The following is a 56,238-nucleotide window of genomic DNA, read 5'->3' on the forward strand; positions in this document are numbered from 1 at the left end:
CGCCGGCCACGCACTGCCCGAAAACGGTGAAGATCACCAGCGGCCATTCATGCCATCCACTTCCCATCTCACACCTCCTTCGGGTTTGCCAGGTAGCCGGTGGTGTCACCCGTCGGACGGCTGTTGGCGTTAGGTTTAATCACAATACTCGGCTTCGTGAAGTGCGCAGACGGCAGCGGCGCGACGGCAGCAAGCTGACCGTGTTTTTTGCGCAGCTCCTCAATCGGGCCAAAGTCCAGCGCGCGCAGCGGGCAGGACTCGACGCAGATGGGCTTTTTGCCGTCCGCCACGCGGCTGTGGCAGCCGTCGCACTTGGTCATGTGGCCTTTGGTGGCATTGTACTGCGGCGCGCCGTACGGACAGGCCATGTGACAGTAACGACAGCCGATGCAGACATCCTCGTCCACCACCACAAAACCGTCGTCGCGCTTGTGCATTGCCCCGCTCGGGCAGACCTTGGTGCAGGCCGGATCTTCGCAGTGGTTGCAGGCAATCGACAGGTAATAGGCGAAGACATTCTGATGCCAGACGCCGTTATCCTCCTGCCAGTCGCCGCCCGCGTATTCATAAATACGCCGGAAGCTGACATCCGGGGTCAGGTCTTTGTAATCCTTGCAGGCCAGCTCGCAGGTTTTGCACCCGGTGCAGCGGCTGGAATCAATAAAAAATCCATACTGGGTTGTCATTGGTTAATCCTTATGCCTTCTCGATCTGCACCAGGTTCGTGTGCTGCGGGTTGCCTTTCGCCAGCGGTGACGGGCGGTGCGTGGTCAGGGTATTGATGCAGGAGCCGTGATCGACACGATCGCCGCTCATGTTGGCGTCATGCCAGGCGCCCTGGCCCATCGCGCTTACGCCGGGCATGATGCGTGGCGTGACTTTCGCGGCAATACGCACTTCGCCGCGGTCGTTGAAGACGCGCACCATATCCCCGTTTTTGATACCACGTTGCTCCGCATCCACAGGGTTAAGCCACACCTCCTGGCGACAGGCGGCCTGGAGCACATCCACGTTGCCGTAGCTGGAGTGGGTACGGGCTTTAAAGTGGAAACCGAACAGTTGCAGCGGGAATTTGCTGCGCTCGGGCGCGTCCCAGCCTTCAAAGGTTGAGGTATAGACCGGCAGTGGGGTGATGGTTTCGTCTTTTTGCAGTTCCCAGGTCGCCGCAATATCCGCCAGCTTGCTGGAGTAGATCTCGATTTTGCCCGACGGGGTTTTCAGCGGATTGGCATCCGGATCGTCACGGAATTTTTTATAGGCCACAAAATGTCCGTTAGGATCTTTGCGCTTATAAATACCCATTTTTTTCAGCGCGTCGTAGGACGGCAGCAGCGGATCTTTGGCGACCATTTTGGCGTACAGGTAGCGCAGCCACTGCTCCTGCGTACGGCCTTCAGTGAATTTCTGATGGATATCCGGTCCGAGGCGTTTCGCCACTTCGCTCATGATCCAGTAGATGGGCTTGCGCTCGAACTTCGGGGCGGTAACCGGCTGGAGGAAAATCAGGTATCCCATGTTGCCGGCGTAATCGTTGGGGATGATATCTTCCTGCTCGACGGTCATCAGATCCGGCAGAACAATATCGGCATACTTCGCTGATGAGGTCATAAAGTTATCGATGACAACGATCGTTTCGCACTTACTCTCATCCTGCAAAATGTCGTGAGTTTTGTTGATATCGGAATGCTGGTTGATGATGGTATTACCCGCGTAGTTCCAGATGAACTTGATCGGCACATCGAGCTTATCTTTGCCGCGTACGCCGTCGCGCAGGGCGGTCATCTCCGGTCCACGCACGATGGCATCCGTCCAGCTGAAGCAGGAGATTTGCGTTTTCACCGGATTTTCCGGCAGCGGCATGCGTTCGATGGTGATGGTGTAGGTCGATTCGCGCGCGCCGCTGTTACCGCCGTTAATGCCGACGTTGCCGGTCAGGATCGGCAGCATGGCGATGGCCCGGGACGTTTGCTCCCCGTTAGCCTGACGCTGCGGGCCCCAGCCCTGGCAAATGTAGGCCGGTTTCGCCGAACCGATTTCACGGGCCAGCTTAATGATGCGATCGGCAGGAATGCCCGTTATGCGAGACGCCCACGCCGGGGTTTTCGCGGTTTTGTCATCACCCTGGCCGAGAATATAGGCTTTGTAATGACCATTAGCCGGTGCGCCTTCCGGCAGGGTTTTTTCGTCATAACCCACGCAGTATTTATCGAGGAAAGGTTGATCGACCAGATTTTCATTAATCAGCACCCACGCAATACCTGCCACCAGCGCGGCATCGGTGCCCGGACGAATCGGGATCCACTCGTCTTCACGCCCTGCGGCAGTGTCGGTATAGCGCGGATCGATAACGATCATCCGCGCGTTTGACCGTTCGCGCGCCTGCTCGAGGTAGTAAGTGATCCCGCCGCCGCTCATGCGCGTTTCCGCCGGATTATTGCCGAACATCACTACCAGTTTGGTGTTTTCGATATCCGATGTGCTGTTGCCGTCGTTGCTGCCGTAGGTGTAGGGCATTGCGCAGGCGATCTGCGCGGTGCTGTAGGTGCCGTAGTGGCTGAGGAAGCCGCCATAGCAGTTCATCAGGCGCGCGACCAGCGAGGCATAAGGGGAGGAACGGGTGATATTGCCGCCTACAATTCCGGAGGAGTAGTTAATGTAGACCGCTTCGTTGCCGTATTTTTCGACCACGCTTTTCAGGCTCGCGGCGATGGTGTCCAGCGCTTCTTCCCAGGTGATACGCTCAAACTTGCCTTCTCCGCGTTTGCCCACGCGTTTCATCGGATAGTTCAGACGGTCTGGGTGATTAATGCGACGGCGTATTGAACGGCCTCGCAGACAGGCGCGAACCTGATGGTTGCCGTAAATATCCTCGCTGGTATTATCCGTTTCAACCCAATAGACTTCGTCATCGCGAACGTGCAGACGCAGGGCGCAGCGGCTACCGCAGTTTACCGAACAGGCGCCCCAGACGACTTTATCTTCCGCTGGCTGAATAGCGGTCTGCACAGCGGCGGCGGCGCTTTTCAGACCAAAAGGTAATGCGATCCCACCGGCGGCAAGCGCCAGGGATCCTATGGCAGTAGATTTAACCAGAGTTCGACGGCTTATTCCGCCGTGATGTTCAACTTCGGACATGACTCACCCCATCATTGTTAATAATTATTTTCACCCGTGACTACAACCGGGCTAATGATGGGGGGAGTGTTACTTATTTAGAGGTATTAAATATTAATCCTCGTCAAATCAGGGGAATTGAATGGGAAAATCATTGCGGCTCAGTTGGCGCATTCTCCTGCGTACCTGCGCCGCTCACCGGGTAGTTGCCGCTACTGGTGCGGGTGTACAAAATTTTGAAAGTATCGTTGGCACAATGCCCAACGACCTGCGCATCCGGCTGATCGGCCTGATCGTTCGGGACGATGTTCAGGGTAAAGCCAGACTCCGGCACGCCGTTGTTGATAATCTTCTGCTGAATGTCGCTTTTCACGCGCTCGCAGGAATCCGGGGCCGCAAGAAGAGCGGGTGAAGCACTCATTAACAGCAGGGCGGTAATCCAGGGTAACCGTTTCATCTGTAGCTCCTTTTCACTGTGTGGACTATAAGCATAGCAGGGTTAGGGTAAGCTTTTGTTTTTGGGTCTGTCTTTCTGAATTGTCCTGGAGCCCTGCCTGCGTCATAAAATAAATTGCGAATAATGGTGCTGATTGTCTACCAGATAAGAAGGCAGGGTGCGTTTTGATACTTCTTGCCTGACCAGTTTTCGGTCTCGTCCCCAGATATCTTCGGCGTTAGTGATAACCTTCATAATATGTTCCGGGTTATTGAATTCCGGCAGATCGTATTCGGTATGAGAAATGGTAGACATTTTTTCGGAAATTCTTTCTGGGGTCATTACCCAGGAGAAATGCCAGCCGCCATCTTTCACAACCTTATTATTGATTTTTAGCCAGTTCCATTTAAACCATGACCAGTTTTTATCTTTGCGCGCACGCTTCCAGTTTCGGAAAGATTCAGGTTCACCGTGGAAGAAATGCTTAAGGTTGTAATAGGACGTTGCGCGGGGCAAGGTACATTTTCTCGGCGTACCATCCGTGTTGTGAACCTGGAGATTAAACTGATAGTTGAACACGTTTTGATGAATAGTCGTGCAGAGCGCGCGCGGATTAATGGCCCTGACCGTGTCGGGAGAGAAGATTTCGTCAACGTCTGACACCAGAATCAGATCGTCGTCTGCCGCGTCCTTTAACCCGTTCATAATGGAGTTGCGAAGCGCTGCTTCATTTGCCCAGGCATCAACCTGGTTATTATCCGCACGGTTTAAAATAGGCTGCGCGTCAAAAGGCACGTAAATGATTTTGTCTTTGAATTTGGCAAACTTCGTAATATCGAAATGCAATTCTCGCGGTATGCCTGTAAAAGAGTGTGTTGCTTCTACAATGACAAAACGGTCAACGACATCAGCGAGAGTATGTAATCTGATGTCGAGCAACATATCTTCGTCATAGTATAAAAAACAGTCGTAAATCATGATGTTAACCCGAAAATTTAAAATCTAATTTTATAATAGTGTGGAATCTTCCGCGCCCAAAGTAGCCACTTTGACAGGTTCCGTCAATGCAAACGACGGAATTCTACAGCGCGAAGAGTCAAATGAAGTGCTGTTATGTAAGTTGCTGTATTTGCTAATATGATTGTATCTCTCTCTGAACGGTAAATGATGTGAACAAATACGCAGCGATAACGCTACTGGCAACGGTACTGGTGGGATGCGACAACAACACCGCGCCGCTGTCATTTACGCCGGAGATGGCGAGCTTTTCGAACGAGTTTGATTTTGATCCTCTGCGCGGGCCGGTGAAGGATTTTACCCAGACGCTGTTCAACGATAAGGGTGAAGTCTCTAAACGTGTGACCGGAACGATGTCGACGGAAGGGTGTTTCGATACGCTTGAACTGCACGATCTCGAAGCGAATACGGGCGTTGCGCTGGTGCTGGATGCTAACTACTACGTCGATGCGGAAACCCAGCAACAGAAGGTAAAGTTGCAGGGAAAATGTCAGCTGGCGGAACTGCCGTCTGCCGGCCTGACGTGGGACACGGACGATAACGGGTTTGTGGTTGCCGCGCACAGCAAAGAGATGGAAGTGAAGTACCAGTATGACGCCGACGGCTACCCGCTGGGTAAAACTACGGTTTCCGGCGACCAGCGTTTATCGGTCAAGTCGGTGCCGTCGAAAGATCTGCGCAAGCGCATGGATTATACGGCGGTAAGCCTGTTGAACGATAAACCGATGGGCAATGTAAAGCAGAGCTGTGATTACGATCGCCACAACAACCCGGTGAGCTGTGAGCTGGTGATCACCGATGACAGCGTCAAACCTGCCGTTGAGCGCAAGTACACCATCAAAAACAGCATTGAATATTATTGAGAATAAAACCGCGCAGGTTACTGCGCGGTGGGTTTAAGCAGGCTGGCGGAGGAGGACTTATGCCCGGCCAGATGCTGATGCTGGAAAATGCACATGCGGATGGTGTTACGGTATTCGCCGTTAATAAAGAACTCATGGATCAGTTCACCTTCCACCATAAAGCCCAGCTTACGGTAGATATGAATCGCTTTTTCGTTCTCTTTGTCGACGATAAGGTAAAGCTTATAGAGATTCAGGACGTTAAACCCGTAATCCATCGCCAGCTTTGCCGCCCGCGACGCAAGACCTTTCCCCTGGTGCTCCGGTGAAATAATGATCTGAAATTCCGCCCGACGGTGAACGTGGTTGATCTCAACCAGTTCAACCAGCCCGGCTTTCTCACCCTCGCACTCCACCACAAACCGGCGTTCACTCTGATCGTGGATATGCTTGTCGTAGAGATCGGACAGCTCGACAAACGCCTCATAAGGCTCTTCAAACCAGTAGCGCATCACGCTGGCATTGTTGTCGAGCTGGTGAACAAAGCGTAAATCTTCGCGCTCCAGCGGACGGAGCTTAACGTCACACGGCGTTGACATTACGGTGCTACCGTGCGGCCAGTACGACGATCCAGACAGCGCAGGGTGTTAGGCTCCCAGTAAGCGTTGACGTTGGCGCTTTGCTGGCATTTGTCGCGGGCATCAAACGCGACGTCTTCTTTATCCCACTCTTTCTCCACGCGCTTATTCACTTTCTGACGCAGGCTGCGGGTGTCATTCCATTGTTCTTTGTCCATGGCGGCGTTCTGACGGCTTTGCGCGCTGTCACCAGACTCAATGATGAGTTTGCTGGTTTCGGCTGATGCCGTTGCGGCGAAGGCGAACGATGACAGCGCCAGTACGGCTGTCAGACAAAGGCGTTTGCTTAATGTAGTCATAGCGTTTCCTTTAAACGGGTGCAGACAATCGGATTACCCCGTTGGATTCTACACCAATCCGAAAGGGTGTCATACCCGCGCGGCAGGTATGGGAACGATGTGAACATTATCGCGTATGATGTCTAAATCAATCCTCACGAAACGAGAAAAATGTTCAAAACGACGCTGCTTTTTTTCGCGACCGCGCTGTGCGAAATCATCGGATGCTTTTTGCCGTGGCTCTGGCTAAAGCGGGGCGCTTCCGCGCTGCTGCTGATCCCGGCGGGTGTGTCCCTGGCCCTTTTTGTCTGGCTGCTCACCCTGCATCCGGCCGCCAGCGGGAGGGTATATGCCGCCTACGGCGGAGTGTACGTCTGTACCGCGCTGCTGTGGCTGCGCGTTGTCGATGGCGTCAGGCTAAGCCTGTATGACTGGGCAGGCGCGCTGATTGCCCTGTGCGGCATGTTGATCATCGTGGCTGGTTGGGGACGCGCGTAAGCGTCCTCATAGTGTGATCGTCCGCTGATTTTACGATCATTATACTTGTATGGTAGTAGTGTAGTTGCGTAAATTTCCTGCATCACAACGAGCGATGTAAGGAAATGGATTATGAAGATTGTCGGGGCTGAAGTATTTGTCACCTGCCCGGGGCGTAACTTTGTCACCCTTAAAATCACCACCGATGAGGGCATTGTCGGCCTGGGTGATGCCACGCTGAACGGACGTGAACTTTCCGTTGCCTCCTACCTGAAAGATCACCTGTGCCCTCAGCTGATTGGCCGCGATGCGCACCGCATCGAAGATATCTGGCAGTTCTTCTATAAAGGCGCTTACTGGCGTCGTGGTCCGGTCACCATGTCAGCGATTTCTGCCGTGGACATGGCGCTGTGGGACATTAAGGCGAAAGCCGCGAACATGCCGCTCTATCAGCTTCTGGGCGGGGCCTCCAGGGAAGGGGTGATGGTGTATTGTCACACCACCGGGCACACCATTGACGACGTGCTGGAAGATTATGCCCGTCATAAAGAGATGGGCTTCAAGGCAATTCGCGTGCAGTGCGGCGTGCCGGGAATGAAAACCACCTACGGCATGGCTAAAGGGAAAGGGCTGGCGTATGAGCCTGCGACCAAGGGCGCCTGGCCGGAAGAGCAGCTGTGGTCCACCGAGAAATACCTCGACTTCACGCCGAAACTGTTCGACGCAGTGCGCAGCCAGTTCGGTTTCAATGAACATCTCCTTCACGACATGCACCACCGTCTGACGCCCATCGAAGCGGCGCGGTTCGGCAAAAGCATTGAAGACTACCGTCTGTTCTGGATGGAAGATCCGACTCCCGCTGAAAACCAGGCGTGTTTCCGCCTGATCCGCCAGCACACCGTCACGCCCATTGCGGTGGGGGAAGTGTTCAACAGCATCTGGGACTGCAAGCAGCTGATTGAAGAGCAGCTCATTGACTATATCCGCGCCACCATAACCCATGCGGGCGGCATCACCGGGATGCGTCGCATTGCGGACTTTGCCTCACTCTACCAGGTGCGTACCGGCTCACACGGCCCGTCGGATCTGTCGCCGATTTGCCACGCCGCGGCGCTGCATTTTGACCTGTGGGTACCGAACTTCGGCGTGCAGGAGTATATGGGGTATTCAGAGCAGATGCTGGAAGTGTTCCCGCACAGCTGGCGCTTCGATAACGGCTATATGCACCCGGGCGACAAGCCAGGGCTGGGCATTGAGTTTGATGAGAAGCTGGCGGCGAAATACCCGTACGATCCGGCTTATCTGCCGGTGGCCCGTCTGGAAGACGGCACCCTCTGGAACTGGTAAACGAGGAGCGAATGATGAAAAGCGTAGTGATCCAACAGCCGAATGCGCTGGTGATTGAGGAGCGTCCTCTCCCGTTGCCGGGGGCAGGCGACGTCCGCGTCAAAATTAAGCTCGCCGGTATCTGCGGTTCAGACAGCCATATCTATCGCGGGCATAACCCGTTTGCGAAATACCCGCGGGTAATCGGTCACGAGTTCTTTGGCGAAATAGACGCGGTTGGCGAAGGCGTGGAGAGCACCCGACTGGGCCAGCGCGTTTCGGTTGATCCGGTGATCAGCTGCGGGCACTGCTACCCGTGTTCCGTCGGAAAACCGAACGTTTGTACCTCGCTGGTGGTGCTGGGCGTTCATCGCGACGGTGGCTTCAGCGAATACGCCGTCGTGCCGGCGAAAAATGCCTGGCACATTCCAGACGCAATTCCTGACAAACACGCGGTAATGGTTGAGCCATTCACCATTGCCGCCAACGTGACGGGGCAGGCGAAACCCACCGAACAGGACGTGGCGCTGATCTACGGCGCAGGCCCGATGGGGCTGGTTACCGTGCAGGCGCTGAAGGGCGTTTACAAGGTGAAGCAGGTCATCGTGGTGGATCGCATTGATGAGCGGCTGGAGATGGCGCAACGCAGCGGCGCAGACTGGGTCTTCAACAACGGCGAGCAGTCGTTACAGACCGCGCTGGATGAAAAAGGCATCAAGCCGACGTTAATCATCGATGCTGCCTGTCATCCGTCCATTTTACAGGAAGCGATTACGCTGGCGTCTCCGGCGGCGCGCATCGTGCTGATGGGCTTCTCCAGCGACCCGAGCCAGATCGTGCAGCAGGGGATCACCGGCAAAGAGCTGTCGATCTTCTCTTCGCGTCTGAATGCCAACAAATTCCCGGTGGTCATTGACTGGCTGGAAAAAGGGCTGATCGACCCTGAAAAACTGGTCACCCATACTTTTGACTATCACCACGTTACAGACGCCATCGAACTGTTTGAAAAAGACCAGCGGCAGTGCTGCAAAGTCTTGCTCACGTTCGACCAATAATAATTCACGCGGTTAAGAGCCTGCGAAGACAGGCTCTAAGTGGTACGCATCTTACCTTTCAGAGATAGCCATTATGACTCAAGCACAACCTCAAAGAAGTACGTCAGATCTGGTGAAAGCCGCCGTATCTGGCTGGCTGGGCACCGCCCTGGAGTTTATGGATTTCCAGCTCTACTCCCTTGGCGCCGCGCTGGTGTTCCATGAAATTTTCTTCCCTGAGCAGTCCGCGGCCATGGCGCTGATCCTGGCGATGGGCACCTACGGCGCAGGCTACATCGCGCGTATCGTCGGGGCATTTATCTTCGGCAGAATGGGCGACAGAATTGGCCGTAAAAAAGTGCTGTTTATCACCATCACCATGATGGGGATCTGCACCACCTTAATCGGCGTGTTGCCGACCTATGCGCAGATCGGGATTTTCGCACCGGTGCTGCTGGTGACGCTGCGTATTATTCAGGGGCTGGGCGCGGGGGCAGAAATCTCCGGCGCGGGTACCATGCTGGCAGAGTACGCGCCGAAGGGTAAACGCGGCATCATCTCCTCGCTGGTGGCCATGGGCACCAACTGCGGGACGCTGAGCGCCACGGCGATCTGGGCCGTGATGTTCTTTGCCCTTGACCGTGAAGAACTTATTGCCTGGGGCTGGCGCGTGCCGTTCCTCGCCAGCGTGGTGGTGATGATCTTCGCCATCTGGCTGCGTATGAACCTTAAAGAGAGTCCGGTGTTTGAGAAGGTTAACGACGCCGAAGCCGTTGCGCAGGTTGCTGCGCAGGATACCTCGGTCGGCGCGATGTTTAAGAGCAAATCGTTCTGGCTGGCGACGGGGCTGCGCTTTGGTCAGGCCGGTAACTCTGGTCTGATCCAGACCTTCCTTGCCGGGTATCTGGTGCAAACGCTGTTATTTGATAAGGCGATCCCAACCGATGCGCTGATGATCAGCTCGATTCTCGGCTTCGTCTCCATCCCGCTGCTGGGCTGGCTGTCCGATAAAGTGGGGCGCCGTCTGCCGTATATCATCCTTAACATTTCAGCCATTATTCTGGCTTACCCGATGCTGTCGATTATCGTTGACAAGAGTTACGCGCCGGGCGTGATTATGCTCTCTATCATCGTTATTCATAACTTTGCGGTGCTCGGGCTGTTTGCGCTGGAAAACATCACCATGGCGGAGATGTTTGGTTCGCGGAACCGCTTTACCCGCATGGCGATCTCCAAAGAGGCGGGCGGTCTGGTGGCGGTGGGCTTTGGTCCGGTGCTGGCGGGGATCTTCTGCAACATGACCGGGTCCTGGTGGCCGATTGTGGCGATGCTGGTGGCGTACTCGCTGATTGGGCTGGTCTCCGCGTTGCTGATGCCGGAAGTGCGCGACCGCGATCTGAGTGAAGCCGAAGATGCAGCCGAAGCACCTCATAAAGAAGCGGTAGCCTACGGCGCGCTCTCTTCACGCCGTTAATGGTTTACATCTTGCGCTACCTGTCACACAACTTTTCACTGATGTCACACCACATGGCGAAAAGTTAATGTAAATCAAGATCTGAAAACGACGTATCAGTATGGTTAATGGCAGCGTTTTTTAACTCCGACTGCCATTCTAGTTGGTGTAGTCAGCAGGCGCTGCCGCTCTGATCAGGACGCGGCAGCGGATCACAGCGTTCATTAATTAACGAGTCTCAATCATGGAAAACCGGTTATTACAGGCGAAGGCAACGCGTCCTCAGTACGATCGCGACAGCCTCAAGGCACGCATTGTTCATTTAGGGTTTGGCGCGTTCCACCGCGCGCACCAGGCGGTGTACACCGATATACTCGCCGCAGAACAGGGCAGCGACTGGGGTTACTGCGAAGTTAACCTGATTGGCGGCGAACAGCAGATCGCCGATCTGAAGGCACAGGAAAACCTTTATACCGTGGCAGAGATGTCTGCCGATGCGTGGACGGCGCGCGTGGTCGGCGTCGTCAAAAACGCGCTGCATGCGCAGGTCGACGGGCTGGAAACCGTGCTGGCGGCGCTGTGCGAGCCGCAGGTCGCCATTGTTTCCCTGACCATCACCGAGAAAGGGTATTGCCATTCGCCGGCAACAGGACAACTGATGTTCGATCATCCGTTAATTGTTGCCGACCTGAAAAACCCGCATCAGCCGAAATCGGCGCCGGGCGTGGTGGTTGAAGCGCTGGCGCGGCGTAAGGTGGCGGGGCTGCCAGCATTCAGCGTAATGTCATGCGATAACATGCCGGAGAACGGCCACGTGATGCGCAGTGTCACCTGCGCTTACGCGCGCGCTGTTGACGGCGAACTGGCAGACTGGATTGAAGCGAACGTCACCTTCCCGTCAACCATGGTGGACCGCATTGTGCCCGCCGTCACGGCTGAAACGCTGGATAAAATCGAACAGCTGACCGGCGTACGCGATCCGGCAGGTGTCGCCTGCGAGCCGTTCCGTCAGTGGGTGGTGGAAGATAATTTTGTCGCCGGACGTCCCCAGTGGGAAAAGGCCGGTGCGGAACTGGTTTCTGATGTCATTCCGTTTGAAGAGATGAAGCTGCGTATGCTTAACGGCAGCCACTCGTTCCTGGCCTATCTTGGCTACCTGGCCGGTTATCAGCACATTAACGACTGCATGGAAGATGAACATTATCGCGCAGCCGCGCATGCGCTGATGCTGAAAGAGCAGGCGCCGACGCTGAAAGTGAAGGGGGTGGATTTAGCTCACTATGCTGACCTGCTGATCGCGCGTTACAGCAATCCGGCCCTGCGTCACCGCACCTGGCAAATCGCCATGGACGGTAGCCAGAAACTGCCGCAGCGTATGCTCGATTCCGTGCGCTGGCATCTTGTCCACCAGAAACCTTTCCCGCTGCTGGCCCTCGGTGTGGCGGGCTGGATGCGTTATGTCGGCGGTGTGGATGAGCAGGGTAACGCGATTGAGGTGAGCGATCCGCAGCTGGCGGTGATTCAGGCGGCGGTAAACGGTAGCGCTGAAGGCGAAAGCCGCGTTAGCGCGCTGTTGGGCATTGAGGCTATTTTCGGTAACGAGCTGCCGAAGGACGCGGTGTTTGTGGCTGCGGTCATGCAGGCTTATCAGACGTTGCTGCAAAAAGGCGCGAAGGCCACGGTTGCTGAGTACGCCGCCCGGCTTTAACGCGATGACATGCCGCCGTCCGCGGCGGCATGTCGGGGCGCAGCTTAGTGCATGCCCAGACGAATCAGCTCAATCGGTTCGAACTTACCTTCGCATCCTTCCACTTCAACCGTTTTACCACGACGCACCTGCTCGGCATTAAGGCCGTCGCTGTGGATCGCTTTAATCACGCCGAACTGACCTGTGCCGCTAATCATGACGCGGCTGCCAGTGGTGATTGCATTTCGGTTACGGTCGTATGTCATCATGGTATTCTCTCCTCTCGTACTTATCCGTTACGGCGCTAATTCAACGGCTGCCGTTCACGGGGCACTATTAATACGCCTCTCTTTAAAGAAATTATTTGCTTTTGATCAAGCTCACACTTTTTTCTTATTTCATGCAGGCGTTGACGGTTCAGGACACCACTTTACAAAGCGGACAGTTATTTTCCTTAATTGATAGTTTCTAGGTGCAAGTGTTTAGGCTTTGTTTATATCCACAATGTCATTCTGGAGGCAGAAAATAACCCTTCATAGGAAAAGGAGTCAGGCTTATGTATAAGAAAATTTTGATGCCTGTTGACGTGTTTGAAATGGATTTGAGCGATAAAGCGGTACGCCATGCGGTCAACCTCGCGAAGGCGGAAGGCGCGACGATCACCCTGGTCAACATACTCCCTAACAGCAGCCGTTCGTTACTGCGGGGGTTCAATGCCGATATTAAGAAGTTCGAAGAGTATATGACCGCCGAGTCTGATAAGAAGATGAAGGCGCTGAAACGGCTCTTTAATATGTCCCCGGACAATATTGACTGTGAAGTTCGCTTCGGCAACGTACGCGATGAAATCATCAAGCTCAGCAAAGAGGGGAAATACGACGTTATTGTTATCGGATCAAAAAACCCGAGCATTACAACGCATCTGCTGGGTTCAAATGCTGAAACTATCCTGCGCTACGCCACTATTCCGGTATTAGTGGTCCGCTAATTACTTCGCCGCAACCGAAAGGGGGCGGCGAGGTTTTATTCTTCGCTGAACCACTCGCGGTTTTCCTGACGAATTAACTGAACTGACTCGCTAATTTCCTGAAGGTGAAGCGTCATCGCTTTATCTACGGCTTCCACGTCGCGTTTTTCCAGCGCGCTGAAAATATCATGATGCTGGCGCAGCAACATCTCTGGCGGAGAAACATGGTCGAGGCTCATGTAGCGCACGCGGTCGATGGTCGCTTTGATGTTTTCAACGGTATCCCACGCGAGCTGGCACTCGGCGATCTGCGCCAGTTTCTGGTGGAACTCGTCGTCCAGCTGGAAAAAGTCGTTTAGCTGTTTGCGGTCAATGGCGATTCGCTGCTGATGCAGGTTTTGCTCCAGCAGGTAACACTGGTTATCGTTGATGAGCGACGCGGCGCGACGCACCACGGCGCACTCGATAGCCTGGCGAACAAAACAGCCATTGCGTACCTGCGAAAGCGAAATTTTATTGACATAGCTTCCGCGCTGAGGGCGGATCTGAATGAGGCCGTTTTCTGCAAGCTTAATAAACGCCTCACGTACGGGCTGACGGGAAACGTCAAAACGTACCGAAACCTCTTTTTCTGAGAGTGGCGTTCCCGGTGGGATCAGGCAGCGAACAATATCACGGCGTAAGATGCGATATATTTGCTGATTAACGGGCTGGGTAGGATTAAGTTGCGATTCAGCGGCCATGGGTTGTGATTTCTCAGAGAGTTAACCTGAACATACTACCATTCTTTTCCCTGCCATCACATACCCGGCCCGCAGGCCGGGCAGGGTAAATTAACCGCGATGCACGCTGAGTCCGGCATAGGTCTGGCTGACGGGCATCATCTCCACCGTGTTGATGTTGACATGCTTCGGCAGATTCGCGACCCACCAGACGGTTTCGGTGATATCTTCCGGCGTCAGCGCATTCGCGTTTTCATAGGTTTTATCCGCTTTCGCGTCATCGCCTTTGAAACGCACGTTGGAGAATTCAGTTCCGCCTACCAGACCCGGCTCAACATCGGTCACGCGGATCGCGGTGCCGTGCAGGTCGGTGCGCAGGTTCAGGCTGAACTGGCGGACAAAGGCTTTGGTCGCGCCATAGACGTTGCCGCCCGCGTAAGGCCAGCTTCCGGCGGTGGAACCGATGTTAATGATATGGCCACGGTTACGTTCAACCATGCCCGGCAGCACGGCGCGGGTCATGTACACCAGCCCTTTGTTGTTGGTGTCGATCATGTTTTCCCAGTCTTCCACGCTGGCTTTGTGGGCAGGCTCCATGCCCAGCGCCAGGCCGGCGTTATTGACCAGCACGTCAATTTCACGCCATTCGGCAGGCAGGTTGGCAATCATCTCTTCGATGGCGGCGCGGTTGCGCACGTCCAGCTGTGCGGTCAGAATGCTGTCACCCAGCTCGTCTTTTAGCTCCTGCAAACGCTCCTGACGACGCCCTGTTGCAATCACTTTGTGTCCATTGGCGACGAAGCGACGCGTGATGCTTTCACCAAAACCCGCTGTCGCCCCGGTAACTAAAATAATCATCTCACTGTTCCTCAACGCTTTTTGTGTTGTACTAACATAGCACGCTCTCCGGCACGTCGTTAAGGCAACATTTGTATGACGCCATTGCAGGCCAGCGCAGGCTGGCCTACTCTGGGGAGAAATACCGTGCTCAGGAGTAAACGATGTCGGTCAACAATCCTTTTTTTGAAATTAGCCTGTTGCCTTATCAGGCACCACGTTTTGATGCGATCAACGACAGCCATTATCGTCCGGCGTTTGATGAAGCAATGCGCCTGAAGCGTGCAGACATTGACGCGATTATCGCGCAGCGCGCCGCGCCGGACTTCGATAACACCGTGCTGGCGCTGGAAAAAAGCGGGGCCATGCTGTCGCGCGTGAGCAGCGTGTTCTTCGCCATGACGTCCGCACACACTAACGATGATCTTCAGGCGCTGGACGAGCAGTTCTCCACCGAACTGGCCGGGCTGGCGAACGATATCTGGCTAAACGATACGCTTTTCGCCCGTGTGGAAGCCGTCTGGCAGGATCGCGAGGCGCTGGATGCCGAATCCCGCCGACTGACGGAGGAGACGTATCAGCACTTTGTTCTTGCGGGCGCGCGTCTGAACGCCGATGAAAAAGCCGAGCTGAAAGCCCTGAATACCGAAGCCGCCACCCTGACCAGCCAGTTCAACCAGCGCCTGCTGGCGGCGAACAAGGCGGGAGGGCTGGTGGTGGACGATGTTCACCAGCTTGACGGGCTCAGTGCGGAGGAGATGGCTGCCGCGGCTCACGCTGCCGCAGAAAAAGGGCTGACGGACCGCTGGCTGATCCCGCTTTTGAATACCACGCAACAGCCCGCGCTGGCGGCGCTGTCGTTGCGCGAGACCCGTAAAAAGTTGTTCAGCGCGGGCTGGGAACGCACTCAGAAAGGCGACGAAAACGATACGCGCGAGCTGATCCGCCGGCTTACCGCGTTACGGGCAAGACAGGCGCAGCTGCTCGGCTTTGACAACTATGCGAGCTGGAGCACTGCCGATCAGATGGCGAAAACGCCGGAAGCGGCGCTCGAATTCATGCGCGGAATAGTGCCTGCGGCGCGCGGCAGGGCTGCGCTGGAGCAGGCGGATATTCAGAAGGTCATCGACGACGAGCAGGGCGGTTTTACGGTGCAGGCCTGGGACTGGGCGTTTTATGCCGAACGCGTGCGCTCCGCGAAATACGCGCTGGATGAGTCGCAGATCAAACCCTATTTCGCGCTCAATACCGTGCTGGAAGATGGCGTATTCTGGACCGCCACGCAGTTGTTCGGTATCCGCTTTGTCGAGCGTTTCGATATTCCGGTTTACCACCCGGACGTTCGCGTGTGGGAGATTTTCGACCACACGGGTGAAGGCATGGCGCTGTTCTACGGCGACTTTTTCGCGCGTGATTCCAAAGCGGGCGGCGCGTGGATGGGGAATTTTGTTGAGCAGTCTTACGAGTTTGCCTCGCGTCCGGTGATTTATAACGTCTGCAACTATCAAAAACCAGCGAACGGGCAGACCGCGCTGATCTCCTGGGATGATGTGATCACCCTGTTCCACGAGTTTGGCCATACGCTGCACGGCCTGTTTGCCAGCCAGCGCTATGCCACGCTATCAGGCACCAACACGCCGCGTGATTTCGTTGAATTTCCCTCGCAGATCAATGAACACTGGGCCAGCCATCCGCAGGTGTTTGCGCACTTTGCCCGTCACTATCAAACCGGCGAACCGATGCCGGATGCGCTGCGGGAAAAAATGCTCAACGCGACCCAGTTTAATAAGGGTTATGACATGACGGAGCTATTGAGCGCCGCGCTGCTGGATATGAACTGGCACGGCATTCAGGAGCCCGTTGACGATGTGGAAGCCTTTGAAGCCGCCGCGTTGAAAAAAGAGGGGTTGGATCTACCCGCCGTACCGCCGCGCTATCGCAGCAGCTATTTCGCCCACATCTTCGGCGGAGGCTACGCGGCGGGGTATTACGCCTATCTCTGGACGCAGATGCTGGCGGACGATGGCTATCAGTGGTTTGTCGAGCAGGGCGGTTTGACGCGCGAAAACGGACAGAAATTCCGCGAGGCGATTTTGTCCCGCGGCAACAGCACTGATTTAGCTGAACTTTACCGGAACTGGCGCGGGCACGATCCGAAGATCGAACCGATGCTGGAGAATCGCGGATTGAGTGCGTAAGGCTTTTTTAGTGTGTAAACAGAACCGGGCGCGAGGCCCGGTTTTTTGTACGCTTTGGTCCGCTTTGTGTCTGAAAGGTACATTGAGACAAGTATAATTACGGGCCATTAGTCGCTGCGATAAAAGAGGGTTACTGAAATAGCATCGCCAGTAACACCAGGAACAGCAGCATGACATAGATTCGTGCGTGCCAAATATCAGGTACAGCAGGTATAACCCGACGGCTAAAAACTATTCCTGCCCAGCCTGTTAGTACCAACATACCTAAAATTTTCAGGTTTATAAAACCGAGAAATCCATTCACAGGAATAGTTTGCCAGCCAATAACTGCATACGTCACGGCACCACATAGCGCGACGGGCAGGGAAAGCGGATTAGAAGCACTAATGCATTCACGCATCGCATAACCATGGCGCCGTAACAGGGGTACCGTCATTACGCTTCCGCCCACGCCAAGCAATGCGGCTATCATACCAATGGTCACTCCGCCGCCCGTTACTACAGGAAATGACAAGCGACGCAGAGAACTTCCTCCGAGAAAACCCTTACGCAACAAACAATCGCTGATTGTTGCCAGCATGTAGAAAATGAACAGCGCGCGAACAACACTCTCACTAAATATTCCTGCCAGACAGGAACCCACGATAGCCCCAATGGCTATAAACCATAGTAACGGGAATAACATTTGCGATGAAAGCTCGCAAGCTCGCCAGTTTCGATAGGTGGCCCAGCCCGCGTTAAATATCATCACCGATGTAGAGGTAGCAACCGCGATATGCATGGCGTTTAGTGCCAGTTCGGTCTGCCGTAGCATTAGTTGATAAACGAATGGCACTACGACAAAGCCGCCGCCAAAGCCAAAAAGCACGGTGGTTATACCGGTAGTAAAGCCTGCCAGCGCAAAGATTGCGATATCATTCAAAATCATACCCTCGACCTGAAAATGATTTCGCAGCTTATACCGGTAGCGTCCTGCTTCCCATTAGCGCCGCGCTCAATTACCTTTGTAAATCGGTCATAAGGAGACGGGTGTGCGCAACGTAAAGATTGAAGAGGTCGAGCAGCTAGATCGTGAAGTGGTAGCGATAGGCAATGACTATGTGCAGGGATTTATGCTGCCACAGCACAAACATCGCCGCGCGCAGCTGCTATATGGCGCGACCGGATTAATGCATGTCATAACCCAGGATGGAGAGTGGATTGTTCCTCCACAACATGCTGTTTGGATCCCACCCGAAACTATGCACGCCGTCAAATTTGTTGGCGTGACCACTCGCAGTCTGTATATAGAACCAGATTTCGTGAATGCCTTCTTAAAATATCCTCGTTGTGAAGTTATTAGCGTATCGCCATTATTACGTCAGCTATTGCTTGAGTCAGTGGATTTACCGCCACTGTATGAAAGCACGCGTGACCGTGCACTGATAAATCTGATGATATTGGAGCTGGCGGCTATGCCGGTTCGCGAATTCGATATTCCGCTGCCGCGACATCCGGCCCTACTGGCTCTTTGTCAGGCGTTTTTACTCAATCCCTCAATCCATGATCCAGCAGAGCGCTGGGCAAATGCGCTGTTCATGAGCGACAGCACCTTTCGTCGCCATTTCCTTAAGCAAATGGGCATGTCATTTTCTGTCTGGCGCCAACGAGCATGCGTGGTTAGCGCGCTGGCATTGTTGATAACGGGAAAACCCGTAAATGAAGTAGCCTTGACTCTTGGATACGATAATGCATCATCCTTCGCAACGATGTTCCGCCGTGTCACAGGACAGCCACCTTCGTATTATCACCCGGCATTATTCAAAAAGTTCCACGGGACAGGGCTCCGATCATAGCGTCAGCTATGTACCAGCTAAAGACGCTGCCACGTCAAATTCTTTAATTCATGACAAGGGTTAAGGTGTTAAAATCGTAGGCGTTTTGGATCTTAATACTATTAAACAATGATAAATAAAATACTGGTCAGTGCCTGCCTGATGGGCCTTAAAGTCCGTTATAACGGGAAAGAGAAAGCGCAGATGACTCATCAACTCGCTCGCTGGCAACAGGAGCAGCGCCTGGTGATCCACTGCCCTGAGTTGGCTGCGGGGCTACCTGTTCCGAGACCACCCGCCGAGATTATGTTGGCTGAAGGTAGAGACGTAATGCGTGGACAAGCCAGAATAATTGAAAACACCGGAACAGATGTTACCGGGCATTATCAACTTGCAGCCTGGCTGGCTCTGCGAGCAGCACAAGAAGCAGGATGTACTGCTGCTTTGTTAACTGATGGTAGTCCAACGTGCGGAACTCAGTTTATCTACAACGGTTCTTTCAGTAATCAGCGTAAATCGGGTATGGGAGTGGCAGCGTCATTACTCTCCGAACATGGTATTGCGGTATTTTCAGAAACTCAGTTTGCGGAGCTTGTGAACTGGATTGAAGAAAGGGAATGAACGATTCTCCAGGATTAACGCCGAGCGGCATCGCTTCCTGGTCATAATGGGTATGCAGCTCATTTTTCCATTTTATGAGCCACCTCGATTAACTCCGCCCCCTGATTCTTCACGTTCCCCACGGCGCGAGTTACAGCATGCCAAATAAACTCGTCGGCGGGTACTGCACCGTCGGCAATGATCTCTTCCGCTTCCTTCCCGCCTACGTCCTGGCGCATCCATTCCCTTGCAGCTTCTGGCGACAGAACCAGCGGCCGTCGATCGTGTATATCAACGAGGCCTTTATCCGCAGCAGAGGTCACTATGAGAAAACCTTCGGCTTCATCGCCGCGCTCAAACGGCGTACTGCCGATCGCCGCCATGAATATCGGCTGCCCGTCGGCCCGATGAATGAAATACGGCTGTTTCTTGTCGCCTTCCTTTTTCCATTCGAACCATCCATCGGCAAAGCAGATCGCCCGGCCATGCTGCCACAGAGGTTTAAACATTCTGCTGGTGGCCGCGGTTTCTACACGCGCGTTAATCAGTGGCGCTTTATCCCACCATCCAGGCGCGTAGCCCCAGAATACCGGATCGAGGTGCAGTTGTTCGTCGCGTTCGCTTAACAACAGCACTTTGGTGCCGGGCGCAACGTTGTAGCGGCCAATGGGTTCAGGGTCATATGCGATGTCGCGATCGCCTTCGTCGGCCAGGTAAGCCAGATATTCTTCACGGGTTTGGGCTTGTGCAAAACGTCCACACATAGAAACCTCCAGTCAGTCAGACTGAAAGTATAGGGCAGGGAGAAAAAGTAGCGCGGTCACGCTCCTGAGAGTGAACCGATGCTGGAAAATCGCGGGCTGAATGCACAGGGGCATTGTTAGTTGAAAACAGAACCGGGCTTTGCGCCCGGTTACTCTTGTATCAACCACATGTCCGACTCTTCGAACATCTCCTCAAGCATGCGGTTGAGCTTTTCACGGTCGCTTTTGCTGGCGTCGCTGTTCAGGCCGTTTGCTTGCATTGGTTTAACCGTCACGCTGGCATCAGGAAAAATCCGGTGCACGCGTTTTGTCAGCTCGGCCAGGATGATTTCCCTGGCTCCCTCCAGCCCCTGTACGTTTCGCTTGTCATAAACCAGTTCCACAAACATGATTGTTTACCTTATGGATGTTACGCATGTGATTCAGCCTGAACGTAAAATACTACTGTATATGGGTACAGTCAAACAGCGTTCAGGCTAAAGCATCGTCCAGAGCAATGCAGACAGCGTTGCCAGCCCGCCCAGAACAACCAGAAACACCGTCACGCCGCGAAGCTCTGCCAGCGAGGGGCGGGTGTAAATGAGGTACGCTGGGATAAGGAACAGGATCACCGCAATCAGTGGCCCGCAGAACATTTCAATCAGGCTGAGCACATCCGGATTGGCATAAACAATGCCATAGGTCAGCAGGAACAGCGCCAGAGAGGCCAGCCGCTTGCTGGCGTTGGCCTTTTTGCCGGATACGCTGGCAGCCAGCTGACCAAACGTTTGTGCAACCGACAGGCCTACGCCGAGGAAGGATTTCGTCATACCGATGATAGCGATGAGCGGGGCAATGTGGTAAATCAGGCTAAAATCACCGTTTCCCTTCATCACCGACAGCACATTCAGGTTTTCTGCCTTCGCCCGCACAAAGTTGTCATGCGGGATCCCCAGCACGCAGCTCAGCACGAAAAAGAGGATACTGGCGAAGATGGCTAAATAGGCGATGCGGATCACGAACAGTGCCTTTTTCTCGCCCTCCGCTTTCCTCTCCCGGTAGTAAGAGCTAAGCGGAGAGACCATAGGCGCACAGCAAAACGAGAAGGTAATAAGCGGCAGCGTCAGCCAGATATTTTTCAGCGTTACCGGCAGCGGCGTGGCGGTCATTTCAGCGGCCGTATCGGTCAGGTTAGAGAGATGCCAGCCCGGGATAAGTGATACGGCGATCAGCAGCACAGATGCCGCGAACGGCAGCGCCAGCGCGCTCATAATGGCCACGACCCTGTCCCGACCCTTGCTCAGCACCACATACAGTGCAGCAACCACGATAAACGACAATGGCCCACGGCTGAGCGCGGTAATATGCAGATGCTCCACCAGTAAATTATCCAGCGCATTAATCAGCGCCACCCCGTAAACCAGGGTTACCGGGAAGAAGGTCACACAATAGAACAGGGTGATCAGCTTTTCACCCCGTCCGCTGAAGAAGGAGCCGAAGATCGGCAACGTGCCGTTTTCAGTCTTTTCCTCACGCATATACACGCGACAGAGGAGTAAATGGGGGATAAGCGATAACGGCAGCCCCAGCAGGAGCATAACCAGAAAAATAACCGGACCACGGGTGCCGATTTCCACGGGAAGGAACAGTGTTCCCGCTCCGACGGCCGTACCATAGAGGCCCAGCGTCCAGATGTTATCCTGCCAGTGCCAGTTAGAGCGTGTTGTAATATTAGCTGAGAGAGTAGTGGCTTTATTCATCATATTTTACCGCGTTGTTAGAGGAGCGACGACTTATTTAGTTTTTATCTGCCTGTAGTCGTTGCTGCGCCATTACGTCACGGGTAGGAGGGGTTTGATTTCGCATACCGTAAACCTTATGTGTATGCCTGCAATAACTATCGTTATTCTTTGACGATGCTTTAACAGGCGGTTAATTAAGAAAGGGATTTGTTAAATTAACGAACAAATAACGACTGACTTTCCCTGCCTGCACGTCTGTTAATTAAAGAATAAACACCCTGTTTTATTAAGTACCATAAGGCGGCGTCATATTGAAGGGGGCTTATTTAATTATTTTATTGGGCGGGAAATTATCCCGTCATGCCTCAAATTAAAAAACAGAATGTAGACAAACACGTAACCCGCTCGTAGCTTTCGAACCGTCTTGTAACATAACGCTCTCTTTATGGTGGCGAAGGGGCACAAGGTGTCTATGCCTGCTATTAAACGCCCCATAAAAAAATCCTCTTCTATACTCAGTTACGTTTAGTGAAATATGCCGCCGCTCCACACGTCGCGTTGCCTTAATAGCGGCGGTCAGCAGGGGCATATATCCACGAAAACGCCTTAATGATGGTCAATTTTGCATTTTTCAGAGGGGGACTCCTGGTATGTTGCATTCTCAATCCTCGCGCGTCGGCAGCATTTTGCTGCTGCTGACCGCGATAATAGCCTTCGCGGTGGCGCTATACGCCTGGTGGACGCCGCTTACCGGCGTCACTGGCACCATTGGCGCACTGGGCGTGGTCATTGCCAGCGTAGTGCTGGCGATCCTGACCTTTATGCTACGCGCGGCATCGCGTCGCGGGGCGCGCGTTTTCCTGATTATTGTCACCCTGGTGGTGTTGGCGGGTATTGCTTTCGCCGCCGCGCTGCTGCACCAGTACATCATAACGGCAGCCATGGTGGTCGGCCTGGTGGGTCTGATTATGCTGAGCAGCCATTCCGCCCGTTACAACCATCACGTCAGAAGCTGAGGAGCCGCCCGTGCACAACGATAAGCATTATCCCTTCATAAAAGTCAGCATGACGGCGCTGGCGCTGCTGGTCGTTCCGCTCGCGCTACAGGCGCAGGATAAGGCCGCTGAAGCCTCTCAGGGGACCCAGGAGTCACTGAATATTGATGCGGCCGATCAGCAGGCGCCCGGAACCACAAAAACCACCGACGATGCCTCAACCGGCAGCGGTGACGGAAAGAAAGCCGCCTCGGCCAGCCAGCCGGCGACGCCGCTGGTGCCCGGCACCGCCACCTGGGACAGCTTCCACGGCCAGCTTAACGCGCAGAAATACAGTCCCCTGACCCAAATCACGGCGGATAACGTCGGGAAATTAACGAAAGTCTGGAAGTTCCATACCGGCGATGTCTCGGATGGTAAAGGCGATACGCCAGCTACCGTCTGGTCCGCAACGCCCATTTTCGCCAACGATACGCTGTACATTGGCACGCCATTCGATCGCCTGATAGCGCTGGATCCGGGGACGGGTAAAGAGAAGTGGCACTATGACACCAAATCGTCGCGCAAGGCGCTGACCCAGCCGGTGCTGAAAAACCGCGGCGTTTCCTACTGGCAGGCCAAAAATCCGGTGAGCGGAGAGGCATGCCAGAAGATGGTTTATATGGGCACCGTTGACGGTAAGCTCTTTGCGCTGGATGCCGATTCAGGCAAACCGTGCAGCGGCTTTGCGGACAACGGCGTGCTGGATCTGAACCAGTGGAACACCGTTAACGCGAAGTATCCGCTCTCTGTCCTGCAACCGCCAACCGTTGTCGGCAACCACCTGCTGGTGGGCTGGGCCGGGAAAGACTGGGCCTATGCCGAAGCTCCTCCGGGCACCGTATTTTCAGTCAACGCCCAGACCGGTAAGCTTGAATGGACCTTTGAGGCGATCCCGGCAGAGATCCGCAAGCGTACCGGTACCGCCAACGTCTGGACGCACATGTCCGCCGATGAGGCCAACGGTCTGGTCTATCTCCCGGTCTCCTCGCCGTCTCCCAACTACTGGGGCGGCAACCGCGTAGACGCTATTCCGCTTGGCACCTCGACCACCGCGCTGGACATCAACACTGGTAAAGTGGTCTGGTCCCGTCAATGGGTACACCACGACGTCTGGGATTACGATATTAACTCCGCCCCGACGCTGATGGACATCACCGTAGACGGCAAGCAGATCCCGGCTCTGGTGCAGGCCACCAAGCAGGGTTTTCTGTTTGTGGTTAACCGCCTGACGGGGGAGGACGTATGGCCAATCGAAGAACGTCCGGTTCCGCAGGGTGATGGTTCGGTCCAGGGCGAAGTTCTCTCACCTACGCAACCGTTCCCGACCAAACCCGCGCCGCTGCTCGACCAGTCGAAAAAACCGGAAATCTGGAAGCTGGCGGATATCGTCGGTGGCGGCCAGTGCTCCCGTCTGTGGGATAACCTGACCTATGAGGGAATGTATACCCCGCCAACCACCAAAGGCGAAGGCACGCTAACCTATCCCGATAGCGCTGGCGGCGTACAGTGGGGCGGGGTGGCGTTCGATCCGCAAAAACAGATCGCCATCGTCAACACCTCGCATATCGTTCAGTACGTGAAGCTCTACAGCCGTGAGGATTACGATAACGCAGACAAAGACTCCGGCAACGAAAGCGGCTTTGCCCCACAGGAAGGCGCCCCGTACGGTATGCGTCTGCTGGTGGCGAGCAACTGGCTGGGCATGCCGTGCTGGCAGCCGCCGTTTGGTGAAATCGTGGCGCTGGACATGCACACGGGCGATGTGAAATGGCGTCGTCCGATTGGCGCCTCCCAGCAGTATGGCTTCTTCATGCCGGAAAGCTGGGGTTCGCCTACCATTGGCGGTCCGGCAGTGACGGCGGGCGGCGTGATCTTCATCGGTGCCTCAATGGATGCCAAAGTGCGTGCCTACTCGGTCGAGAGCGGTGAAGAGCTGTGGTCCGATCAGGCCGAAGCTCCGGCAGTAGCGAACCCGTCCGTCTATGAATATAAAGGTCGCCAGTATGTGGCCTTCGTGGCAGGCGGGAATACGATCCTGAAGGATCAGGTAGGCGATCAGGTGGTGGTATACGCCTTGCCGGAATAATTCACCTGGAAGGGAAAAATAAAGTGGGGCCTGCGGGCCCCACGTTATTTTGCAGTAGTCGTTTTACCGACGCGTTATTTATCGGCTGATGCGCCGGAGTGGGTTGACATCTGCTCGGCGGACTTCAGGTGCTGCTCAACCACCGGCGTATGTTCGTTCGCCAGCGCCTTCACATCCGGATCGTCGATTTTACTGGCATCGCTTTTAAGCTTCGACAGCACCTTCTCGTGGTCCTTCACGCCAGCATATTCCATATACATCTTGTCAAAAGCGTCACCGCGCTGGTTTTCCAGCCTTGAGTTCAGGGCTTTATGCGCGGCGTCAGGCTCGGTCGGCAGCTCCACGCCCTTTTTCTGGGCAACGGCCTGGACTTTGGTCAGCGCGGCGCCGTGATCGTCGACCATTTTCTGGGCGAATGTTTTCACTTCATTGCTTTGGGCCTTGTCGAGGGCGAGCCTGGCGGCGGCAACTTCGTTGATATTGGCCTGCGCCATGTCCTTTAACGCTTTCTCGTCGCCGGAGCTGAGTCTGGCGTCCGGTTGAGCCTGGCCCGCAGTTTGAGTTTGCGCGGCGCTGGTTGTCTGGGCTTGTACGCCAACGGTGCTGAACATTGCTGCAACTGCTGATACGGCTAGCAGCCTTTTCAGGGTTTTACTGGTGTGCATATTGTTCTCCTGATGGTCATGGTACAGGTAAGTTTCGGTTGCTTCAGGCGCAACCGGCAGATAAATGCTAACTGCACAGGTCAGTATAGTAGATGAACCTGCTGTACCCGCTGTTCAGGTCAGTGATAGCGGGTAGTGATGCTCAATCCTTCTACAATATTGATACGGATCATTTACATATTTGCTGCTAATGTTAAATATATAGATTCATCAACAGGAGGAATGATATGAAAAAAGCACTATTAGGGAGTGTATTGGCTTTAACAGTAGCAAGCTTCGGCGCATCTGCGGCAGATATGATTTCCAAGGATGAAGCGCACCACTTCAAACTTGAATACCTTGGTAATGTATCTGTAGGGGCTTCAGGTGGACAAATTTCTTCACCTTCAGATCTTCATCAGAAACTCTCCAAACTGGCAGACGAGAAGGGCGGGAAATACTACGTCATTATCGCTGCCCGTGAGCATGGCCCTAACTTCCAGGCCGTCGCAGAAGTCTTTAAATAATTTTCTCGAATAACTCAAAAACCCGCTTCTGGCGGGTTTTTGCTTATATACCGCCAAAAAAATGCCCCTGATGCGGGGCGAGTGTGAGTCAAATCTTTTCTTATGTTTATGTGTTGTGCTCTAAGGCTTTGGGACAATAACACCTTGTTCAAATAATGCAATCTAAATGCATATTTGAATGCGACGGCAGCATACGTTACACAGATAGTCTACTCTTTACATACAGTTATGGTGAAAGGCAGTTAATCGTTAGCTGTCGCCTGCTGGAGATTGGAAACAGTAAACGGTTACAAGAGGTAAACATGAACGTTGACGCACTGACGCACAAGGCAGAAGAAGAAATTTCAGCGCTTATAACCAAAAAAATTTCAGAGTTACGTAAAAAAACAGGGCAGGAAGTGTCTGAAATTGAGTTTATCGCTCGTGAAGCCATGACAGGCCTCGAGGGGTATGAGGTAAAAATCAAACTCATCTAGTTTAAAAAGGTCGCGTATGCGGCCTTCAACGTACCGTGGCAACGCTGCGTGGGCCGCTAATCTCAGACCAACCTTGGTCTTAAGGGGTAATACACATAAAGACAGGGGCGCGATAATTACCTACCAGGTAACCATTCTCGATACGATGTATTGTCAGAACCCGGCGCGTTTTAACTACCAGCGAGTAAAAGTTCTCAGCAAAATGTTTGTCCGATGCCGTGTCCCGTTCACCTTTGATAATCCTGAGATTGTCCATTCTGAAGGAGGTCGCATTCAGTTTATGGTACGTGAAAATAGCATCACGACTTATCCAGGTCTTACCGTCAGGCGACGTCACTACTCCGTCAATTCTGATGTGACCCTGTCTGTCACGATCCATTTTCAACTTCATTGTTCCTTTCATCTCATACTGATTTTGCGGAGCGCGAAAAACAAAATCTGAATCACAGTCGATAAGAAGCCGATGGCGATACTGAAGACTGGTGACAACACCCACCATGAAGATAAGCAAAAGAAGCATAAAAATAATGAATTTTCTGTTTTTCAACAGGAATTTTACGTTGTTCATTGTTTACATCCAGGAATGATAGGCGTAATCCATACAGGAAATAATTTCATTATCCTTCATATAGCAATGTGATAAGAATGCTCTTCCACTTTGATTCTTCAGTACCCCTCCGGTGGAGAAAAAGTAAAGGATGCTGTCATCGTTGCAGGAGATGTTGTTTTGTCCGATATAATCTTTAGCAGAGGAAAGCGCCTCGTTTAATTGCGCATTTCGCCCCATCAGCACGGCATAGACCGGGCAATTCCCAACGTGTCCTATTTTAGTCGGTGTAATGGACATACTTTGTTTATGCATCATATCAGTGGAAAAGATTACCACCACAGGCGTGGCGATGAGAACCAGCAGTAGAAAAAAGATCGCCCAATAGCCCATTGGCGGCTTAATTTTTTGCTTGAGGTGATGTGATTCTTCACTCAATGATGCCGGAGTGAAAGATAATGAATCATTTTCTGTTCTAATCGTTAACTCATGACTGAGTATAAAACCCTCTCTGGGTACTGTTCTGAGGGTTTCATCGGGAAGCTGAAAATGAGCCATCAACTTACGCAGCTGGGAGACATATTGATTGAGACTGTTATTGGAAGGTTCTAATCCATGCTTCTCCCAAACATAATTCATGATTTCTTCCCTTGTCACGACTCTGCCTTTTTCCTGCAAAAACAGGTGCAGCAGTCTGGCAACGATCGGGCTGAGAATGACCTTGGCTCCTTCGTCATTTTTCTCCCACAGTGCGCCATCGTCGATACGAAAGTAAACACGATCCTCAATGATAAAAAGCATAATCGCTCATTTCCCTCGATACAAAAGCCCTTTGGCTACTTTGAATATTACTCTTCCTGATACTGATTCTAAGAAATTTCCTATGCAGTGTCCCGTAATGCAGATCATGTTCCTTTATAATTTTATATAACAGCATTTTATCCTATAAAATCGATGATTTTAATATAATGGTTCCGCCGAAGTGCTTTGGTGGTAAAGTTTTCGCCGTCAAAAACAACGCCAAAGCAGATACTGAACGGTGAGCGTACAGGCATGAAATTTAAAAATTTTTTCACTGCGGCAGGAGTGGTTTTATCTTTCGGGATGATCTCCACCTCCGTTAATGCTGCGCCAATGATAGGCATTGGCAGTATGTATGATGTTCTGACTCCTGACAGTCATAGTTTGACTAAACGTATATATAACAGTGGGGACTCCACTGCGTTTGTCAGAGTTGAATTGCTCGAAATCCATCCCGGGCAGAAAAATACGCCAAATAATGAAACGCCTGTGAAAGAAATGTCAGGTAACGTGCTTGAAAAAAATCGGCTCGTTGTCACACCATTAAGGATGATTATTCCTCCCAATGGATTTCAATCTGCGCGCGTTATGTGGCCAGGTGTCCGGGATAAAGAACGTTATTTTAGAGTCAGGTTTACACCCGTAATGCCACAGGCAGAAGATGGTTTCGGATTAGATAGCAAGGCCGCAGGGCAATATCGGGAAGAAACACTTCAGGCAGGCGTAAATATCCTTACGGGGTATGGGACGGTGGTGATTGTGCAGCCAGAGAAACCCGCTTTCAACACCCTTATTAAGCAGAGTGACTCAGGTGGTGTGAGTGTCGTAAACAAAGGCAATGCAACGGTTGTCCTTGAAGATATACGTCAGTGCAAGTCCGCAAATACGGATTGCGGAGAAGTGAGCCGCGAATTTATTTTGCCAGGCCGGAGTTATTCTGTGGCTGGGAAAAATGGGTTTAAAACCAATTTCACTCTCATCGAGGGAAACAATAAACAGGCGAAGTCATTCTGACACCTGTTGAATTAATTAGCACATTTTAGTGCGCGTTCTGGACGAAATAACCTTAAGGAGTTTTTATGAATCGTCAATTTAATGCTATTAAAACTACGCTGGCTGCTGCATTTATCTCTTGTGCCGCAATGACCGGCGCAGCGAATGCAGCTGAGAGCCAGAGTTACACTATTAACCTGTCGGCCACCGTACCTTCAGATACCTTCCAGGTGATCCCGGTTGATGCAGGCTGGATCGATCAGACCCAGGACATGGGATATGACATCGCCAGCAGCAAGCTGCAAATTTTTGAGAAGCAGTTCCAGTACAAAAATACGGCTGGCGCAATTCAGGCGACCCTGACCGGTAACCTCAATTCTGACGGCAAACCCCAGCTTTCTAATGGTACCGATGTTATTCCGCTGGCTGTGAGCTTTAACAATACGCCACTCAGCAAAACCGCAACGGAAGTGGTAAGCGAAAGTGCGGCGAAAGCAGGGGGTCGTACTTCACTGAAAATCACCCAGGCCGATGATGCCGCTCTGACCGTGAACGGGATGTTTACCGGCTCAGTTGCGATGATTTTCGAGCCTGTTGTCGCTGTGACTCCTTAATTTCTGACGCGTTTTATTACCTGACAGAGGAGGCCGTTGTTTTCCAGCAGCGGCTTTTTTATGAAAAAAATCGTGTTGCTATTAACCGTGTGCCCTCTTTTTTCCGCAGAAGCAAATATGACGCTGGCCGCGAACATGCGAGCTCTCCCTGAGGATTTCAGACGTTACTTTTATGAGTCCGAAGTGATGGCTCAGGTATATCTGAATGACACCCTTTTATTCGAGGCTGCGATTTCATTAACGGAAAGCGGTGATGTTCGTCTTATACGTACCATTGAGGAGTCAGAAAGCGTCGATTCGGATGTCAGGAACCGGTGGAAAGAGGTTCTCAATAAAGGCATATCAGTGGGTGAATGTACCACACAGTGTCCGTCAGGTCTGATGGCAGCAGAGTATCTGCTCGATAGCTCGATTCTGAAACTGTACACCGCACATTATGAAACAGCACGAACCGAGAACAGTTTTATCTCGCTGCCGGAAAAAATGCCCGGCGGAATGATTATGTACAACGATATCACTGCCACCAACAGTGATAACACGCGTAGCTGGGGTATTAACTCATCGCTTACCGCGTCGTTGCTGGGCTGGAGCCAGCGAGTGTCATTCCAGTCTTCTGGTACTGACGGGCAATACCAGTACAGCAGCAGCACACTCTACGAACTGTATTCCCAGAAAGAGCTGCCGGGACATTTCGTTCGCCTCGGCTTTTTCACTCCCGACAGCGATACGGGCAACGTTGAGATGTCCGGGTTCGGGTATGACACGGTTGTGGGGGCCATGTGGGGAACATCCGACGCCTTACTGATTAACGGCGACAGCGTCAGCGCCTGGCCGGTCTATGTGACAGGACAGAATCAGTCCGTTGCGGAAGTCTGGCGCGACGGGCGGCTCATCCATACGCAACAGCTCGAAACGGGTGTGCAGGCGCTGGACACGCGCCGTCTGCCGGGCGGTATCTACGACATCACGATAAAAATTATTGAAAATGGCAAGACCGTCGACACCCAGCAGGCCCAGATTTATAAACCTCAGGGCTGGAACAACCCTGACAAGCGCTGGCGAATGAACCTGTGGGGCGGACAGCAGCAAACCATCGGTACTGGCACCCGTTATGGCGACGATAACCCTCATCCTGCGGCGGCCGGTGGCGGCATTGACTATCTTGTCCACCCGCGGGTGGTCATGGGGGTGAGCGGGGCGGCCACTGAGAATGAGCATCAGGTGCGGGTCAGAAGTAACATTACGCTCACGCCCAGTGATTCGCTGTTTGCCCAGTACACGACGGGAAATAATGACGTTCAGTCAAACCAGAATACCGATATCCGCTATTACCGTACTATCCCGGGAGGAGGGGCTGCCAGCCTGTACTGGCGTTCGACGACCACCGACGTTTATGGTCACCAGACACGTTATCGCCAGCAAGGGGATACCTGGGGGGCGTCATTATCGCTGCGTTTGCCCTGGACAACCTCGTTGACGGTAAATGGACAATATACAGAAACGGCCTGGCGGCAGGGCTTTGGGGCCGATGTTGCTACCACCACATTGGGAACGCTTGCAGGGCGTAACATGAATTTTCGGGTCAGTGCCTGGGATCGCCCCGGGTTTAGCAACGGGCGTCGGGACCACGGCATGTCGGTGGGGCTGAGCCTGTCGCTCGCACCATCCTCGCGACACTTGGTGTCAGCTGAAACGGGTATGAACCAGAATCACGGCTACTCCAGCCTCAGCTACCAGTACCAGCCTGATGAGAGCAGTACGCTTCGCACCGTGGGCGCCGGTGTGTCCTACAGCGCGAAAAATACAGTCCTTAATGCAAACGGATCTGTAGATACCCCGTTCGTCAGCGCTGACGGCTGGGTGCAGCACCATACGCAAAACAGCTCAAACACAGCAGGGGGCAACCTCAGCCAGGTGCTTATGCTTGGAGGGGGAAAACTGGCATCCTCCAGCGGGAGTGCCAGCCGCAGCACCGGGGCAGCACTCATCGTTGATGTTGACTCGGACCACAATGACATCGGTATCCTGGCCTCCGGGAAGATGTCAGAAACGCGTCTGTTGCCTGGCAGAAATGTGGTGCAGGCGGAACAGTGGAAAAAAGACGTCATCCAGTTTAGCGCGACGGGGGGCGATAGTGTCCGGGTCTTCCCTGAACAACAGAGTGTTCAGCTTAATAAGGGAAGCGTGCAATACGTAAAAGTGAAAGCAGTGAAAACCTATACGCTTGTAGGCACTTTGCAGAATGAACAAGGAGAGCTGCTAAAAAACCGTTTCGTGGAAAGTGATATCAGCGGGGCGGTAATAAACGCAGAAGGGGTGTTGACGTTAGAGACAGGTGCAAAAAACAAAACCTTACTATTAAAAGAGGAAGGAGGAAAATCGCCGCTCAAATGCAGTATTCCTGCGACAGATGATGCCGGGACTAATGCTATTCGTTTTGTCGATGCGCTCAAGTGCAGCGTGATGAATTAACGAACTAAAAATCATACCGTAAGCGCTTTCTTCCGAAGCGAGTTTATAATTCCATCCCCAAAAGTGTTTATTATGAAAAAGCGACTCTTTGCGTTTTACTTATTTGCGTTACCGTTGCAGGCTGCCACCGTAAACATTACGGCTTCGTTTTCGCCATCAATGTCAGACCCATCGAATGATAAATTTGTTAACACTACACCGCAGTCCGGTTACTGTGTAAATTATCCTAGTGTATGTGGAAATAATCAAACATTTAGTATCAATATGGGTGGAATTACGGCGTCACTGGTTACGTCAGGGCTGACCGCAAACTCAGAACCAAGAATGGGGATCTACTTTGGTTTGCCTGGGGCATGGCGAGACATTGTCGTCAGAAATAGTGAAACAGGGGAGGCCAGCACGCTTAAGTTTAGAATGAGTGCGTTTTCAGCCAGATATAATACTCTACGAGCGTGGAGTCTGACAGAACATCAACAAGCCTGGAATGGAGGTTCGTTTGTTTACGCCGCCTCTCCATGCTCGAATTCCGGGGTTGGTGCTTATCCAGCAGGATCTTATCTTTTTATGTGGAAAGTACCGAACAGGGATGTTGCGTGTTATAAAACTGCGAAAACGGATTTAACAGGAGAGCCCCATCTTATTAATACTATCAGCATGGGTTATGAGCTGAGTACACCTAACCCATTACAGATGAGTTCAGGTGTTTATAAAGGAGAGATGGTGCTCAATGTTGGTCCTGGTGGCGAAATTGATTTTGGGGATAATTACGAGCCATCAGATACTACGCTCGTGTTAAATTTCACACTTTCGGTAAACCATGAACTAAAGCTGAGTACAACAGCTGATAATTACAACGTTTCCCTTTTGCCGTGTGAGCCCGGTAAAGTTTGCACTGCCGGGCAAGGTGATGCGCGCTGGGAGCGGTGGATGGTAAATCGTATTACACCCAACCTGACGGGCCAAAGCAAATTTAACTTGTCCAGTTCAGGTTCATTCACGGTATATCTTCAGTGTGAACAAAACATCGGTTCAGACTGCGCCCTGAGGAGTGATAAATTACCTTCTCAAAGGGTGCCCGTGCAGGCTTTACTGACGTTACCGGATAATATTGTTGATAGTAAAACAGGAACAGGAGTGGTAAGAAGCCGTCTCGCCGTTGGCAAAGATCTCACAAAGAATTTATTTCTGACTAATGTATTTGGTCAGGAGAAATCGGGCAGTATTGATTTCCTTATTGAACAAAAAGATGTCGATACGATGTTGAATACGCGGCCTGATGTTTATCGTGGGGCAGTAACCGTCATTTTTGATCCGTTAATTCACTAATGATGGCCGCGACAATGTCATGCTTCTTAGGGATGGGGGGTGACACCAGCGGCGGAAAAGGCAGCGGGGCGTTCAGTTAACGCCCGGGCCGGGCAGGGCGTAAGCCCTCACCCGGCTTACCAGGTTACACTATCGCGTTCGGGCACGCTTCGCCCTTTTCGAGTTGACGCAAATTCCCCAGCGTGGTTTCCGAAATGCTGATCAGCGCTTCGGCGGTCAGGAACGCCTGGTGACCGGTGAACAACACGTTATGACAGGCAGACAGGCGACGGAACACGTCATCCTGAATCACGTCGTTAGATTTATCCTCAAAGAACAGATCGCGTTCGTTTTCGTACACATCCATACCCAACGCGCCGATTTTTTGCGTTTTCAACGCTTCGATAGCCGCCTGAGAGTCGATCAGCCCGCCGCGACTGGTATTGATGATCATCACGCCGTCTTTCATCTGATCGAACGCCGACTGGTTAAGTAGATGATAGTTTTCCGGGGTCAGCGGACAGTGCAGAGAGATAACGTCAGACTGCGAGAAGAGCGTTTTCAAATCGACATACTCCACGCCCAGCTCCAGCGCAGCGGCGCTTGGGTACGGATCAAACGCCAGCAGGCGCATGCCAAATCCTTTCAGGATGCGAAGGGCGGCCACGCCAATTTTGCCGGTACCGATGACGCCTGCGGTTTTACCGTACATGGTAAAGCCGGTCAGCCCTTCCAGAGAGAAGTTAGCATCACGGGTTCGCTGATAGGCACGGTGAATACGACGGTTGAGCGACATCATCATCCCGACCGCATGTTCTGCCACGGCTTCCGGAGAATAGGCCGGGACGCGAACGACCTTCAGACCCAGCTCTTTGGCGGCATCGAGATCGACGTTGTTAAAGCCCGCGCAGCGCAGGGCAATGTATTTCACGCCCTGTTTTTTCAACTCTTCCAGCACCGGTCGGCTACCGTCGTCGTTAACGAAGATACACACGCCTTCGCAGCCGTGGGCGGTTTTAGCCGTCTTTTCAGTCAGCAGAAAGTCGAAAAATTCAAGATCGAAACCGTACGTCTCGTTAACATGTTGCAGATACTTTTTGTCGTACTGCTTTGTGCTATATACCGCGAGTTTCATAAGACTTTCTCCAGTGATTTTGGAACCACGTTAGCATGTTTAAAATTATCTTACAATTTTTCAAAATTCATTGAAATCAATAAGTTCTATGAATTATTGTAGAGCATCTACTCTTAAAAATGGCATTACCTTCAACTGACTGGCTAAACATGCGACAATGAGCGGCAAGAACGGCTTATTTTTTTTCGCAAAATCAGGATATTAACTGCCCATGAAGGGTAAATACAAAGCCGCAATCGCGCTATTACTGCTGCTATTTCTTGTGCCGCTGACGCTGCTGATGACGCTCGCCCAGTGGGTACCCACGCTTGCCGGGATCTGGCTTCCCGTCGGAACGCGCATCGCCTTTGAAAAAAGCCCACGGCTCACGCGCCACGCCCTGATCATCCCCGATCTCCGCTATCTGGTAGAAGAGTGTGAAATTGCCCGCGTGGAAAACGTGACCCTGTCACATCCCAGCCGCTGGGATCTGGATATTGGCGCACTTACACTTAACTCTGTCTGCCTGAGCAAATTACCGCAATCGGCGCCCTCAACGGTAGCGCCGAAAACGCTGGCGCAGTGGCAGGCCATCCTGCCCAACACCTGGCTGACCATCCACCGATTTACCCTTTCTCCCTGGCAGCAGTGGGAGGGTGAGCTGCATGCTTCACTGACACCAGCCCGCCAGGACATCACCTATAAAGGCGAGCAGGTGAGCATTAAGGGGCAGTTGCGCGGCCAGACCCTCTCCATCAGCCAGTTCGATGTGCAACTGCCGGATCAGCCGCAGCCCGTGAAGCTGGTCGGTGAATTTACCCTGCCGCTGGTACCGGACGGCGTGCCGGTGAAAGGGCATACGGTCGCGACCTTTAACGTGCCACAGTTATCCTCGCTGGTCGATGCCGATCTGGACTGGGAGGACAATCAGGGCCAGCTGGTGGTCATGGCGCGGGACAACCCCGATCCGCTGCTCGATTTACCGTGGCAGATCACCGCTCAGCAGTTGACCATCAGCGACGGACGCTGGAACTGGTCAGCCTCCGGTATGCCGATGAGCGGTCGCGTCGGGCTGAAAGTGGATAACTGGCAGCAGGGGCTGGAGAAAGCCACCTTCACAGGGCGGCTCAACGTGCTGACCGAGGGAGATGCGGGTAAGGGCAACGCGGTGCTGAATATCGGTCCCGGCTCGCTCAGTATGAAAAACAGCGCTATGCCGCTGCACCTGAGTGGGGAAGCCAAGCAAAACGATCTGATCCTCTATGCCAGACTCCCGGCGAAGCTGACCGGCAGCCTTTACGATCCGCAGCTTACGATTGAACCCGGCGCATTATTGCGTTCGCGCGGGCGCATCATCGACTCACTGGATATCGATGAGATCCGCTGGCCGCTGGCGGGCGTGAAGCTTACGCAGAAGGGCGTGGACGGCCGCCTGCAAGCCATTCTGCGGGCGCATGAAAACGAGATGGGCGATTTTGAGCTGCATCTGGACGGCCAGGCTAACGACTTTTTACCGGACAACGGTGTGTGGCAGTGGCGCTACTGGGGTAAAGGGAATTTCACGCCAATGAACGCGCGCTGGGATGTCCGGGGAACCGGGGAGTGGCGCGACAACGTTATCGAACTGACCGATCTTTCCACGGGTTTCGACAAATTGCAGTACGGTACGATGCTGGTCAGCAAGCCGCGCCTGGTGCTGGATCACCCGGTGCGCTGGTCGCGGGACCCGGATAACCCCACCTTTAGCGGCGCGCTCGCGCTTAACGCCGGGCAAACAAGCTTTTCAGGCGGAAGCGTGCTGCCGCCGTCCGTTTTGACCTTCAGCGTTGACGGGACAGACCCGACGGTGTTCCAGTTTAAAGGGAACCTGCATGCGGACGATATCGGCCCGGTCCAGGTGAATGGACGCTGGGACGGCGAACGCCTTCGCGGTCAGGCCTGGTGGCCAAAACAGTCTCTTACGGTGTTCCAGCCGCTGATCCCGCCAGACTGGAAAATGGCCCTGCGCGGCGGCGAAATGTATGCGCAGGTGGCTTTCTCCGCGGCTCCCGATCAGGGGTTTGAGGCCGGGGGGCACGGGGTGCTGAAAGCGGGCAGCGCGTGGATGCCGGATAACGAAATCAACGGCGTTGATTTTGTTCTGCCGTTCCGCTTAAGCCAGGGCACCTGGTCGCTGGGCTCGCGCGGGCCGGTAACGTTACGAATCGACGAGGTGAAAAACCTGGTCACAGCCCGAAATATCACCGCGGATCTCCAGGGCGATTATCCCTGGACCGAAGCGAACCCGCTCCTGCTCACCAACGTGAAGGTGGAAGCGCTCGGCGGGAAAATCACCATGCAGCAGTTGAGAATGCCGCAGCACGATCCGGCTTTACTGCGCGTGGATAATATTTCCTCCAGCGAACTGATAAGCGCGGTGAATCCGAAGCAGTTTGCCATGTCCGGCCCGGTGAGCGGCGCGCTGCCGTTCTGGCTGGACAATGAAAAATGGATCATTAAAGATGGCTGGCTGACTAACCCGGGGCCGATGACGCTGCGCATCGACCAGGACACGGCGGATGCCATTGTGAAAGACAATATGGTTGCCGGGGCGGCGATCAACTGGCTCCGCTATATGGAAATTTCGCAGTCGTGGACAAAACTCAATGTGGATAATCTGGGTGTGTTAACCATGCAGGCGGCCATTAAAGGCACCAGCCGCGTCGAAGGCAAAAGCAGTTTCGTAAACCTGAATTACACCCATGAAGAGAACATTTTTACCCTCTGGCGCAGCCTGCGCTTTGGGGACAATCTGCAAACATGGTTTGAGCAACATGCGGCGATACCCCTTCTCCGCGGTTCGACAGGCAAGGAAAGTGAGGAACAACAATGAAAAAGAGGGCTGGTGTACTCAGCGTGGCCGTCGTCGCGCTGCTGTCAGGCTGCACGCCGCGCATTGAAGTGGCGGCGCCCAAAGAGCCGATCACCATCAACATGAACGTGAAAATCGAGCATGAAATCCATATCAAGGTGGATAAAGACGTTGAAGCCCTGCTGAAATCCCGCAGCGATCTGTTCTGAGGATGCCATGAAACGATTAGCTCTGATGTTACTCGCGCTGGGGATGAATGTTCATGCCGCCACGCTTACGCTCAACGATGCGCGTGCCCAGGGGCGCGTAGGGGAAACCCTGAGCGGCTATCTTGCGCCCGTTCAGCACGACGCTGAAACCCTGGCGCTGGTGAACCGTATCAACGCCGCACGCACGGAAAGTTACCAGCAGCTGGCTGACAGTAATAATTTACCCGTCGACGAGGTGGCGAAAATGGCGGGACAAAAGCTGGTGGCCCGCGCGCAGCCGGGTGAGTACGTGAAGGGAATTAACGGCAAGTGGCTGAAAAAATAGCTAGCGATAACGCCTGCGGTATTCGCCCGGCGAAACCCCGAAACGCCGCTTAAAGGCGGTGGAAAAATGGCTATGGTCGGTGAAACCCCAGCTGTAGCCAATCCCCGCCAGCTTTTCGTCATCGCTGATGGAACGCAGCGCCTGAGCGCATAAATCGAGGCGACGGTTCTTAATATACTGCGCTACCACCAGCCCTTTCCCGGCAAACATGCGGTACAAGCTACGCACGGACATGCCGCTCTCTGAAGCTATCCACTCCGGTCTTAACGCCTCCGACTGAATATGATCATCAATCAGGGACAGAACGTGGCGGAACTGACGCTCCTTGCGTGGCAGCACCTCGTCACGCTGCTGGAAGGCCGGACGCAGCAGACACACCATCGCCTCAAGCGCCGCTTCGCTTTCACTGGCGCTGAGATCGGCATTGCCCATGCTCTCCTGTAGCAGTCGGTAGCTCAGCTGTACGGTAGGCAGATTGCGGGGGAGGGGCAGCGCGCACCTCACTTCCTGAAAACGCGCGTGTTGCTCAATGATTTGTCGCGGGAGCAGGAGCGAAATCTGGCGGGAACGCTCCTGCCAGTAAATGGAGCACGGGCGGGAGGCGTCAATCAGCGTGATATCCCCGGCTTTCAGCATCGCGCGCTGGTCGTCCTGTTCGATTCCGGCGCTGCCTTCCAGCTGAAACACGGTGTAGAACCAGGCGTCGTTGCCGTTTTTGATCTCCTGACGGGTGCGAAACAGGTTAACGCCTGCGGCGGTCACCGTGCTCAGTTTCAGACTTTGGGTGTAGCTGGTTTCCAGCTCGCCGAGAAACGCCCCCTCTAACGGACGTGCCGCAAAGCGCCCACAAACCTGGTTAATTTGCGCCAGCCACTGCTGAAAATTGTCCTGTTCGCTTGCACACGCCATTGATGTTCTCGCTGCACCGTCACTGTTTTCGCATTGTTGCATTTATGTTGCATTTTGTCAGGGCTACGAGGCTGACTATAGGAAAGAACACTCAACGGTTACAGCGATATAAGCGGGAATTATCACGATTTGCGGAGCCTGTCACAGCTGGCAAAGCGAATGTCACACAGACAAAAGCAGGAATGCGAATCCCCTCTTAGACTGCATACACACCCTGCGAAGCATAACGAAGGAGTATCCTATGTCCGAATCACACGTCGCCATCCTGCCAGGCGTGCAGCAGTTTTTAGATCGCCAGCACGGCCTGTGGATCGAAGGGCGTCAGGCGGCATCCGATAGCGAAAAGCGTCTGAACGTCTACAACCCGGCGACCGGAGAGGTTATTGCCTCCACCGCCGATGCCAGCGTCGATGATGTCGATCGTGCGGTGATGTCTGGCTGGCGTGCCTTTGTCGCCCGAAGCTGGGCCGGGCGGCTGCCGGCAGAGCGGGAACGCATCCTGCTGCGGTTTGCGGATCTGGTGGAGCAGCATGGCGAAGAGCTGGCACAGCTCGAAACCCTGGAGCAGGGGAAATCGATTAACATTTCCCGCGCCTTCGAGGTGGGCTGCACCCTGAACTGGATGCGCTACACGGCAGGGCTGACCACCAAAATTGCCGGTAAAACTCTCGATCTTTCAATTCCACTGCCGCAGGGCGCGCGTTATCAGGCGTGGACGCGTAAAGAGCCGGTGGGCGTCGTGGCGGGGATTGTGCCGTGGAACTTCCCGTTGATGATTGGCATGTGGAAAGTGATGCCCGCGCTGGCGGCAGGTTGCTCCATCGTGATCAAACCCTCGGAAACCACGCCGCTCACCCTGTTACGGGTGGCGGAACTGGCGAGCGAGGCGGGGATCCCGGAGGGCGTGTTCAACGTGGTAACCGGCAGTGGCGCCGTCTGTGGCGCGGCGCTGACCTCGCACCCGCGCATTGCCAAAGTGAGCTTTACCGGTTCGACGGCGACGGGCAAGCAGATTGCCCGCGCGGCGGCGGACACGCTAACGGGTGTGACGCTGGAGCTGGGCGGCAAAAACCCGGCCATCGTGCTGAAAGATGCCGATCCGGCGTGGGTGATTGAAGGGCTGATGACCGGCAGCTTCCTGAATCAGGGGCAGGTCTGCGCGGCCAGCTCGCGCATTTATATTGAGGCTCCGCTGTTTGACACGCTGGTCAGCGGGTTTGAACAGGCCGTGAAATCCCTCAGCGTCGGGCCGGGCATGTCGCCGGATGCATTTATCAACCCGCTGGTGTCGCGCGCCCATTGCGATAAGGTTCAGGCGTTCCTGGATGAGGCGAAGGCGCACAATGCGGAGCTGATCGCCGGGAACCGGGGGCCAGACGGCAAAGGCTATTACGTTTCGCCAACGCTGGTGGTCAACCCGGATAATCATCTGCGACTGACGCGTGAAGAGGTCTTCGGGCCGGTGGTGAACCTTGTTCGTGTAGCCGATGGGGAAGAGGCGCTTCAGCTGGCGAATGACACTGAATATGGCTTAACGGCCAGCGTCTGGACGCAGAATATCAGTAAAGCGCTGGCGTATACCGACAGGTTACAGGCCGGAACCGTGTGGGTGAACAGCCACACGCTGATAGACGCCAACCTGCCGTTCGGCGGCATGAAGCAGTCCGGCACCGGGCGCGATTTCGGCCCCGACTGGCTGGACGGCTGGTGTGAAACTAAGTCGGTATGTGTGCGGTATTAAAAAAACGCCGGGTGGCGCTGCGCTTACCCGGCCTACGAAACCGATCCCGTAGGCCGGGTAAGGCGTAGCCGCCACCTGGCATTATTTAACGCGACCACCGATCCCGCCCGGCCTCCTTCGCCCTGTAAAGCGCCGCATCGGCGCGGGCGATGATTTCCGGGCCAGCCAGTCCTGCGGAATAGTCTGCAATGCCCATACTCGCCGTCACATATTCACTCACCTTCGACGCGCTGTGCGGAATGGCTGCGGTGCGCAGGCCAGCCTGGATCCGCGCGGCGACATTCTCAGCAATGCTTTCTTCGCAGTCAAAGAGGATCACCACAAACTCCTCACCACCGTAGCGCGAAACCACATCCTCTGGCGTGCGCACCGAGGTGTTCAGCACCTCTGCCACCCGCGCGAGGCACGCATCTCCGGCCTGGTGACCGTAGGTGTCGTTATACAGTTTGAAGTAATCGACATCCAGCATCAGCACCGCGAAGCGTTTGCCTTGCTCCACGGCGTTTTCCAGCACCAGCTCCATCGCCCGCCGGTTGGCCGTTTTCGTCAGCGGGTCCTGATGGGCCAGCGCATCCAGCCGTGAAATCAAACGCTGATTCTGCTGGTTGCGACGCCACGCCTCTTCAAACCAGCTCAACAGGATATAGCGCCCGCACACGAGAATGAACGTGAACACCACCCACAGCCCGGCAAAGCGATAATTAATTTCCTGATTCAGCAGCATGCTGGCAACGGGCAGGCTTATCCATAGCGGAACGGTGAAGCAGAGCAGCGCCACCGGGTGAAAATAGAGCGCGGTCATACCGGCCATCAGCAGGGTAACGAATATAGGCCAGGGATGCGGAAGATGTAAGACGTTGATAAACCAGTAACAACTTATCGACCACAGCAGGCTGCACATAAACAAAACGGCGCTGACGCCGCGGATGTGGCGCCAGGCCATGATCACCAGCGCCCCGGAAAGGATCACCACGCCCAGCATGGAGGCGTCAATCATCTGCCGCAGCGGGGGGCTGATGTGCAGCAGGGCATCGATATGGCCGAACAGCGAATTGCGCAGCAGGACCATAAGGGCAAAGCTGGCATTCACAAAGGCGAGCCACGGCAGGTTCACGGCCAGCCCGTGAACAACCATTGATTTACGGGTAGGCCATGTCGCAGGTTCTGGCGTTGCGTTGTGTCTTTTTTCCATTATGGTTTACTTCCCGTCCGGTGGATAGCTCGCTAAAGCCAGGTAATATTAACTATAAACAGGCTCGATTATTCCTCAAATGTCTGCACAAAAAAACCGGGCATTGCGCCCGGCGTTTGCTTATTTTATCTCGACTTTTTTCTTGCCGAGCGTTGGCGTCTCGTCAAAGAAATTCCACGGCTTGAGTAACGTGTGCACCCATTCCGTCGGCATTATCGGCCACTCCTCGGCGCGGGCGACATGGGTGGTGCCGGTGGTCATCCAGATGACGTTATCCTGGTCGTTCAGCGATTCGTTATCTTTGCTGTACTGGCCGAGGCCGGTATCGTGCGTGGAACGGTTCGGGTATTTTCCCTCCGGGTACATCTCGTCGGGATGGTAACGCGTCACCCACAGCTGTTTATCCATAAAGCTCAGGCGGTGATAAATCCACTCGTCCGGGGCAAACTTCGCGCCGGACGCGACCGGGTGTGTACCGCCCGCGTAAGGGATGATCTGATACGAGACCGGGTTGCCCATGCGGTTCTCTTTGCTGGTGTTGCTCAGCAGGCGGATGGTGCCCGGGTCAAACTTCTGCGCCGCCTGCTGTTCGGTATCAATATCATACTGATTCACCTGCATGGTGCTGGTGCGCGGTCCGCCAGCGGTGTTTGGTTTGACGTCCGGATCCATGGCCACCAGCTTATTGTTGATGCCGTCCACGTCCATATCCAGACGGAAGTTGTAGATGTGCTGGTGGGTGGTACCGACAATATTATGGTCGATCAGCGTTCCGTATCGGGTGTCATCCTTCGCGGTGGCATCATGCATGGTTTTCGTCTGCACGCCTTTCACCGCTTCAATGCCCGTAGCCCCTGCATCAATGCCGATGGTGCCGTTTTCGTGGAATACCCAGTCGAAGATGTAATCGTAGTTACCCACGGTGCTGACCCAGCGCACCACCAGCTCGCGGCGTTCGGTGCTGACGTTGGGTTTACCTAACTCCTGATGCTTATATTCCGGCCCGGCGTAACGCTCGAAAATGGCGATCGCCCGGGGGATCTCCATTGGCGCGCCGGTGTAGTCCGGGATGGTTTCGTTGAGCATCACGGCGTTAGACGGAACATCCTTGCCGCGCACCAGCGGGGAGGTCAGGGTACCCATGCCGTAGTCGCCGGAGTCCAGGTAGGCCTTAAAGTACCAGCCGATATCCGGGTCGCCGTATGGCACAATCATGCCGCCGAGCGACCCCTGATACATCACCTGTCGCTTTTTGCCGTTGTCGTTATAGGTCACGGTGGAAATTATCGGGCCGACGCGTGAGTCCAGGCTCAGATGAAAATCCCAGTTCTGCCAGTGCACCCTATCCCCGGTGATGGTGTAGTTCTTGCCTTCCGGCTCGATAATCTCCAGCGGTTTTTTTACCGTTTCAACGCGGTCGCGGCCATCATACGGGCGCGGCGTGAGCGGCACCGGCACGACCGGGCCTTCCTCAATCTTCTGGATTTTCTTCTGCTCGAGATCCACCACCGCAACCAGGTTTTCTATCGGGTGCGCCCAGTAGTTACCGTCGCCGACGTCGAGATAGCTGATCACCTTCAGCAGGCGGTCTTCCTGTTTCAGCCCATCCTTGCCGTCAAAAAAGCCGACGGTAAGCGGAGTGGTGATCACTTTCTTCGGGTCGGTAATGCCGCGCTTTTTCAGCACGGCGGCAAACTCCGGGCTTTCATTGATGATCTGCTGCACGGTATTGAAGTCATCCAGCAGCACCATGCCGTGCGCGTCTTTGATCGGCTCCCAGCGGAGGATCTTTTTCTCCTTCAGATCCACCCGGCTTTCGATGATGTGTTTACCATCAAGCATGATGATATTGGCCTGGCGGGGCGCATCCACCGCCGTGCCGTTAAGGACGAAGTCCCAGACTTTGGCTTTTTCTGGCTCCGCCAGCGCAATCTGGGTAAAGCGGGTATTGGGTTTAAAATCCGCAGAGGCTTTCACAATGGCTACGGCCTGGTTGATTTCATCAGCCGTCAGCGCGTTTAACGGGTGGGGGCTTTTTTCAACCTGGAATGTCTGATCAAGACCGGACTGAAAGACATCGTTGATAAAGGTCTCCGGGATAAACGCCTTGTTGTTCTTCATCACCACGGGCACCTGGAGCGTCAGCGGTTTGCCGTTAACGATAGCGGTGTTTGCGCCGGGTTTGACCTTCACAAAGGCACCGTCTTTGACGATGGTGAACATCTGGGCGTAATCATCCCACTGCACGTCCGCGCCAAACGCCTGAAGCGTTTTGTCCATCGGGACCATATGCGCCTCGCTGCCGTGAGCGTAAACAGGGGATTGCCAGGCGCAACAGAGCGCAACGGCCATGGCCAGTGCCGTTCTACGGGCAGAAAAAGAAGAATTGCTTCCCATCGCAGACCTCATCTTGTTGTGTTTATTGTGTTGTGTCAGCCTTATCCTGACAGGCGCGCACGAAAAGCGTTTGCCTGCATCTGCCAGGTTGTTTGTCAGTCTTGCCAGGTTAAAAAAAGACCGGGGGATATCACACCCCGGTCAGGTAGTTGTAGGCCGGGTAAGCGGAGCGACACCCGGCAAGAAAGAGGTGTGTCAGAAGTCACCCTGCTGGCGCGCCAACAGCGTCAGGATGGAGTAGAGCGCCACGGCCTGCTGGTGCTGGTTGAAGATCTCCACCGCCCATTCCACCACGCCGGTGGGTTTTTCCTCGGCAGTGCGCTGTTTCTTGAGCGTTTTACGTTTACAGGTCAGGCGCACCTGAATGGTATCGCCCGGTTTGACCGGCTCGATAAAGCGCAGGTTTTCCATGCCGTAGTTGGCAATAACCGGCCCAACCCCGGCATCGACAAACAGCCCCGCCGCGGCGGAAATCAGGAAATAACCGTGTACCACGCGCTCGCCAAAAATCGACTCCGCCGCGCCAATTTTGTCCATATGAGCGTAGAAATGATCTCCGCTCAGGCAGGCAAAATTCACGATATCCGCTTCCGTCAGGGTACGACGCGGGGTCAGCAGGCTGTCGCCCGGCTGTAACTCCTCGAAGTATTTACGGAACGGATGAACGCGATCTTCCTGCACCTCCGCGCCACGGACCCACTGTTTACCGATCGCGGCGAGCATGGAAGGGCTGCCCTGAATGGCCGTGCGCTGAAGGTAGTGCTTCACCGCGCGCAGGCCGCCCAGCTCTTCGCCGCCGCCCGCACGTCCCGGACCACCGTGCATCAGCTGCGGCAGCGGTGAACCGTGGCCGGTGGATTCTTTCGAGGATTCCTGGTTGAGGATCTGAATACGTCCGTGGGCGCGCGCGGCGCCGGCAATAAACTGCCGCGCCACGCGGGGATCTGCCGTAACCAGCGTTCCCGCCAGGCTGCCGCCGCCCGCGCGCGCCAGCTGCATGGCGTGTTCGGTGTTGCGGTACGGCATCAGGGTTGCGACGGGGCCAAAGGCTTCGGTGGCGTGAACGGCCGGGGTTTCGTCCGGCTGCGGGCAGAACAGCAGGGTGGGCGGGAAGAATGCGCCAGCCGCCTGCAAATCAGCTTTACCACCCAGACGGATCTGGCAGCCCGCGGCAAGCAGATGATCGACTTTTTCCTGCACGTCAGCACGTTGCTCACTGTTGACGAGGGCCCCCATCTTCACCCCGTCCTGGGCCGGATCGCCGACGACCACTTTCTCCAGCCGCGCAATCAGCGCCTGGCTGACGGCGTCAACCTGCGCTTCCGGCACGATGATGCGGCGGATGGCGGTACATTTTTGCCCAGCTTTGGCGGTCATCTCGCGCACCACTTCGCGGATAAACAGCGCAAACTCCGGATGTTCCGGCGTCACGTCCTCACCCAGCACGCAGCAGTTAAGGGAATCCGCTTCCATGGTAAACGGAATGGAATGCGCAACGATATTCGGGTGGACGCGCAGGCTCTGCCCGGTGCTGGCCGAGCCGGTAAACGTCACCACGTCCTGGCTGTCGAGGTGGTTCAGCAGATCGCCCGCGCCACCGCAGATCAGGCTGATGGCGCCGTCCGGCACCAGTCCGCTCTCGACGATCGCTTTCACCATCGCCTGAGTCACCTGCGCGGTGGCGGTGGCGGGCTTGATGATGGCGGGCATCCCGGCAAGCCAGGTGGGCGCGAGCTTTTCCAGCATCCCCCAGCACGGGAAGTTGAACGCGTTGATATGCACCGCCACGCCGGATTTCGACGTTAACACGTGACGTGCCGCAAAGCCGCCTTCCTTCGACAGCGGGATCAGCTCATCCTCCGGCCACAGGGTATCGTCCGGCAGCTCACGGCTGCCGAGGCTTGCGTAGGTGAAGAGGGTGCCGATACCGCCTTCAATATCCACCCAGCTGTCGGCCTTCGTCGCGCCGGTCTGGGCTGACAGGGCATAAAACCGATCCTTCTGGCTCAGCAGATGTTTGGCCACCGCCTTCAGCATGGCGGCGCGCTCGATAAAGCTCATTGCGCGGAGCGCTTCTCCGCCGTGTTCAATGGCGTAACGGCGCGCGGCCGCCATATCCAGCCCTTCGCTGGTCACTTCATATAGCGTTTCCCCGCTGATGGCGTGGGTGATGGTGCGCTCGCGGCCCCGGCCAGATTGCCAGGTGCCGGACAAGAAGCTGGCTAACTGCTGCATTTCTTCTCTCCAGATGTTTCGTAATTTCACTATCAATAGTTTGATCGCGAATCATAAAAATCAAGCTGAGTTTTAATGAATTGTTAACGTTGTGATCTGTATTGCTTAGCCTGACCACCCGAAAGCCTTGCGTCATCGGCCTTTCATGAAAAGGCTTGCGAACGTCGTCACAAAATAAACAAACGCTTCTTGGGGTTATATTTAACCTTTGTGTAACTTTTAAGAAACCAAATGATTCACCATTTTGCTATTTGTGGTGATTTAACGAATCACAAAGGTGGTTATGTGACGCAAGAACAACGCTTTGAGCAACGCATCGCACAGGAGACGGCCATCGAGCCGCAGGACTGGATGCCGGATGCCTATCGCAAGACGCTGATCCGCCAGATTGGACAGCACGCCCACTCTGAGATTGTCGGTATGCTGCCGGAAGGTAACTGGATCACCCGCGCGCCGACCCTGCGCCGGAAAGCCATTCTGCTGGCGAAGGTGCAGGATGAAGCCGGACACGGCCTGTACCTCTACAGCGCGGCGGAAACGCTGGGCTGCGCCCGGGAGGACATTTATCAAAAGATGCTCGACGGCAAGATGAAATACTCCTCCATCTTCAACTATCCGACCCTGAGCTGGGCCGATATCGGGGTCATTGGCTGGCTGGTGGACGGGGCGGCCATTGTGAACCAGGTGGCGCTGTGCCGTACCTCTTACGGCCCGTATGCCCGGGCGATGGTGAAAATCTGTAAAGAAGAGAGCTTCCACCAGCGTCAGGGTTTTGAGGCCTGCATGGCGCTGGCGCAGGGCAGCGAAGCCCAGCGGCAAATGTTGCAGGACGCCATCAACCGTTTCTGGTGGCCCGCGCTGATGATGTTCGGACCCAACGACGACAACTCCCCAAACAGCGCCCGCAGTCTGGCCTGGAAGATCAAACGCTTTGGCAACGATGAGCTTCGCCAGCGCTTCGTGGACAACACGGTGCCTCAGGTGGAGATGCTCGGTATGACCGTGCCGGACCCCGGCCTGCGTTTCGATGAAGAGAGCGGCCACTATCGCTTCGGCGAAATCGACTGGCAGGAATTTGACGAGGTGATCAACGGGCGCGGGATCTGCAACCACGAACGTCTGGCCGCAAAACGTAAAGCCTGGGACGACGGCGCATGGGTGCGTGAAGCCGCTCTGGCCCACGCGGAAAAACAACGCGCCCGCCAGGCCGCATAAGAGGAATCAACCATGAGCAATGTTTACTGGCCGTTATACGAAGTTTTTGTCCGTTCGAAGCAGGGGCTGTCGCATCGGCATGTGGGCAGCCTTCACGCTGCCGACGACCGCATGGCGCTGGAAAACGCGCGCGATGCCTATACCCGCCGCAGCGAAGGCTGTTCCATCTGGGTGGTGAAGGCGAGTGAAATCGTCGCTTCCCAGCCGGAAGAGAGCGGGGAGTTTTTCGATCCGGCGGAAAGCAAGGTCTACCGCCATCCGACGTTTTACACCATCCCTGATGGCATCGAGCATATGTGAGGTTGGGGATGAACAACGTATCTGCTTATGCCCTGCGTCTGGGCGACAACGGTCTGGTGCTCTCACAGCGTCTGGGCGCCTGGTGCGGCCACGCGCCGGAGCTGGAAATTGACCTGGCGCTCGCCAATATCGGCCTTGATCTGCTCGGGCAGGCGCGCAATTTCCTGACCTACGCCGCTGAACGGGAGGGTAAGGGCGATGAAGACACCCTGGCCTATGGCCGCGATGAGCGTCAGTTCCGTAATCTGCTGCTGGTGGAACAGCCAAACGGCAGCTTCGCCGACACCATTGCCCGTCAGTATCTGATGGATGCGTGGAACGTGGCGCTCTACGAGCGGCTGATCCACAGCAGCGACAGTCAGCTTGCCGCCATCGCGGCAAAAGCCATTAAGGAGGCGCGCTATCACCTGCGCTTTAGCCGCGGCTGGCTGGTGCGGCTGGGGGACGGAACAGCAACCTCCGCGCAAAAAATGCAACAGGCGGTGGATAGCCTGTGGCGCTTTACGGCTGAACTGTTCGACGCCGACGACGTCGAGCTGGCGCTGATTGATGACGGCGTGGCGGTTGATCCGCGCGACCTGCGGGACCCGTGGGAGCGCGAAGTATTTGCTGGCCTGGCGGAAGCCACCCTCCGCGTGCCCGAAGAGGTGGCGTATCGCACGGGCGGCAAGAAGGGGCTACATACCGAACACCTCGGGCCGATGCTGGCAGAGATGCAGTATCTCCAGCGCGTTTACCCCGGCCAGCAGTGGTAAAGGAGGACGCCATGCAACGCCTCGTCGACATCGCGCCTGCACAAATCCCGCAGATTTGGGCGCTGTTAAGCCAGATCCCCGACCCGGAAGTGCCGGTGCTGACCATTACCGACTTAGGCATGGTGCGCAGCGTAGGGGCGCAGGGGGAAGGCTGGGTCATCGGCTTCACGCCAACCTATTCGGGCTGTCCGGCAACGGAGCATCTGCTGGGGGCGATCCGCGAAACTCTGACCGGGAACGGCTTTAACCCGGTACATATTGTGCTGCAACTGGAGCCCGCCTGGACCACCGACTGGATGACCGACGATGCCCGCAGGCGCCTGCGTGAATATGGCATCAGCCCGCCTGTCGGCCATAGCTGCCATGCCCACGTTCCCGCGGAGGTGAGCTGCCCGCGCTGTGCGAGCACCGATACCTCACTTATCAGTGAATTTGGTTCCACGGCCTGCAAAGCGCTCTACCGCTGCAATACCTGCCGTGAGCCCTTCGACTATTTCAAATGTATTTGAGGCTGCCATGACAACGTTTCATTCATTAACAGTGGCAAAAGTGGAACCCGAAACCCGCGACGCGGTGACCATTACCTTCGCGGTGCCGCAGGCGTTACAGGAGGCGTACCGCTTCCGTCCCGGTCAGCATCTGACCCTGAAAGCCAGTCCTGGCGGGGAGGAACTGCGCCGCTGCTACTCCATCTGCCGGAGCACCGCGTGCGGTGAGATCAGCGTGGCGGTCAAAGCCATCGAAGGGGGACGTTTTTCCCGCTATGCCCGGGACGAGATCAAACCGGGCATGGCGCTGGAGGTGATGGTGCCGCAGGGGCATTTTGGCTACCAGCCGCAGGCCGAACGCGAAGGCCATTATCTGGCGATTGCCGCCGGGTCCGGGATCACCCCGATGCTGGCAATTATATCCGCTACGCTGGCCACTGAAGCCCACAGCCACTTCACCCTGATTTACGGCAACCGCAGCAGCCAGAGCATGATGTTCCGCCGGGCGCTGGCGGACCTGAAAGATAAATACCCGCAGCGTTTGCAGCTGATCGCCATCTTCAGCCAGGAGACGCTCGACAGCGATCTGCTCCATGGCCGCATTGACGGGGAAAAGCTCCAGGCGCTGGCAAAAACGCTGGTGAATTTCCGCCAGTACGATAAAGCCTTCATCTGCGGCCCGTCGGCGATGATGGATGAGGCTGAGGCGGCACTAAAAGCGCTGGGTATGCCGGAAAAAGCGATCCATCTTGAGCGCTTTAACACGCCGGGTACACCCGTTAAACGGACAGCCAGCGTGCAGGCCGACGGGCAGAAGGTCACCGTCCGTCAGGACGGGCGCGACCGTGAAATCACCCTGACGGCGGACGACGAAAGCATTCTTGATGCCGCCCTGCGTCAGGGGGCGGATCTGCCTTATGCCTGCAAGGGCGGCGTATGCGCCACCTGCAAATGCAAAGTGCTGCGTGGAAAAGTCGATATGGCGACCAACTACAGCCTGGAGCCGGACGAGCTGGCCGCAGGCTATGTGCTGAGCTGTCAGGCGCTGCCGTTAACCGCCGACGTTATCGTCGATTTTGATGCGAAGGGGATGGCATGAGCGAACTGATTGTCACCCGTCATGGCCGCGTGTTGCAGCTGACGCTTAACCGTCCGGCGGCGCGCAACGCGCTCAACAATGCGCTGCTCCTGCAAATCGCGGAGCAGCTTGAGGCCGCCGCCGCGGATGCTGAGATCGCCGTCTGCGTGATGTACGGCAACGAACGCTGCTTTGCCGCCGGGGCCGATCTCAACGAAATGGCGGAGAAAGACCTGCCCGCCACCCTGAACGATATCCGCCCGCAGCTGTGGGCGCGGATCAACGCCTTCACCAAACCGCTGATTGCCGCCGTGAACGGCTTCGCGCTGGGGGCAGGCTGTGAGCTGGCGCTGCTCTGCGATGTCGTGATTGCCGGTGATAACGCCCGTTTTGGCCTGCCGGAAATCACCCTCGGGATCATGCCGGGCGCAGGCGGCACCCAGCGGCTGATCCGCAGCGTAGGCAAATCGCTGGCCAGCAAAATGGTGCTGACGGGCGAAAGCATCACGGCGGTGCAGGCGCACAGCGCCGGGCTGGTCAGCGACGTCTACCCGGCCTCGCTGACGCTGGAGTACGCCCTGAAACAGGCGGCGCGGATGGCGCGCCACTCGCCGCTGGCGCTACAGGCGGCGAAGCAGGCGCTTCGCCAGTCGCAGGAAGTCCCGCTTCAGGCCGGGCTGGCGCAGGAGCGTCAGCTGTTTGCGCTGCTCGCGGCCACCGACGATCGGCGGGAAGGTATCAACGCCTTTTTACAAAAACGCACCCCAGACTTTAAAGGACGCTAATTGTGGAATCTATTCTGAGCCATGTTGAGCAGGGCGTAATGACCATTACGCTGAACCGCCCGGAGCGCCTGAACAGCTTTAACGACGTCATGCACCAGCAGCTTTCCGAATGCCTGAAGCAGGCCGAGCGCGATGACGCTATCCGCTGCCTGCTGATCACCGGGGCAGGACGCGGTTTCTGCGCCGGGCAGGATCTTAACGACCGTAACGTGGACCCGAACGGCCCCGCGCCGGATCTGGGCATGTCCGTTGAGACTTTTTACAACCCGCTGGTGCGCCGCCTGGCAAAATTGCCGAAGCCGGTGATTTGCGCGGTTAACGGCGTGGCGGCGGGCGCGGGGGCGACGCTGGCCCTCGGCTGCGACATGGTGATTGCGGCGCGCTCCGCCAGTTTTGTGATGGCCTTCAGCAAGCTCGGCCTCGTCCCGGACTGCGGCGGCACCTGGCTGCTGCCGCGCGTGGCCGGACGCGCCCGCGCCATGGGGCTGGCATTGCTGGGCGATAAGCTCAGCGCCGAGCAGGCACAGGCCTGGGGAATGATCTGGCAAGTGGTGGACGACGAGCAGCTCTCCGCCACCGCACAGCAGATGGCGCTGCATTTTGCCTCGCAACCGACCTTTGGCCTGGGCTTGATCAAGCAGGCAATCAACGCCGCCGAAACCAATACCCTTGACGCCCAGCTTGATCTGGAGCGCGACTATCAACGTCTGGCCGGACGCAGCGACGACTACCGGGAAGGCGTCAGCGCGTTCCTGGCAAAACGCGCGCCGAACTTTACGGGGAAATAAGATGGTGAATATCCATACGGTTGCCGTCATTGGCAGCGGCACCATGGGCGCCGGGATTGCCGAAGTGGCAGCCAGCCACGGTCATCCGGTTCTGGTGTACGACATTGACGCAGCGGCAATTTCCCGCGCCGTCGACGGCATTCGCCAGCGGCTCTCCTCACGGGTTGCGCGCGGAAAACTCTCTGCCGACGCCGGGGAACAGATCCTCGCCCGCCTGACGCCGGTGACGACTATCAGTGCTCTGGAGAAAGCCGATCTGGTGATCGAGGCGGCTTCCGAGCGGCTTGAGGTAAAAAAAGCGCTTTTTACCCAGTTGGCAGAGGTCTGCCCGCCGCAGACGCTGCTTGCCAGCAATACCTCGTCCATTTCCGTTACCGCGATTGCGGCGGAGATAAACCACCCTGAACGCGTCGCCGGGCTGCACTTCTTCAATCCTGCCCCGGTGATGAAGCTGGTGGAAGTGGTCAGCGGACTGGCGACCTCTCCGGAAGTGGCCGATGCACTGTGCGAGCTGGCGCTGAACTGGGGAAAGCAGCCGGTACGCTGCCAGTCCACGCCGGGGTTTATCGTCAACCGCGTGGCGCGCCCGTTCTACTCGGAAGCCTGGCGCGCGCTGGAAGAGCAGGTGGCAACGCCCGAGGTGATCGACGCCGCCCTGCGAGACGGCGGAGGCTTCCCGATGGGGCCGCTTGAGCTGACGGACATGATTGGTCAGGACGTCAACTTTGCCGTGACCTGCTCCGTGTTTAATGCCTTCTGGCAGGAGCGTCGTTTTCTGCCGTCGCTGGTGCAGCAGGAGCTGGTGCTGGCCGGGCGTCTGGGCAAGAAAAGCGGGCAGGGCGTTTACCGCTGGCAGGAGGAGAAACCCGCCGTCAGCTGGCTCGCCCCGGTCAGCGACAGCTTCAGGCCGATGCGCGTTCAGCGAAGAAGTGACGGCGTCACGGAAATTGACGAACTGTTGTTGATCGAAACGCAGGGTGAAACCGCGCAGTCGCTGGCGCTGCGCCACGGCTGCCCGGTGGTGGTGGTCGACCGCATCGAGCGGGATGTGGCCGTGATAGCCGCTGCACCCGGCAACCCGCACGCCGCCACGCAGAAAGCCATTTACTGGTTGCAGCACCAGGAGAAACGGGTGGTACAGATTGCCGATTACCCCGGCCTGCTGGTCTGGCGCACGGTAGCGATGATTGCCAACGAAGCGCTGGACACTTTGCAAAAAGGGGTCGCCAGCGAGCAAGACATCGATACCGCCATGCGCTTAGGGGTCAACTATCCCTGCGGGCCCATCGCCTGGGGCGAGCGCCTTGGCTGGCAGCGTCTGTTAACGCTGCTGGAGAACCTGCAACGTCACTACGGCGAGGAACGCTATCGCCCCTGTTCACTGCTGCGCCAGCGTGCGCTTCTGGAGAGTAGCTATGAGTCATAACGCCTGGCATAACGCCCGCGCGATGTACGAACGGGACGCCTGCGCGCAGGCGATGGGGATGGACATTATCGACATGGGCGAGGGCTACGCGGTGGTGACCATGACCATCACCCCGCAGATGCTCAACGGGCATAAAACCTGTCACGGCGGACAGCTGTTCTCGCTGGCCGATACCGCCTTTGCCTACGCCTGCAACAGTCAGGGGCTGGCGGCGGTGGCCTCAGGCTGCGCCATCGATTTTCTGCGTCCGGGCTTTGCCGGAGATAAGCTCACCGCCACCGCGCGGGTGAAGCATCAGGGCAAACTGACCGGCGTCTACGACATTGAAATTCAGAACCAACACCAGAAAACCGTCGCGCTTTTTCGCGGAAAATCTCACCGCACCGGCGGCAGTGTGACAGGAGAGGCCTGATGCGTGACGCATTTATTTGTGAGGGGGTGCGTACCCCGGTCGGTCGCTACGGCGGAGGATTATCCAGCGTGCGTGCCGATGACTTAGGGGCCGTGCCGCTGCGTGCGCTGTTGGCGCGTTACCCGCAGCTCGATCTGGAGCGCATAGATGACGTGATCTTCGGCTGCGCGAATCAGGCCGGGGAGGATAACCGCAACGTGGCGCGCATGTCGGCGCTGCTGGCCGGGCTGCCGCAGACGGTATCCGGCACCACCATTAACCGCCTGTGCGGCTCCGGTCTGGATGCCATTGGCTTTGCGGCGCGCGCCATCAGAGCCGGGGATGGCGATCTGCTGATCGCCGGTGGCGTCGAATCCATGTCCCGTGCGCCGTTCGTGATGGGCAAAGCCACGGCGGCGTTTCAGCGTCAGGCGGAGATCTTCGACACCACCATCGGCTGGCGATTTGTGAATCCGCTCATGCATCAGCAATACGGAACTGACAGCATGCCGGAAACGGCAGAGAATGTAGCGGAATTGTTAAATATAAGCCGTGCCGATCAGGACGCATTTGCCCTGCGCAGCCAGCAGCGCACCGCGCGGGCGCAGCAGAATGGCGTTCTGGCGCAGGAGATTATCCCGGTACAGGTGGCGGGGAAAAAAGGTGCGGTAACGGAAGTGAGCGTGGACGAGCATCCGCGCGCCGAAACCACCCTGGAACAGCTTGCCGCGCTGAAAGCCCCGTTCCGTAAGAACGGTGTGGTGACGGCGGGGAACGCCTCTGGCGTCAACGACGGGGCGGCGGCGCTGATTATCGCCAGCGAGCCGATGGCGCTTGCCCAGGGGTTAACCCCGCGCACCCGCATTGTGGCCATGGCGACCGCGGGCGTCGAGCCGCGCCTGATGGGATTAGGCCCGGTGCCCGCCACCCGCAAGGTGCTGGAGCGTGCCGGACTCAGTATCACCGATATGGACGTCATTGAGCTTAATGAAGCCTTCGCCGCACAGGCGCTGGGCGTACTGCGTCAGCTGGGCTTGCCGGATGACGCGGAGCATGTCAACCCGAACGGCGGGGCGATCGCGTTAGGTCATCCGCTGGGAATGAGCGGTGCCAGACTGGCGCTGGCCGCAAGCAATGAATTGCACCGACGCGGCGGGCGCTACGCGCTGTGTACGATGTGCATCGGTGTGGGTCAGGGCATTGCCATGATCCTTGAGCGTGTTTGAGCGAACAATAATGTGAGTACCCTGCGATGATAAATACAACAAAGCTTGATCCGATCGAAACCGCGTCCATTGATGAATTACAGGCGTTGCAGACCGCGCGCCTGAAGTGGACGCTGAACCACGCCTACAACAACGTTCCGATGTACAAACGTAAGTTTGATGCCGCGGGCGTTCACCCTGACGATTTCACCGAGCTGGCGGACCTGCAAAAATTCCCGTGCACCACCAAGCAGGATCTGCGCGACAACTACCCGTTTGATACCTTTGCGGTGCCGATGGAGCAGGTGGTGCGTATCCACGCCTCGTCGGGCACCACCGGAAAGCCGACCGTGGTGGGGTATACCCAGAATGATATCGACAACTGGGCCAATATCGTCGCCCGTTCCCTGCGCGCCGCCGGGGGCAGCGCGAAGGATAAAATTCACGTCGCCTACGGTTACGGGCTCTTCACCGGCGGGCTGGGGGCGCACTACGGTGCCGAGCGTCTGGGAGCGACGGTGATCCCGATGTCCGGCGGCCAGACGGAGAAGCAGGCGCAGCTGATCCGCGATTTCCAGCCGGATATGATCATGGTGACGCCGTCTTACTGCCTGAACCTGATTGAAGAGCTGGAGCGTCAGATGGGCGGCGATGCCAGCGCCTGTTCCCTGCGCGTCGGCGTGTTTGGCGCCGAGCCGTGGACGCAGGCGATGCGCCGCGAAATTGAAAAACGGCTGGGCATTACCGCGCTGGATATCTATGGTCTCTCCGAAGTGATGGGGCCGGGCGTGGCAATGGAGTGTCTTGAAACCGCTGACGGCCCGACCATCTGGGAAGATCACTTCTACCCGGAGATCGTCAACCCGAATGACGGCACGCCGCTGGCCGACGGCGAGCAGGGCGAACTGCTGTTCACCACGCTGACCAAAGAGGCGCTGCCGGTGATCCGCTACCGCACCCGCGACCTGACGCGCCTGCTGCCGGGCACCGCACGCACCATGCGCCGGATGGATCGCATCAGCGGGCGCAGCGACGACATGCTCATCATTCGCGGGGTTAACGTCTTCCCGTCACAGCTGGAAGAGGAGATCGTTAAGTTCGAACACCTTTCGCCGCACTATCAGCTGGAGGTGAACCGCCGCGGGCATCTTGATTCACTTTCGGTGAAGGTCGAGCTGAAACAGAGCAGCTTAACGCTGACCCATGAACAGCGCTGTCAGGTCTGCCATCAGCTGCGTCATCGGATTAAATCGATGGTGGGGATCTCAACCGACGTGATGATCGTAAACTGCGGCAGTATACCGCGCTCCGAGGGTAAAGCCTGTCGGGTGTTTGATTTGCGTAAAGTGGCAGCCAACGGTTAAAACACCTAACCCCTCATCCTAACCTTCTCCCCAGAGGGGAGAA

Annotated in this window: 55 protein-coding genes (1 of these 55 only partly in view); 33 read left to right on the forward strand and 22 right to left on the reverse strand. The window is 55.6% G+C overall.

What is annotated here, in order from left to right:
* From ACOTW6_RS00630 to ACOTW6_RS00650, 5 genes are all read right to left on the reverse strand, one after another.
* Positions 1–67, reverse strand: partial view of a dimethyl sulfoxide reductase anchor subunit family protein gene (locus ACOTW6_RS00630; protein WP_421766218.1) — the beginning only. Its footprint begins 788 nt before the window's first position; only the first 67 of its 855 coding nucleotides appear in the window; its start codon is at positions 65–67; its stop codon lies beyond the left edge, outside the window.
* A 1-nt stretch (position 68) separates the two neighbouring features.
* On the reverse strand, positions 69–686 hold the full coding sequence (locus tag ACOTW6_RS00635; protein WP_062939351.1) for a DMSO/selenate family reductase complex B subunit: 618 nt from the start codon (positions 684–686) through the stop codon (positions 69–71).
* 10 nt (positions 687–696) lie between these two features.
* Positions 697–3,135: a selenate/tellurate reductase subunit YnfE gene (gene ynfE / locus ACOTW6_RS00640; RefSeq protein ID WP_213788719.1), complete on the reverse strand. Its 2,439-nt coding sequence runs from the start codon at positions 3,133–3,135 to the stop codon at positions 697–699.
* Positions 3,136–3,265: 130 nt separating this feature from the next.
* Entirely contained in the window at positions 3,266–3,571 is a 306-nt protein-coding gene (locus tag ACOTW6_RS00645) for a DUF1161 domain-containing protein (protein ID WP_047731958.1), read from the reverse strand.
* A gap of 102 nt (positions 3,572–3,673) precedes the next feature.
* Positions 3,674–4,528, reverse strand: coding sequence for a beta-1,4-mannosyl-glycoprotein beta-1,4-N-acetylglucosaminyltransferase (locus ACOTW6_RS00650; RefSeq protein ID WP_023296534.1), 855 nt, complete (start codon positions 4,526–4,528; stop codon positions 3,674–3,676).
* 191 nt (positions 4,529–4,719) lie between these two features.
* Here ACOTW6_RS00650 and ACOTW6_RS00655 point away from each other — a divergent pair, with 191 nt between their 5' ends.
* On the forward strand, positions 4,720–5,430 hold the full coding sequence (locus tag ACOTW6_RS00655; RefSeq protein ID WP_062932632.1) for a YnfC family lipoprotein: 711 nt from the start codon (positions 4,720–4,722) through the stop codon (positions 5,428–5,430).
* 17 nt (positions 5,431–5,447) lie between these two features.
* Here the strand turns inward: ACOTW6_RS00655 and speG are convergent, their stop codons facing one another.
* The gene (speG, locus tag ACOTW6_RS00660) at positions 5,448–6,008 is read right to left on the reverse strand and encodes a spermidine N1-acetyltransferase (RefSeq protein WP_003857416.1); all 561 of its coding nucleotides are present in this window, start codon (positions 6,006–6,008) and stop codon (positions 5,448–5,450) included.
* The gene (locus ACOTW6_RS00665) at positions 6,008–6,346 is read right to left on the reverse strand and encodes a DUF1283 family protein (protein WP_006808856.1); all 339 of its coding nucleotides are present in this window, start codon (positions 6,344–6,346) and stop codon (positions 6,008–6,010) included. Before ACOTW6_RS00665 ends, speG begins: the two co-directional genes overlap by 1 nt.
* 150 nt (positions 6,347–6,496) lie before the next feature.
* Here ACOTW6_RS00665 and ACOTW6_RS00670 point away from each other — a divergent pair, with 150 nt between their 5' ends.
* The 5 genes from ACOTW6_RS00670 (at position 6,497) to ACOTW6_RS00690 (ending at position 12,323) form a co-directional block, all read left to right on the forward strand.
* Positions 6,497–6,823 carry a YnfA family protein gene (locus ACOTW6_RS00670; RefSeq protein ID WP_003857412.1) on the forward strand — a complete coding sequence of 109 codons (327 nt, stop codon included), beginning with the start codon at positions 6,497–6,499 and terminating at the stop codon, positions 6,821–6,823.
* Between the two features lie 111 nt (positions 6,824–6,934).
* The gene (manD, locus tag ACOTW6_RS00675) at positions 6,935–8,149 is read left to right on the forward strand and encodes a D-mannonate dehydratase ManD (protein ID WP_090278229.1); all 1,215 of its coding nucleotides are present in this window, start codon (positions 6,935–6,937) and stop codon (positions 8,147–8,149) included.
* Between the two features lie 14 nt (positions 8,150–8,163).
* A complete protein-coding gene (locus tag ACOTW6_RS00680) occupies positions 8,164–9,183 on the forward strand; it encodes a Zn-dependent oxidoreductase (protein WP_062932635.1) in 1,020 nt (339 codons plus the stop codon).
* A 73-nt stretch (positions 9,184–9,256) separates the two neighbouring features.
* Positions 9,257–10,636 (forward strand): MFS transporter, encoded by a 1,380-nt coding sequence (locus ACOTW6_RS00685; RefSeq protein ID WP_062932636.1) that lies wholly within the window; start codon positions 9,257–9,259, stop codon positions 10,634–10,636.
* Between the two features lie 223 nt (positions 10,637–10,859).
* Entirely contained in the window at positions 10,860–12,323 is a 1,464-nt protein-coding gene (locus ACOTW6_RS00690; RefSeq protein WP_062932637.1) for a mannitol dehydrogenase family protein, read from the forward strand.
* Positions 12,324–12,367: 44 nt separating this feature from the next.
* Here ACOTW6_RS00690 and ydfZ read toward each other — a convergent pair whose 3' ends face one another.
* Positions 12,368–12,571 carry a putative selenium delivery protein YdfZ gene (gene ydfZ, locus ACOTW6_RS00695; protein WP_003857405.1) on the reverse strand — a complete coding sequence of 68 codons (204 nt, stop codon included), beginning with the start codon at positions 12,569–12,571 and terminating at the stop codon, positions 12,368–12,370.
* A gap of 287 nt (positions 12,572–12,858) precedes the next feature.
* Between ydfZ and ACOTW6_RS00700 the strand changes: the two genes are divergently transcribed.
* Positions 12,859–13,290 (forward strand): universal stress protein, encoded by a 432-nt coding sequence (locus ACOTW6_RS00700; protein ID WP_062932638.1) that lies wholly within the window; start codon positions 12,859–12,861, stop codon positions 13,288–13,290.
* Between the two features lie 35 nt (positions 13,291–13,325).
* Here the strand turns inward: ACOTW6_RS00700 and ACOTW6_RS00705 are convergent, their stop codons facing one another.
* Positions 13,326–14,012 carry a GntR family transcriptional regulator gene (locus ACOTW6_RS00705; protein ID WP_003857403.1) on the reverse strand — a complete coding sequence of 229 codons (687 nt, stop codon included), beginning with the start codon at positions 14,010–14,012 and terminating at the stop codon, positions 13,326–13,328.
* 90 nt (positions 14,013–14,102) lie between these two features.
* Positions 14,103–14,849, reverse strand: a complete 747-nt coding sequence (gene ydfG / locus ACOTW6_RS00710) for a bifunctional NADP-dependent 3-hydroxy acid dehydrogenase/3-hydroxypropionate dehydrogenase YdfG (protein ID WP_015570609.1) — start codon at positions 14,847–14,849, stop codon at positions 14,103–14,105.
* Between the two features lie 143 nt (positions 14,850–14,992).
* Here ydfG and dcp point away from each other — a divergent pair, with 143 nt between their 5' ends.
* A complete protein-coding gene (gene dcp / locus ACOTW6_RS00715) occupies positions 14,993–17,026 on the forward strand; it encodes a peptidyl-dipeptidase Dcp (RefSeq protein ID WP_062932639.1) in 2,034 nt (677 codons plus the stop codon).
* Positions 17,027–17,156: 130 nt separating this feature from the next.
* Here the strand turns inward: dcp and ACOTW6_RS00720 are convergent, their stop codons facing one another.
* On the reverse strand, positions 17,157–17,948 hold the full coding sequence (locus tag ACOTW6_RS00720) for a sulfite exporter TauE/SafE family protein (RefSeq protein ID WP_219241159.1): 792 nt from the start codon (positions 17,946–17,948) through the stop codon (positions 17,157–17,159).
* Between the two features lie 109 nt (positions 17,949–18,057).
* On the opposite strand from ACOTW6_RS00720, the gene ACOTW6_RS00725 reads away from it, so the two are divergent.
* Complete coding sequence (locus ACOTW6_RS00725) at positions 18,058–18,861, forward strand: AraC family transcriptional regulator (protein ID WP_062932640.1); 804 nt, start codon at positions 18,058–18,060, stop codon at positions 18,859–18,861.
* Between the two features lie 108 nt (positions 18,862–18,969).
* The gene (locus ACOTW6_RS00730) at positions 18,970–19,461 is read left to right on the forward strand and encodes a DUF523 domain-containing protein (RefSeq protein WP_062932641.1); all 492 of its coding nucleotides are present in this window, start codon (positions 18,970–18,972) and stop codon (positions 19,459–19,461) included.
* A gap of 59 nt (positions 19,462–19,520) precedes the next feature.
* Here ACOTW6_RS00730 and ACOTW6_RS00735 read toward each other — a convergent pair whose 3' ends face one another.
* The 3 genes from ACOTW6_RS00735 to ACOTW6_RS00745 form a co-directional block, all read right to left on the reverse strand.
* Positions 19,521–20,204, reverse strand: coding sequence for an SOS response-associated peptidase (locus ACOTW6_RS00735; protein ID WP_062932642.1), 684 nt, complete (start codon positions 20,202–20,204; stop codon positions 19,521–19,523).
* 149 nt (positions 20,205–20,353) lie between these two features.
* Positions 20,354–20,593, reverse strand: a complete 240-nt coding sequence (locus ACOTW6_RS00740; RefSeq protein WP_003857390.1) for a DinI family protein — start codon at positions 20,591–20,593, stop codon at positions 20,354–20,356.
* 87 nt (positions 20,594–20,680) lie between these two features.
* Positions 20,681–21,943: an amino acid permease gene (locus tag ACOTW6_RS00745; RefSeq protein WP_080454675.1), complete on the reverse strand. Its 1,263-nt coding sequence runs from the start codon at positions 21,941–21,943 to the stop codon at positions 20,681–20,683.
* Positions 21,944–22,575: 632 nt separating this feature from the next.
* On the opposite strand from ACOTW6_RS00745, the gene ACOTW6_RS00750 reads away from it, so the two are divergent.
* Together ACOTW6_RS00750 and ACOTW6_RS00755 are read left to right on the forward strand one after the other, a co-directional pair.
* The gene (locus ACOTW6_RS00750; protein WP_062932643.1) at positions 22,576–22,941 is read left to right on the forward strand and encodes a hypothetical protein; all 366 of its coding nucleotides are present in this window, start codon (positions 22,576–22,578) and stop codon (positions 22,939–22,941) included.
* A gap of 10 nt (positions 22,942–22,951) precedes the next feature.
* On the forward strand, positions 22,952–25,048 hold the full coding sequence (locus ACOTW6_RS00755) for a pyrroloquinoline quinone-dependent dehydrogenase (protein ID WP_213788720.1): 2,097 nt from the start codon (positions 22,952–22,954) through the stop codon (positions 25,046–25,048).
* A gap of 74 nt (positions 25,049–25,122) precedes the next feature.
* Here the strand turns inward: ACOTW6_RS00755 and ACOTW6_RS00760 are convergent, their stop codons facing one another.
* Positions 25,123–25,713 carry a DUF4142 domain-containing protein gene (locus ACOTW6_RS00760; RefSeq protein ID WP_213788721.1) on the reverse strand — a complete coding sequence of 197 codons (591 nt, stop codon included), beginning with the start codon at positions 25,711–25,713 and terminating at the stop codon, positions 25,123–25,125.
* A 227-nt stretch (positions 25,714–25,940) separates the two neighbouring features.
* Between ACOTW6_RS00760 and ACOTW6_RS00765 the strand changes: the two genes are divergently transcribed.
* Both ACOTW6_RS00765 and ACOTW6_RS00770 read left to right on the forward strand, forming a co-directional pair.
* A complete protein-coding gene (locus tag ACOTW6_RS00765) occupies positions 25,941–26,219 on the forward strand; it encodes a DUF1471 domain-containing protein (RefSeq protein ID WP_003857380.1) in 279 nt (92 codons plus the stop codon).
* A gap of 302 nt (positions 26,220–26,521) precedes the next feature.
* Positions 26,522–26,695 carry a GnsA/GnsB family addiction module toxin gene (locus ACOTW6_RS00770; RefSeq protein WP_074135682.1) on the forward strand — a complete coding sequence of 58 codons (174 nt, stop codon included), beginning with the start codon at positions 26,522–26,524 and terminating at the stop codon, positions 26,693–26,695.
* A 79-nt stretch (positions 26,696–26,774) separates the two neighbouring features.
* Here ACOTW6_RS00770 and ACOTW6_RS00775 read toward each other — a convergent pair whose 3' ends face one another.
* Together ACOTW6_RS00775 and ACOTW6_RS00780 are read right to left on the reverse strand one after the other, a co-directional pair.
* Positions 26,775–27,263 (reverse strand): hypothetical protein, encoded by a 489-nt coding sequence (locus ACOTW6_RS00775; RefSeq protein ID WP_062932646.1) that lies wholly within the window; start codon positions 27,261–27,263, stop codon positions 26,775–26,777.
* A gap of 3 nt (positions 27,264–27,266) precedes the next feature.
* Complete coding sequence (locus ACOTW6_RS00780) at positions 27,267–28,043, reverse strand: winged helix-turn-helix domain-containing protein (RefSeq protein WP_062932647.1); 777 nt, start codon at positions 28,041–28,043, stop codon at positions 27,267–27,269.
* A gap of 252 nt (positions 28,044–28,295) precedes the next feature.
* Between ACOTW6_RS00780 and ACOTW6_RS00785 the strand changes: the two genes are divergently transcribed.
* From ACOTW6_RS00785 to ACOTW6_RS00800, 4 genes are all read left to right on the forward strand, one after another.
* Positions 28,296–29,057 (forward strand): hypothetical protein, encoded by a 762-nt coding sequence (locus ACOTW6_RS00785; RefSeq protein WP_213788722.1) that lies wholly within the window; start codon positions 28,296–28,298, stop codon positions 29,055–29,057.
* 65 nt (positions 29,058–29,122) lie between these two features.
* Positions 29,123–29,650, forward strand: coding sequence for a CS1 type fimbrial major subunit (locus ACOTW6_RS00790; protein ID WP_062932649.1), 528 nt, complete (start codon positions 29,123–29,125; stop codon positions 29,648–29,650).
* Positions 29,651–29,710: 60 nt separating this feature from the next.
* Positions 29,711–32,122: a TcfC E-set like domain-containing protein gene (locus ACOTW6_RS00795; RefSeq protein ID WP_213788723.1), complete on the forward strand. Its 2,412-nt coding sequence runs from the start codon at positions 29,711–29,713 to the stop codon at positions 32,120–32,122.
* A gap of 72 nt (positions 32,123–32,194) precedes the next feature.
* A complete protein-coding gene (locus tag ACOTW6_RS00800) occupies positions 32,195–33,448 on the forward strand; it encodes a hypothetical protein (RefSeq protein ID WP_062932651.1) in 1,254 nt (417 codons plus the stop codon).
* Positions 33,449–33,572: 124 nt separating this feature from the next.
* Here ACOTW6_RS00800 and ACOTW6_RS00805 read toward each other — a convergent pair whose 3' ends face one another.
* Positions 33,573–34,562: a 2-hydroxyacid dehydrogenase gene (locus ACOTW6_RS00805; RefSeq protein WP_017384525.1), complete on the reverse strand. Its 990-nt coding sequence runs from the start codon at positions 34,560–34,562 to the stop codon at positions 33,573–33,575.
* Positions 34,563–34,773: 211 nt separating this feature from the next.
* Between ACOTW6_RS00805 and ACOTW6_RS00810 the strand changes: the two genes are divergently transcribed.
* From ACOTW6_RS00810 to ACOTW6_RS00820, 3 genes are read left to right on the forward strand one after another with little or no spacing between them, the layout of a single operon-like run.
* The gene (locus ACOTW6_RS00810) at positions 34,774–37,413 is read left to right on the forward strand and encodes a YdbH family protein (protein WP_121479003.1); all 2,640 of its coding nucleotides are present in this window, start codon (positions 34,774–34,776) and stop codon (positions 37,411–37,413) included.
* Positions 37,410–37,601: a YnbE family lipoprotein gene (locus ACOTW6_RS00815; protein ID WP_050870661.1), complete on the forward strand. Its 192-nt coding sequence runs from the start codon at positions 37,410–37,412 to the stop codon at positions 37,599–37,601. The genes ACOTW6_RS00810 and ACOTW6_RS00815 overlap by 4 nt, the downstream gene beginning before the upstream one ends.
* Positions 37,602–37,608: 7 nt before the next feature.
* On the forward strand, positions 37,609–37,926 hold the full coding sequence (locus ACOTW6_RS00820; protein ID WP_006808832.1) for a YdbL family protein: 318 nt from the start codon (positions 37,609–37,611) through the stop codon (positions 37,924–37,926).
* On the opposite strand, the gene feaR is transcribed toward ACOTW6_RS00820, so the two are convergent.
* A complete protein-coding gene (gene feaR, locus ACOTW6_RS00825; RefSeq protein WP_121479002.1) occupies positions 37,927–38,835 on the reverse strand; it encodes a transcriptional regulator FeaR in 909 nt (302 codons plus the stop codon).
* Between the two features lie 241 nt (positions 38,836–39,076).
* On the opposite strand from feaR, the gene ACOTW6_RS00830 reads away from it, so the two are divergent.
* On the forward strand, positions 39,077–40,576 hold the full coding sequence (locus ACOTW6_RS00830; protein WP_062932654.1) for an aldehyde dehydrogenase family protein: 1,500 nt from the start codon (positions 39,077–39,079) through the stop codon (positions 40,574–40,576).
* Between the two features lie 85 nt (positions 40,577–40,661).
* Here the strand turns inward: ACOTW6_RS00830 and ACOTW6_RS00835 are convergent, their stop codons facing one another.
* The 3 genes from ACOTW6_RS00835 to paaZ all read right to left on the reverse strand — a co-directional run bounded on the left by ACOTW6_RS00835 (position 40,662) and on the right by paaZ (position 46,400).
* Positions 40,662–41,768, reverse strand: coding sequence for a GGDEF domain-containing protein (locus tag ACOTW6_RS00835; protein WP_116329986.1), 1,107 nt, complete (start codon positions 41,766–41,768; stop codon positions 40,662–40,664).
* A 120-nt stretch (positions 41,769–41,888) separates the two neighbouring features.
* Complete coding sequence (tynA, locus tag ACOTW6_RS00840; RefSeq protein ID WP_213788724.1) at positions 41,889–44,165, reverse strand: primary-amine oxidase; 2,277 nt, start codon at positions 44,163–44,165, stop codon at positions 41,889–41,891.
* A 195-nt stretch (positions 44,166–44,360) separates the two neighbouring features.
* On the reverse strand, positions 44,361–46,400 hold the full coding sequence (gene paaZ, locus ACOTW6_RS00845; protein WP_213788725.1) for a phenylacetic acid degradation bifunctional protein PaaZ: 2,040 nt from the start codon (positions 46,398–46,400) through the stop codon (positions 44,361–44,363).
* 285 nt (positions 46,401–46,685) lie between these two features.
* Here paaZ and paaA point away from each other — a divergent pair, with 285 nt between their 5' ends.
* The 11 genes from paaA to paaK are packed head-to-tail and all read left to right on the forward strand — an operon-like array spanning position 46,686 to position 56,195.
* The gene (paaA, locus tag ACOTW6_RS00850; protein ID WP_213788726.1) at positions 46,686–47,615 is read left to right on the forward strand and encodes a 1,2-phenylacetyl-CoA epoxidase subunit PaaA; all 930 of its coding nucleotides are present in this window, start codon (positions 46,686–46,688) and stop codon (positions 47,613–47,615) included.
* Positions 47,616–47,627: 12 nt separating this feature from the next.
* A complete protein-coding gene (paaB, locus tag ACOTW6_RS00855) occupies positions 47,628–47,915 on the forward strand; it encodes a 1,2-phenylacetyl-CoA epoxidase subunit PaaB (protein ID WP_003857353.1) in 288 nt (95 codons plus the stop codon).
* A gap of 8 nt (positions 47,916–47,923) precedes the next feature.
* Complete coding sequence (gene paaC / locus ACOTW6_RS00860) at positions 47,924–48,670, forward strand: 1,2-phenylacetyl-CoA epoxidase subunit PaaC (protein WP_163297091.1); 747 nt, start codon at positions 47,924–47,926, stop codon at positions 48,668–48,670.
* A gap of 11 nt (positions 48,671–48,681) precedes the next feature.
* Positions 48,682–49,179 carry a 1,2-phenylacetyl-CoA epoxidase subunit PaaD gene (gene paaD / locus ACOTW6_RS00865; protein ID WP_213788727.1) on the forward strand — a complete coding sequence of 166 codons (498 nt, stop codon included), beginning with the start codon at positions 48,682–48,684 and terminating at the stop codon, positions 49,177–49,179.
* A gap of 7 nt (positions 49,180–49,186) precedes the next feature.
* Complete coding sequence (gene paaE, locus ACOTW6_RS00870; protein ID WP_213788728.1) at positions 49,187–50,257, forward strand: 1,2-phenylacetyl-CoA epoxidase subunit PaaE; 1,071 nt, start codon at positions 49,187–49,189, stop codon at positions 50,255–50,257.
* Positions 50,254–51,021 carry a 2,3-dehydroadipyl-CoA hydratase PaaF gene (gene paaF, locus ACOTW6_RS00875; protein ID WP_047733412.1) on the forward strand — a complete coding sequence of 256 codons (768 nt, stop codon included), beginning with the start codon at positions 50,254–50,256 and terminating at the stop codon, positions 51,019–51,021. Before paaE ends, paaF begins: the two co-directional genes overlap by 4 nt.
* Positions 51,021–51,809, forward strand: a complete 789-nt coding sequence (paaG, locus tag ACOTW6_RS00880; protein WP_026080707.1) for a 2-(1,2-epoxy-1,2-dihydrophenyl)acetyl-CoA isomerase PaaG — start codon at positions 51,021–51,023, stop codon at positions 51,807–51,809. The genes paaF and paaG overlap by 1 nt, the downstream gene beginning before the upstream one ends.
* A 1-nt stretch (position 51,810) precedes the next feature.
* Entirely contained in the window at positions 51,811–53,235 is a 1,425-nt protein-coding gene (paaH, locus tag ACOTW6_RS00885; RefSeq protein WP_213788729.1) for a 3-hydroxyacyl-CoA dehydrogenase PaaH, read from the forward strand.
* Positions 53,225–53,647: a hydroxyphenylacetyl-CoA thioesterase PaaI gene (gene paaI, locus ACOTW6_RS00890; RefSeq protein WP_017693477.1), complete on the forward strand. Its 423-nt coding sequence runs from the start codon at positions 53,225–53,227 to the stop codon at positions 53,645–53,647. The genes paaH and paaI overlap by 11 nt, the downstream gene beginning before the upstream one ends.
* On the forward strand, positions 53,647–54,852 hold the full coding sequence (gene pcaF, locus ACOTW6_RS00895; protein ID WP_023296563.1) for a 3-oxoadipyl-CoA thiolase: 1,206 nt from the start codon (positions 53,647–53,649) through the stop codon (positions 54,850–54,852). The genes paaI and pcaF overlap by 1 nt, the downstream gene beginning before the upstream one ends.
* A 26-nt stretch (positions 54,853–54,878) precedes the next feature.
* A complete protein-coding gene (gene paaK / locus ACOTW6_RS00900; protein ID WP_213788730.1) occupies positions 54,879–56,195 on the forward strand; it encodes a phenylacetate--CoA ligase PaaK in 1,317 nt (438 codons plus the stop codon).
* Positions 56,196–56,238: the final 43 nt, after the last annotated feature.

The sequence above is a fragment of the Enterobacter cloacae complex sp. IR5403 genome, from assembly GCF_049238705.1.
In the GTDB taxonomy this organism is placed as follows: Bacteria; Pseudomonadota; Gammaproteobacteria; order Enterobacterales; family Enterobacteriaceae; genus Enterobacter; species Enterobacter hormaechei_C.

Excerpts from the sequence above, each read along its gene's own strand:
- ACOTW6_RS00740 (WP_003857390.1), bottom strand. The coding sequence starts at position 20,593 with ATGTTTGTGGAACTGGTTTATGACAAGCGAAACGTACAGGGGCTGGAG.
- ACOTW6_RS00820 (WP_006808832.1), top strand. The coding sequence starts at position 37,609 with ATGAAACGATTAGCTCTGATGTTACTCGCGCTGGGGATGAATGTTCAT.
- ACOTW6_RS00800 (WP_062932651.1), top strand. The coding sequence starts at position 32,195 with ATGAAAAAGCGACTCTTTGCGTTTTACTTATTTGCGTTACCGTTGCAG.
- speG (WP_003857416.1), bottom strand. The coding sequence starts at position 6,008 with ATGTCAACGCCGTGTGACGTTAAGCTCCGTCCGCTGGAGCGCGAAGAT.
- ACOTW6_RS00775 (WP_062932646.1), bottom strand. The coding sequence starts at position 27,263 with ATGAACAACGTAAAATTCCTGTTGAAAAACAGAAAATTCATTATTTTT.
- ydfG (WP_015570609.1), bottom strand. The coding sequence starts at position 14,849 with ATGATTATTTTAGTTACCGGGGCGACAGCGGGTTTTGGTGAAAGCATC.
- ACOTW6_RS00680 (WP_062932635.1), top strand. The coding sequence starts at position 8,164 with ATGAAAAGCGTAGTGATCCAACAGCCGAATGCGCTGGTGATTGAGGAG.
- ACOTW6_RS00830 (WP_062932654.1), top strand. The coding sequence starts at position 39,077 with ATGTCCGAATCACACGTCGCCATCCTGCCAGGCGTGCAGCAGTTTTTA.
- paaB (WP_003857353.1), top strand. The coding sequence starts at position 47,628 with ATGAGCAATGTTTACTGGCCGTTATACGAAGTTTTTGTCCGTTCGAAG.
- paaC (WP_163297091.1), top strand. The coding sequence starts at position 47,924 with ATGAACAACGTATCTGCTTATGCCCTGCGTCTGGGCGACAACGGTCTG.
- ACOTW6_RS00785 (WP_213788722.1), top strand. The coding sequence starts at position 28,296 with ATGAAATTTAAAAATTTTTTCACTGCGGCAGGAGTGGTTTTATCTTTC.
- paaZ (WP_213788725.1), bottom strand. The coding sequence starts at position 46,400 with ATGCAGCAGTTAGCCAGCTTCTTGTCCGGCACCTGGCAATCTGGCCGG.
- ACOTW6_RS00700 (WP_062932638.1), top strand. The coding sequence starts at position 12,859 with ATGTATAAGAAAATTTTGATGCCTGTTGACGTGTTTGAAATGGATTTG.
- ACOTW6_RS00735 (WP_062932642.1), bottom strand. The coding sequence starts at position 20,204 with ATGTGTGGACGTTTTGCACAAGCCCAAACCCGTGAAGAATATCTGGCT.
- ACOTW6_RS00810 (WP_121479003.1), top strand. The coding sequence starts at position 34,774 with ATGAAGGGTAAATACAAAGCCGCAATCGCGCTATTACTGCTGCTATTT.
- ydfZ (WP_003857405.1), bottom strand. The coding sequence starts at position 12,571 with ATGATGACATACGACCGTAACCGAAATGCAATCACCACTGGCAGCCGC.
- paaF (WP_047733412.1), top strand. The coding sequence starts at position 50,254 with ATGAGCGAACTGATTGTCACCCGTCATGGCCGCGTGTTGCAGCTGACG.
- ACOTW6_RS00750 (WP_062932643.1), top strand. The coding sequence starts at position 22,576 with ATGTTGCATTCTCAATCCTCGCGCGTCGGCAGCATTTTGCTGCTGCTG.
- ACOTW6_RS00760 (WP_213788721.1), bottom strand. The coding sequence starts at position 25,713 with ATGCACACCAGTAAAACCCTGAAAAGGCTGCTAGCCGTATCAGCAGTT.
- pcaF (WP_023296563.1), top strand. The coding sequence starts at position 53,647 with ATGCGTGACGCATTTATTTGTGAGGGGGTGCGTACCCCGGTCGGTCGC.
- paaH (WP_213788729.1), top strand. The coding sequence starts at position 51,811 with ATGGTGAATATCCATACGGTTGCCGTCATTGGCAGCGGCACCATGGGC.
- paaK (WP_213788730.1), top strand. The coding sequence starts at position 54,879 with ATGATAAATACAACAAAGCTTGATCCGATCGAAACCGCGTCCATTGAT.
- ACOTW6_RS00815 (WP_050870661.1), top strand. The coding sequence starts at position 37,410 with ATGAAAAAGAGGGCTGGTGTACTCAGCGTGGCCGTCGTCGCGCTGCTG.
- ACOTW6_RS00770 (WP_074135682.1), top strand. The coding sequence starts at position 26,522 with ATGAACGTTGACGCACTGACGCACAAGGCAGAAGAAGAAATTTCAGCG.
- ACOTW6_RS00765 (WP_003857380.1), top strand. The coding sequence starts at position 25,941 with ATGAAAAAAGCACTATTAGGGAGTGTATTGGCTTTAACAGTAGCAAGC.
- ynfE (WP_213788719.1), bottom strand. The coding sequence starts at position 3,135 with ATGTCCGAAGTTGAACATCACGGCGGAATAAGCCGTCGAACTCTGGTT.
- ACOTW6_RS00705 (WP_003857403.1), bottom strand. The coding sequence starts at position 14,012 with ATGGCCGCTGAATCGCAACTTAATCCTACCCAGCCCGTTAATCAGCAA.
- ACOTW6_RS00645 (WP_047731958.1), bottom strand. The coding sequence starts at position 3,571 with ATGAAACGGTTACCCTGGATTACCGCCCTGCTGTTAATGAGTGCTTCA.
- ACOTW6_RS00835 (WP_116329986.1), bottom strand. The coding sequence starts at position 41,768 with ATGGAAAAAAGACACAACGCAACGCCAGAACCTGCGACATGGCCTACC.
- ACOTW6_RS00650 (WP_023296534.1), bottom strand. The coding sequence starts at position 4,528 with ATGATTTACGACTGTTTTTTATACTATGACGAAGATATGTTGCTCGAC.
- ACOTW6_RS00795 (WP_213788723.1), top strand. The coding sequence starts at position 29,711 with ATGAAAAAAATCGTGTTGCTATTAACCGTGTGCCCTCTTTTTTCCGCA.
- ACOTW6_RS00690 (WP_062932637.1), top strand. The coding sequence starts at position 10,860 with ATGGAAAACCGGTTATTACAGGCGAAGGCAACGCGTCCTCAGTACGAT.
- paaD (WP_213788727.1), top strand. The coding sequence starts at position 48,682 with ATGCAACGCCTCGTCGACATCGCGCCTGCACAAATCCCGCAGATTTGG.
- ACOTW6_RS00730 (WP_062932641.1), top strand. The coding sequence starts at position 18,970 with ATGATAAATAAAATACTGGTCAGTGCCTGCCTGATGGGCCTTAAAGTC.
- ACOTW6_RS00665 (WP_006808856.1), bottom strand. The coding sequence starts at position 6,346 with ATGACTACATTAAGCAAACGCCTTTGTCTGACAGCCGTACTGGCGCTG.
- paaI (WP_017693477.1), top strand. The coding sequence starts at position 53,225 with ATGAGTCATAACGCCTGGCATAACGCCCGCGCGATGTACGAACGGGAC.
- ACOTW6_RS00790 (WP_062932649.1), top strand. The coding sequence starts at position 29,123 with ATGAATCGTCAATTTAATGCTATTAAAACTACGCTGGCTGCTGCATTT.
- ACOTW6_RS00780 (WP_062932647.1), bottom strand. The coding sequence starts at position 28,043 with ATGCTTTTTATCATTGAGGATCGTGTTTACTTTCGTATCGACGATGGC.
- ACOTW6_RS00685 (WP_062932636.1), top strand. The coding sequence starts at position 9,257 with ATGACTCAAGCACAACCTCAAAGAAGTACGTCAGATCTGGTGAAAGCC.
- ACOTW6_RS00805 (WP_017384525.1), bottom strand. The coding sequence starts at position 34,562 with ATGAAACTCGCGGTATATAGCACAAAGCAGTACGACAAAAAGTATCTG.
- feaR (WP_121479002.1), bottom strand. The coding sequence starts at position 38,835 with ATGGCGTGTGCAAGCGAACAGGACAATTTTCAGCAGTGGCTGGCGCAA.
- ACOTW6_RS00745 (WP_080454675.1), bottom strand. The coding sequence starts at position 21,943 with ATGAATAAAGCCACTACTCTCTCAGCTAATATTACAACACGCTCTAAC.
- dcp (WP_062932639.1), top strand. The coding sequence starts at position 14,993 with ATGTCGGTCAACAATCCTTTTTTTGAAATTAGCCTGTTGCCTTATCAG.
- ACOTW6_RS00635 (WP_062939351.1), bottom strand. The coding sequence starts at position 686 with ATGACAACCCAGTATGGATTTTTTATTGATTCCAGCCGCTGCACCGGG.
- paaE (WP_213788728.1), top strand. The coding sequence starts at position 49,187 with ATGACAACGTTTCATTCATTAACAGTGGCAAAAGTGGAACCCGAAACC.
- ACOTW6_RS00670 (WP_003857412.1), top strand. The coding sequence starts at position 6,497 with ATGTTCAAAACGACGCTGCTTTTTTTCGCGACCGCGCTGTGCGAAATC.
- tynA (WP_213788724.1), bottom strand. The coding sequence starts at position 44,165 with ATGGGAAGCAATTCTTCTTTTTCTGCCCGTAGAACGGCACTGGCCATG.
- manD (WP_090278229.1), top strand. The coding sequence starts at position 6,935 with ATGAAGATTGTCGGGGCTGAAGTATTTGTCACCTGCCCGGGGCGTAAC.